At 55.1% G+C, this 57,671-nt stretch carries 50 protein-coding genes and 1 pseudogene (2 of these 51 running past the window's edge); 35 read left to right on the top strand and 16 right to left on the bottom strand.

Features of this window, described 5'->3' with window-relative positions; translation table 11 throughout:
- The 8 genes from ispG to HV318_RS07665 all read left to right on the top strand — a co-directional run.
- Positions 1 to 546, top strand: partial view of a flavodoxin-dependent (E)-4-hydroxy-3-methylbut-2-enyl-diphosphate synthase gene (gene ispG / locus HV318_RS07700; RefSeq protein ID WP_182272280.1) — the 3' portion only. It extends 573 nt beyond the left edge of the window; only the last 546 of its 1,119 coding nucleotides appear in the window; its start codon lies beyond the left edge, outside the window; the stop codon is at positions 544 to 546.
- Between the two features lie 80 nt (positions 547 to 626).
- Complete coding sequence (gene hisS, locus HV318_RS07695; protein WP_182272279.1) at positions 627 to 1,901, top strand: histidine--tRNA ligase; 1,275 nt, start codon at positions 627 to 629, stop codon at positions 1,899 to 1,901.
- 13 nt (positions 1,902 to 1,914) lie between these two features.
- Positions 1,915 to 2,535, top strand: coding sequence for a YfgM family protein (locus HV318_RS07690; protein ID WP_182272278.1), 621 nt, complete (start codon positions 1,915 to 1,917; stop codon positions 2,533 to 2,535).
- Between the two features lie 10 nt (positions 2,536 to 2,545).
- Entirely contained in the window at positions 2,546 to 3,724 is a 1,179-nt protein-coding gene (gene bamB, locus HV318_RS07685; protein WP_182272277.1) for an outer membrane protein assembly factor BamB, read from the top strand.
- A gap of 112 nt (positions 3,725 to 3,836) precedes the next feature.
- Positions 3,837 to 5,312: a ribosome biogenesis GTPase Der gene (gene der, locus HV318_RS07680; RefSeq protein ID WP_182274556.1), complete on the top strand. Its 1,476-nt coding sequence runs from the start codon at positions 3,837 to 3,839 to the stop codon at positions 5,310 to 5,312.
- Between the two features lie 301 nt (positions 5,313 to 5,613).
- Positions 5,614 to 7,155, top strand: coding sequence for a peptide MFS transporter (locus HV318_RS07675; RefSeq protein WP_182272276.1), 1,542 nt, complete (start codon positions 5,614 to 5,616; stop codon positions 7,153 to 7,155).
- A 63-nt stretch (positions 7,156 to 7,218) separates the two neighbouring features.
- On the top strand, positions 7,219 to 8,253 hold the full coding sequence (locus HV318_RS07670; protein WP_182272275.1) for a Gfo/Idh/MocA family oxidoreductase: 1,035 nt from the start codon (positions 7,219 to 7,221) through the stop codon (positions 8,251 to 8,253).
- A gap of 52 nt (positions 8,254 to 8,305) precedes the next feature.
- Positions 8,306 to 8,521, top strand: a complete 216-nt coding sequence (locus HV318_RS07665) for a zinc ribbon domain-containing protein (RefSeq protein WP_182272274.1) — start codon at positions 8,306 to 8,308, stop codon at positions 8,519 to 8,521.
- Here the strand turns inward: HV318_RS07665 and xseA are convergent.
- A complete protein-coding gene (xseA, locus tag HV318_RS07660; protein ID WP_182272273.1) occupies positions 8,518 to 9,891 on the bottom strand; it encodes an exodeoxyribonuclease VII large subunit in 1,374 nt (457 codons plus the stop codon). The two genes, HV318_RS07665 and xseA, sit on opposite strands and share 4 nt — an antisense overlap.
- A gap of 159 nt (positions 9,892 to 10,050) precedes the next feature.
- Here xseA and guaB point away from each other — a divergent pair, with 159 nt between their 5' ends.
- The 4 genes from guaB (at position 10,051) to HV318_RS07640 (ending at position 13,915) form a co-directional block, all read left to right on the top strand.
- The gene (gene guaB / locus HV318_RS07655) at positions 10,051 to 11,517 is read left to right on the top strand and encodes an IMP dehydrogenase (protein WP_182272272.1); all 1,467 of its coding nucleotides are present in this window, start codon (positions 10,051 to 10,053) and stop codon (positions 11,515 to 11,517) included.
- A 68-nt stretch (positions 11,518 to 11,585) separates the two neighbouring features.
- Positions 11,586 to 13,163 (top strand): glutamine-hydrolyzing GMP synthase, encoded by a 1,578-nt coding sequence (gene guaA, locus HV318_RS07650; RefSeq protein WP_182272271.1) that lies wholly within the window; start codon positions 11,586 to 11,588, stop codon positions 13,161 to 13,163.
- 156 nt (positions 13,164 to 13,319) lie between these two features.
- Positions 13,320 to 13,553, top strand: coding sequence for a type II toxin-antitoxin system Phd/YefM family antitoxin (locus tag HV318_RS07645; RefSeq protein WP_004853132.1), 234 nt, complete (start codon positions 13,320 to 13,322; stop codon positions 13,551 to 13,553).
- Between the two features lie 29 nt (positions 13,554 to 13,582).
- A complete protein-coding gene (locus tag HV318_RS07640; protein WP_182272270.1) occupies positions 13,583 to 13,915 on the top strand; it encodes a type II toxin-antitoxin system RelE/ParE family toxin in 333 nt (110 codons plus the stop codon).
- Positions 13,916 to 13,920: 5 nt separating this feature from the next.
- Here HV318_RS07640 and HV318_RS07635 read toward each other — a convergent pair whose 3' ends face one another.
- Complete coding sequence (locus HV318_RS07635) at positions 13,921 to 14,751, bottom strand: MurR/RpiR family transcriptional regulator (protein WP_182272269.1); 831 nt, start codon at positions 14,749 to 14,751, stop codon at positions 13,921 to 13,923.
- 294 nt (positions 14,752 to 15,045) lie between these two features.
- Here HV318_RS07635 and HV318_RS07630 point away from each other — a divergent pair, with 294 nt between their 5' ends.
- The 10 genes and pseudogenes from HV318_RS07630 (at position 15,046) to iolB (ending at position 28,176) form a co-directional block, all read left to right on the top strand.
- Entirely contained in the window at positions 15,046 to 16,551 is a 1,506-nt protein-coding gene (locus HV318_RS07630; protein ID WP_182272268.1) for a CoA-acylating methylmalonate-semialdehyde dehydrogenase, read from the top strand.
- A gap of 11 nt (positions 16,552 to 16,562) precedes the next feature.
- Positions 16,563 to 18,488 carry a 3D-(3,5/4)-trihydroxycyclohexane-1,2-dione acylhydrolase (decyclizing) gene (gene iolD / locus HV318_RS07625; protein ID WP_182272267.1) on the top strand — a complete coding sequence of 642 codons (1,926 nt, stop codon included), beginning with the start codon at positions 16,563 to 16,565 and terminating at the stop codon, positions 18,486 to 18,488.
- A gap of 301 nt (positions 18,489 to 18,789) precedes the next feature.
- Positions 18,790 to 19,776 carry an inositol 2-dehydrogenase gene (gene iolG / locus HV318_RS07620; protein WP_182272266.1) on the top strand — a complete coding sequence of 329 codons (987 nt, stop codon included), beginning with the start codon at positions 18,790 to 18,792 and terminating at the stop codon, positions 19,774 to 19,776.
- A gap of 32 nt (positions 19,777 to 19,808) precedes the next feature.
- Positions 19,809 to 20,738 (top strand): annotated as a pseudogene (locus HV318_RS07615) (substrate-binding domain-containing protein).
- A gap of 50 nt (positions 20,739 to 20,788) precedes the next feature.
- Entirely contained in the window at positions 20,789 to 22,336 is a 1,548-nt protein-coding gene (locus tag HV318_RS07610; protein WP_182272265.1) for a sugar ABC transporter ATP-binding protein, read from the top strand.
- 11 nt (positions 22,337 to 22,347) lie between these two features.
- Positions 22,348 to 23,376, top strand: coding sequence for an ABC transporter permease (locus HV318_RS07605; protein ID WP_182272264.1), 1,029 nt, complete (start codon positions 22,348 to 22,350; stop codon positions 23,374 to 23,376).
- A 10-nt stretch (positions 23,377 to 23,386) separates the two neighbouring features.
- The gene (locus tag HV318_RS07600; protein WP_182272263.1) at positions 23,387 to 24,520 is read left to right on the top strand and encodes a Gfo/Idh/MocA family protein; all 1,134 of its coding nucleotides are present in this window, start codon (positions 23,387 to 23,389) and stop codon (positions 24,518 to 24,520) included.
- Between the two features lie 12 nt (positions 24,521 to 24,532).
- Positions 24,533 to 26,437, top strand: a complete 1,905-nt coding sequence (locus HV318_RS07595; RefSeq protein ID WP_182272262.1) for a bifunctional 5-dehydro-2-deoxygluconokinase/5-dehydro-2-deoxyphosphogluconate aldolase — start codon at positions 24,533 to 24,535, stop codon at positions 26,435 to 26,437.
- A 14-nt stretch (positions 26,438 to 26,451) separates the two neighbouring features.
- Positions 26,452 to 27,342, top strand: coding sequence for a myo-inosose-2 dehydratase (gene iolE, locus HV318_RS07590; protein WP_182272261.1), 891 nt, complete (start codon positions 26,452 to 26,454; stop codon positions 27,340 to 27,342).
- Positions 27,343 to 27,351: 9 nt separating this feature from the next.
- On the top strand, positions 27,352 to 28,176 hold the full coding sequence (gene iolB, locus HV318_RS07585; protein WP_182272260.1) for a 5-deoxy-glucuronate isomerase: 825 nt from the start codon (positions 27,352 to 27,354) through the stop codon (positions 28,174 to 28,176).
- 65 nt (positions 28,177 to 28,241) lie between these two features.
- Here the strand turns inward: iolB and HV318_RS07580 are convergent, their stop codons facing one another.
- Positions 28,242 to 29,462 (bottom strand): MFS transporter, encoded by a 1,221-nt coding sequence (locus HV318_RS07580; RefSeq protein ID WP_524537201.1) that lies wholly within the window; start codon positions 29,460 to 29,462, stop codon positions 28,242 to 28,244.
- A 108-nt stretch (positions 29,463 to 29,570) separates the two neighbouring features.
- Here HV318_RS07580 and HV318_RS07575 point away from each other — a divergent pair, with 108 nt between their 5' ends.
- Positions 29,571 to 30,017, top strand: a complete 447-nt coding sequence (locus HV318_RS07575) for a winged helix-turn-helix transcriptional regulator (RefSeq protein ID WP_182272259.1) — start codon at positions 29,571 to 29,573, stop codon at positions 30,015 to 30,017.
- Positions 30,018 to 30,107: 90 nt separating this feature from the next.
- On the opposite strand, the gene HV318_RS07570 is transcribed toward HV318_RS07575, so the two are convergent.
- Positions 30,108 to 31,313 (bottom strand): MFS transporter, encoded by a 1,206-nt coding sequence (locus tag HV318_RS07570; protein ID WP_182272258.1) that lies wholly within the window; start codon positions 31,311 to 31,313, stop codon positions 30,108 to 30,110.
- Positions 31,314 to 31,411: 98 nt separating this feature from the next.
- Between HV318_RS07570 and HV318_RS07565 the strand changes: the two genes are divergently transcribed.
- Entirely contained in the window at positions 31,412 to 32,302 is an 891-nt protein-coding gene (locus HV318_RS07565; protein ID WP_182272257.1) for a LysR family transcriptional regulator, read from the top strand.
- On the opposite strand, the gene HV318_RS07560 is transcribed toward HV318_RS07565, so the two are convergent.
- Positions 32,299 to 32,487: a YfgG family protein gene (locus HV318_RS07560; protein ID WP_182272256.1), complete on the bottom strand. Its 189-nt coding sequence runs from the start codon at positions 32,485 to 32,487 to the stop codon at positions 32,299 to 32,301. The two genes, HV318_RS07565 and HV318_RS07560, sit on opposite strands and share 4 nt — an antisense overlap.
- A gap of 351 nt (positions 32,488 to 32,838) precedes the next feature.
- Between HV318_RS07560 and HV318_RS07555 the strand changes: the two genes are divergently transcribed.
- Entirely contained in the window at positions 32,839 to 35,079 is a 2,241-nt protein-coding gene (locus tag HV318_RS07555; protein ID WP_182272255.1) for an EAL domain-containing protein, read from the top strand.
- 4 nt (positions 35,080 to 35,083) lie between these two features.
- On the opposite strand, the gene ppx is transcribed toward HV318_RS07555, so the two are convergent.
- From ppx to purM, 4 genes are all read right to left on the bottom strand, one after another.
- Positions 35,084 to 36,622 carry an exopolyphosphatase gene (gene ppx, locus HV318_RS07550; RefSeq protein WP_182272254.1) on the bottom strand — a complete coding sequence of 513 codons (1,539 nt, stop codon included), beginning with the start codon at positions 36,620 to 36,622 and terminating at the stop codon, positions 35,084 to 35,086.
- A 3-nt stretch (positions 36,623 to 36,625) separates the two neighbouring features.
- The gene (gene ppk1 / locus HV318_RS07545) at positions 36,626 to 38,686 is read right to left on the bottom strand and encodes a polyphosphate kinase 1 (RefSeq protein WP_182272253.1); all 2,061 of its coding nucleotides are present in this window, start codon (positions 38,684 to 38,686) and stop codon (positions 36,626 to 36,628) included.
- 205 nt (positions 38,687 to 38,891) lie between these two features.
- Entirely contained in the window at positions 38,892 to 39,533 is a 642-nt protein-coding gene (gene purN, locus HV318_RS07540) for a phosphoribosylglycinamide formyltransferase (RefSeq protein WP_182272252.1), read from the bottom strand.
- Positions 39,530 to 40,567 (bottom strand): phosphoribosylformylglycinamidine cyclo-ligase, encoded by a 1,038-nt coding sequence (purM, locus tag HV318_RS07535; RefSeq protein ID WP_182272251.1) that lies wholly within the window; start codon positions 40,565 to 40,567, stop codon positions 39,530 to 39,532. The genes purN and purM overlap by 4 nt, the downstream gene beginning before the upstream one ends.
- A gap of 266 nt (positions 40,568 to 40,833) precedes the next feature.
- On the opposite strand from purM, the gene HV318_RS07530 reads away from it, so the two are divergent.
- The 4 genes from HV318_RS07530 to HV318_RS07515 all read left to right on the top strand — a co-directional run bounded on the left by HV318_RS07530 (position 40,834) and on the right by HV318_RS07515 (position 45,371).
- A complete protein-coding gene (locus tag HV318_RS07530; protein WP_182272250.1) occupies positions 40,834 to 42,264 on the top strand; it encodes a 6-phospho-beta-glucosidase in 1,431 nt (476 codons plus the stop codon).
- A gap of 173 nt (positions 42,265 to 42,437) precedes the next feature.
- A complete protein-coding gene (upp, locus tag HV318_RS07525; RefSeq protein ID WP_182272249.1) occupies positions 42,438 to 43,064 on the top strand; it encodes a uracil phosphoribosyltransferase in 627 nt (208 codons plus the stop codon).
- A gap of 95 nt (positions 43,065 to 43,159) precedes the next feature.
- Positions 43,160 to 44,449, top strand: a complete 1,290-nt coding sequence (uraA, locus tag HV318_RS07520) for a uracil permease (protein ID WP_182272248.1) — start codon at positions 43,160 to 43,162, stop codon at positions 44,447 to 44,449.
- A gap of 220 nt (positions 44,450 to 44,669) precedes the next feature.
- Complete coding sequence (locus HV318_RS07515) at positions 44,670 to 45,371, top strand: DnaA inactivator Hda (protein WP_220471161.1); 702 nt, start codon at positions 44,670 to 44,672, stop codon at positions 45,369 to 45,371.
- 101 nt (positions 45,372 to 45,472) lie between these two features.
- On the opposite strand, the gene HV318_RS07510 is transcribed toward HV318_RS07515, so the two are convergent.
- Genes HV318_RS07510 through celB form a run of 3 tightly spaced genes read right to left on the bottom strand, consistent with a single transcriptional unit; the run spans position 45,473 to position 49,176 of the window.
- Positions 45,473 to 46,897, bottom strand: coding sequence for a leucyl aminopeptidase family protein (locus HV318_RS07510; RefSeq protein ID WP_182272247.1), 1,425 nt, complete (start codon positions 46,895 to 46,897; stop codon positions 45,473 to 45,475).
- Positions 46,894 to 47,853, bottom strand: a complete 960-nt coding sequence (locus HV318_RS07505) for a glycosylasparaginase (RefSeq protein ID WP_182272246.1) — start codon at positions 47,851 to 47,853, stop codon at positions 46,894 to 46,896. The genes HV318_RS07510 and HV318_RS07505 overlap by 4 nt, the downstream gene beginning before the upstream one ends.
- 3 nt (positions 47,854 to 47,856) lie before the next feature.
- Complete coding sequence (gene celB / locus HV318_RS07500) at positions 47,857 to 49,176, bottom strand: PTS cellobiose transporter subunit IIC (RefSeq protein ID WP_182272245.1); 1,320 nt, start codon at positions 49,174 to 49,176, stop codon at positions 47,857 to 47,859.
- A gap of 147 nt (positions 49,177 to 49,323) precedes the next feature.
- On the opposite strand from celB, the gene HV318_RS07495 reads away from it, so the two are divergent.
- Positions 49,324 to 50,148, top strand: coding sequence for an XRE family transcriptional regulator (locus HV318_RS07495; protein ID WP_182272244.1), 825 nt, complete (start codon positions 49,324 to 49,326; stop codon positions 50,146 to 50,148).
- Here HV318_RS07495 and arsC read toward each other — a convergent pair.
- Both arsC and bepA read right to left on the bottom strand, forming a co-directional pair.
- The gene (arsC, locus tag HV318_RS07490) at positions 50,145 to 50,501 is read right to left on the bottom strand and encodes an arsenate reductase (glutaredoxin) (RefSeq protein ID WP_182272243.1); all 357 of its coding nucleotides are present in this window, start codon (positions 50,499 to 50,501) and stop codon (positions 50,145 to 50,147) included. The genes HV318_RS07495 and arsC overlap by 4 nt on opposite strands.
- An 18-nt stretch (positions 50,502 to 50,519) precedes the next feature.
- Positions 50,520 to 51,983 (bottom strand): beta-barrel assembly-enhancing protease, encoded by a 1,464-nt coding sequence (bepA, locus tag HV318_RS07485; RefSeq protein WP_182272242.1) that lies wholly within the window; start codon positions 51,981 to 51,983, stop codon positions 50,520 to 50,522.
- A 220-nt stretch (positions 51,984 to 52,203) separates the two neighbouring features.
- Here bepA and HV318_RS07480 point away from each other — a divergent pair, with 220 nt between their 5' ends.
- Entirely contained in the window at positions 52,204 to 53,268 is a 1,065-nt protein-coding gene (locus HV318_RS07480; RefSeq protein WP_182272241.1) for an AI-2E family transporter, read from the top strand.
- 95 nt (positions 53,269 to 53,363) lie between these two features.
- Here the strand turns inward: HV318_RS07480 and bcp are convergent, their stop codons facing one another.
- Positions 53,364 to 53,834, bottom strand: a complete 471-nt coding sequence (gene bcp, locus HV318_RS07475) for a thioredoxin-dependent thiol peroxidase (RefSeq protein ID WP_182272240.1) — start codon at positions 53,832 to 53,834, stop codon at positions 53,364 to 53,366.
- On the bottom strand, positions 53,834 to 54,403 hold the full coding sequence (locus HV318_RS07470; protein ID WP_182272239.1) for a glycine cleavage system transcriptional repressor: 570 nt from the start codon (positions 54,401 to 54,403) through the stop codon (positions 53,834 to 53,836). The genes bcp and HV318_RS07470 overlap by 1 nt, the downstream gene beginning before the upstream one ends.
- Before the next feature lie 145 nt (positions 54,404 to 54,548).
- On the opposite strand from HV318_RS07470, the gene dapA reads away from it, so the two are divergent.
- The 4 genes from dapA to ypfJ all read left to right on the top strand — a co-directional run.
- Positions 54,549 to 55,427, top strand: a complete 879-nt coding sequence (gene dapA, locus HV318_RS07465; RefSeq protein ID WP_182272238.1) for a 4-hydroxy-tetrahydrodipicolinate synthase — start codon at positions 54,549 to 54,551, stop codon at positions 55,425 to 55,427.
- A gap of 16 nt (positions 55,428 to 55,443) precedes the next feature.
- The gene (bamC, locus tag HV318_RS07460) at positions 55,444 to 56,478 is read left to right on the top strand and encodes an outer membrane protein assembly factor BamC (RefSeq protein ID WP_182272237.1); all 1,035 of its coding nucleotides are present in this window, start codon (positions 55,444 to 55,446) and stop codon (positions 56,476 to 56,478) included.
- A 109-nt stretch (positions 56,479 to 56,587) separates the two neighbouring features.
- The gene (gene purC, locus HV318_RS07455) at positions 56,588 to 57,301 is read left to right on the top strand and encodes a phosphoribosylaminoimidazolesuccinocarboxamide synthase (protein WP_014071282.1); all 714 of its coding nucleotides are present in this window, start codon (positions 56,588 to 56,590) and stop codon (positions 57,299 to 57,301) included.
- Positions 57,302 to 57,420: 119 nt separating this feature from the next.
- On the top strand, positions 57,421 to 57,671 hold the start of the coding sequence (gene ypfJ / locus HV318_RS07450) for a KPN_02809 family neutral zinc metallopeptidase (RefSeq protein WP_182272236.1). The gene runs 619 nt beyond the window's last position; the window shows 251 of its 870 coding nt (coding positions 1-251); its start codon is at positions 57,421 to 57,423; its stop codon lies off the right edge, out of view.

The raw sequence follows: 57,671 nt of genomic DNA, 5'->3' as shown, positions 1-57,671 counted from the left end.
TATCGTCTGCTGGCAAAGCAGATCGATCAGCCTCTGCATCTTGGGATCACCGAAGCTGGCGGCCTGCGTAGCGGTTCCGTTAAATCGGCAATCGGTCTTGGTTTGCTGCTTTCCGAAGGGATCGGCGACACCCTGCGTGTTTCGCTGGCAGCCGATCCAGTTGAAGAGATCAAAGTTGGTTTCGATATTCTGAAATCACTGCGTATCCGTGCGCGTGGGATCAACTTCATTGCCTGTCCAACCTGTTCGCGTCAGGAGTTTGACGTGATCGGTACCGTGAATGCTCTGGAGCAACGCCTGGAAGACATCATCACCCCAATGGACGTCTCCATTATTGGTTGTGTGGTGAACGGCCCGGGTGAAGCACTGGTGTCAACGCTGGGCGTCACCGGCGGTAACAAGAAAAGTGGTCTCTATGAAGATGGCGTTCGCAGAGATCGTCTGGATAATAGTGACATGATCGACCAGCTTGAAGCCCGCATTCGCGCCAAAGCGACGATGTTGGATGAAGCGCAGCGTATCAGCGTTCAGCAGGTTGAAAAATAACGTGATGGGAAGCCGCTCGCTTCCCATGTATGATTGAACCCATTCTTTGGGTTTTTTTTGTATATAGAAAGAGAATAAACGTGGCAAAAAACATTCAAGCCATCCGCGGCATGAACGATTATCTGCCTGGCGAAACCGCCATCTGGCAGCGCATTGAAGGCACACTGAAACAGGTGCTCGGCAGCTACGGTTACAGCGAAATCCGTTTGCCGATTGTAGAGCAGACCCCGTTATTCAAACGCGCGATCGGCGAAGTGACCGACGTGGTTGAAAAAGAGATGTATACCTTTGAGGACCGCAACGGCGACAGCCTGACTCTGCGTCCGGAAGGTACGGCGGGCTGCGTACGCGCCGGCATCGAACATGGTCTCCTGTACAATCAGGAGCAGCGCCTGTGGTATATCGGTCCGATGTTCCGCCACGAACGTCCGCAGAAAGGGCGTTATCGCCAGTTCAACCAGCTGGGCGTGGAAGTCTTTGGTCTGCAAGGCCCGGACATTGACGCCGAGCTGATTATGCTGACGGCTCGCTGGTGGCGTGCGCTGGGGATCTCTGAGCACGTTTCGCTGGAACTGAACTCTATTGGTTCGCTGGAAGCGCGTGCTAACTACCGTGATGCGCTGGTCGCGTTCCTGGAACAGCACAAAGAGAAGCTGGACGAAGACTGCAAACGCCGTATGTACAGCAACCCGCTGCGCGTTCTTGATTCCAAAAACCCTGACGTACAGGCGCTGCTGAATGATGCTCCTGCGCTGGGTGACTACCTGGATGACGAGTCTCGTGAACACTTTACGGGTCTGTGCAAACTGCTTGAAGCTGCGGGCATTGCCTATACCGTGAACCAGCGCCTGGTGCGCGGTCTGGACTACTACAACCGTACTGTGTTCGAGTGGGTAACCTCAAGCCTGGGTTCTCAGGGGACGGTTTGTGCGGGCGGTCGTTATGATGGCCTGGTTGAACAGCTTGGTGGTCGTGCAGCTCCGGCTGTCGGCTTTGCGATGGGTCTTGAGCGACTTGTTTTGCTGGTTCAGGCAGTTAATCCGGAATTTAAAGCAGATTCCGTTGTCGATATATACCTGGTGGCTTCAGGTGCGGATACGCAGTCTGCGGCGATGCAGCTTGCAGAACGCGTGCGTGACGCACTACCAGACGCTAAGCTGATGACCAACCACGGCGGCGGCAACTTCAAAAAACAGTTTGCTCGTGCCGATAAGTGGGGCGCAAGTATTGCACTGGTGCTGGGTGAGTCCGAAGTGGCTAACGGCGAAGTGGTAGTGAAAGACCTGCGCTCTGGTGAGCAAACAACGGTAACGCAGGACGGCGTTGCGGCGCACTTGCGCTCTTTGACTTTCTAAGGAGAAGGACTGCGTGGAAATTTACGAGAACGAACACGACCAGGTTGATGCGATAAAACGCTTCTTTGCTGAAAATGGCAAGGCTCTGGTTGTTGGGGTTATTTTAGGTGTAGGTGCGCTGGTAGGCTGGCGTTACTGGAATAATCATCAGGCCGATTCTGCGCGCGGCGCGTCTCTGGCATATGAAAATACCGTCAGCGCTATTCGTGCCGACGCGCCACAGACGTTGACGGCAGCAGAGAAATTTGCGGCTGACAATAAAAACACTTATGGTGCGCTGGCCGCACTGGAAGTTGCGCAGCAATTCGTTGATAAGAACGAGCTGGAAAAAGCGGCGGCACAGCTGTCGCAGGGGCTTACGGCTGCCAGCGATGAAAACCTGAAAGCGGTTATTAATCTGCGCCTGGCACGTATCCAGGTTCAGCAGAAAAAGGCCGATGATGCGCTGAAAACGCTCGATACCATCAAAGGCGAAGGCTTTGCCGCCATTGTTGCCGATCTCCGTGGTGAAGCGCTGCTGAGCAAAGGTGACAAAGAAGGTGCGCGTAAAGCGTGGCAAGCTGGCGTAGAGAGCAAGGCTTCACCTGCGCTGAGCGAAATGATGCAGATGAAAATAAATAATTTGTCCGTCTGAGAGGGACCCGATGCAATTGCGTAAATTACTTCTGCCAGGACTGCTTTCTGTTACGTTATTGAGTGGCTGTTCACTGTTCAGTGGCGAAGAAGATGTTGTCAAAATGTCCCCGCTGCCGACTGTTGAAAACCAGTTTACCCCGTCAACCGCGTGGAGTATCTCCGTGGGGGATGGAATTGGTGAGTTCTATTCCAACCTGCATCCGGCATTTGCTGACAGCGTTGTCTATGCGGCTGACCGCAAAGGCACCGTGAAAGCGGTTAACGCTGATGACGGGAAGGAAGTATGGTCCGTTAACCTGGCGGAAAAAGATGGCTGGTTCTCCCGTAAACCTGCGCTGCTCTCTGGCGGCCTGACCGTTGCCGGTGGTCATGTGTATGTGGGAAGCGAAAAGGCACAGGTCTATGCACTGAACACCAGTGATGGTTCTGTGGCCTGGCAAACGACGGTTGCTGGTGAATCTCTGTCTCGTCCGGTAGTGAGCGATGGCCTGGTTCTGATTCACACCAGCAACGGCCAGCTGCAGGCGCTGAACGAAGCAGATGGTCTGGTGAAATGGACCGTTAACCTGGATATACCTGCGCTCTCCTTGCGCGGTGAATCCGCGCCGGCTACCGCGTTTGGTGCTGCCATTGTTGGCGGCGACAACGGTCGTGTGAGCGCAGTGTTGATGCAACAAGGTCAGATGATTTGGCAGCAACGTATCTCCCAGGCGACCGGTACAACCGAAATTGACCGCCTGAGTGACGTCGACACAACGCCAGTTATCGTTAACGGTGTGGTTTACGCTCTGGCGTATAACGGTAACCTGACCGCGCTGGATCTGCGCAGTGGCCAGATCATGTGGAAACGTGAGCTGGGCTCAGTGAATGATTTTGTCGTTGATGGCAACCGTATCTATATGGTTGATCAGAACGACCGCCTGCTGGCGCTGAACACCGAAGGCGGCGTAACGCTGTGGACGCAGAGCGATCTGCTGCACCGTCTGCTGACCGCGCCGGTCATGTACAACGGTAGCCTGGTGGTAGGTGATAGCGAAGGTTACATGCACTGGGTTGATCCGGAAACGGGTCGCTTCACTGCTCAGCAAAAAGTCGACAGCTCAGGCTTCCTGACGGAGCCGGTTGTAGCGGATGGTAAGCTGCTGATCCAGGCAAAAGACGGCACGCTGTACGCGATCACGCGCTAATTACCCGGCTGTTGTAGTATACTAAACGGCTCCTGTTCACTCAGGAGCCGTTTTGACATTTTTAAAAACGCCGCGAAAGCGACGTGATTTTGAATTTTATGAGGCTTCAAACATGGTACCTGTGGTCGCGCTTGTCGGGCGCCCTAACGTTGGAAAATCCACTCTTTTTAACCGTTTAACACGCACCCGTGATGCGCTGGTTGCGGATTTCCCGGGGCTGACGCGTGACCGTAAGTACGGTCGTGCAGAGGTGGAAGGACGCGAGTTCATCTGTATCGATACCGGCGGTATTGACGGGACAGAAGATGGCGTTGAGACCCGCATGGCGGAGCAGTCTCTGCTGGCGATTGAAGAAGCAGACGTGGTTCTGTTTATGGTGGATGCCCGTGCGGGCCTGATGCCAGCGGACTCCGCGATTGCTAAACATCTGCGCTCACGTGAAAAGCCAACCTTCCTGGTGGCGAACAAAACTGACGGCATCGATGCCGATCAGGCGGTTGCTGATTTCTGGTCTTTAGGCCTGGGCGATATCTATCCTATCGCGGCATCTCATGGTCGTGGTGTGACCAGCCTGCTCGAAACCGTTCTGCTGCCGTGGGTTGACGAAGTGAACCCGCCGGAAGAAGTGGACGAAGACGCTGAATACTGGGCGCAGTTCGAAGACGGTGAAGAAGGCGAAGAAGAAGAGCCTGAAGAGGCATTCAACCCGCAGGATCTGCCAATTAAACTGGCGATTGTGGGCCGTCCAAACGTAGGTAAGTCTACGCTTACTAACCGCATTCTCGGTGAAGAACGTGTCGTTGTATACGATATGCCTGGCACCACCCGTGACAGTATCTACATCCCGATGGAGCGCGATGAGCGTGAGTATGTACTCATCGACACCGCGGGTGTGCGTAAGCGCGGAAAAATCACCGATGTGGTAGAAAAATTCTCCGTAATCAAAACGCTGCAGGCGATTGAAGATGCCAACGTAGTGTTGCTGGTTATCGACGCACGTGAAGGTATTTCCGATCAGGATCTGTCGCTGCTCGGCTTTATCCTCAATAGTGGGCGCTCACTGGTTATCGTGGTCAACAAATGGGATGGCCTGAGCAATGAAGTGAGAGAGCAGGTGAAAGAGACCCTGGACTTCCGTCTGGGCTTTATCGACTTTGCTCGTGTGCACTTTATCTCTGCACTGCACGGTAGTGGTGTGGGTAACCTGTTCGATTCCGTACGTGAAGCGTATGACAGCTCCACCCGTCGTCAGAGCACCGCGATGCTGACCCGTATCATGAATATGGCAGCAGAAGACCATCAGCCACCGCTGGTGCGTGGCCGTCGCGTGAAGCTGAAATATGCCCACGCCGGTGGTTATAACCCACCGATTGTGGTGATCCACGGTAATCAGGTGAAAGACCTGCCGGACTCTTATAAACGCTATCTGATGAACTACTTCCGTAAATCGCTGGACGTGATGGGCACACCTATCCGTATCCAGTTCAAGGAAGGGGATAACCCGTTTGCTAACAAGCGTAACACTCTGACGCCAAACCAGATGCGTAAGCGTAAGCGTTTGATTAAACACATTAAGAAAAGCAAGTAAGCACTGCCGATCTCACTAAAACCCGCGCCTGTCGCGGGTTTTTTTTCGCTCATTCTTACCGCCCGTTTTCCCGGTGTGATGTCAATCGCTATTCATTTTTAACCATGTTTAAATCTAAGAAAGTAGACAATTGTCGAATTTTCATCTTAAAGTCCAGGGTTGGGTACTAGACAAAACTGGTGCCAGGTTATCAAATAGTTAAATAATTTTTCGCCGCCTGTAAAAAATCGGCCAGATATGTAACTGGCCGGCGTACATTGCGGTGCTTACCAGCACGACGACATACCTTTTCGGGAGAATTATGCAATCCTCTGTTAATCAAAAAGAAAGCCGAACGTTCTTCGGTCATCCGTATCCGCTTGGCTCGTTGTTCTTCACCGAGATGTGGGAGCGTTTCTCGTTTTACGGCATTCGCCCGCTGCTGATCCTGTTTATGGCTGCCACCGTTTATGACGGCGGGATGGGGCTGGCGCGTGAAAATGCCTCGGCGATTGTCGGGATCTTTGCCGGTACCATGTACCTGGCTGCACTGCCGGGTGGCTGGCTGGCGGATAACTGGCTGGGTCAGCAGAGAGCCGTCTGGTACGGTTCGATTCTGATCGCACTCGGTCATTTGTCGATTGCGCTCTCGGCCATTATGGGTGACAACCTGTTCTTTATCGGCCTGATGTTTATTGTGATTGGCTCCGGCCTGTTCAAGACCTGTATCTCGGTCATGGTCGGGACGTTGTATAAAAAAGGTGATGCGCGTCGTGACGGCGGTTTCTCGCTGTTCTACATGGGCATCAACATGGGATCGTTCATCGCGCCGCTTATCTCCGGCTGGTTGATTAAATCCCACGGCTGGCACTGGGGCTTTGGTATCGGCGGCATCGGGATGCTGGTGGCGTTGATCATCTTCCGCGTGTTTGCCGTTCCGGCGATGAAACGCTATGACAGCGAAGTCGGTCTGGATTCCACCTGGAACAGCCCGGTGGTGAAGCGCAATGGCGTGGGAACCTGGCTGCTGGCGCTGGCAGCGGGTGTTGCGGTTATCGTTACGCTGATTGCACAGGGCGTGATTGTGATTAGGCCGGTCGCGATTGCCAGCATGCTGGTGTACGTGATCGCGGTGTCCGTTGCCCTCTACTTTGTTTATTTGTTCGTCTTTGCCGGCCTGACCCGTAAAGAGCGTGCCAGACTGCTGGTCTGCTTTATCCTGCTGGTTTCCGCTGCGTTCTTCTGGTCTGCGTTTGAGCAAAAGCCAACGTCATTTAACCTGTTCGCTAACGACTACACTAATCGCATGATCGGTGGTTTTGAAATTCCGGCCGTGTGGTTCCAGTCGGTCAACGCGTTGTTCATTATCCTGCTGGCACCGGTGTTTAGCTGGGCATGGCCGAAGCTTGCCAGCATGGACATTCGTCCGGGCAGCATCACCAAGTTTGTTATCGGTATTCTCTGCGCTGCGGCGGGCTTTGGCCTGATGATGCTGGCGGCGCAGAACGTGCTGAACAACGGTGGCGCAGGCGTTTCTCCGTTCTGGCTGGTGGGCAGCATCCTGATGCTGACGCTTGGCGAGCTGTGCCTGAGCCCGATTGGTCTGGCGACCATGACGCTGCTGGCTCCGGAAAGAATGCGTGGGCAGATGATGGGGCTGTGGTTCTGTGCGAGTGCGCTGGGTAACCTGGCGGCGGGTCTGATTGGTGGTCACGTGAAGGCAGACCAGCTTGATATGCTGCCGGATCTCTTCGCTCGCTGCTCCATTGCACTGGTTATCTGTGCCGCGGTACTGATCGTCCTCATTGTTCCGGTTCGTCGTATGCTGGAAAATGTGCAGACTAAACCGGCTACTAGCGCCTGATAACACCTCGAGGTTGCCGGGGAAGGCGTTACGCCCCGGCAATTTACTCAACGAGGTAAGAACATGCTGTTAGGGTTTGTTGGTCTTGGTGCAGTGGTTGAAACGGCTTACCTGCCCGCAATACGAAATCTCTTTGATGAATCTCCGCGCTGTTCAGGTTTTGATGTTCAGCCCGTCAAACAGCCTGAAGGTGTAACCCGTTGTGCATCACTCGCTGAACTGCTCTCCCAACCTCTTGATACTCTGTTTATTACCACCGCCTCCCTGAACCATCTTGAGGTGCTTGAGCAGGCAATTGCCTCACCCGTGTCGCGTATTGTGGTCGAAAAACCGATTGTCGCCACGCTTCCCCAGATTGAAAAACTCAAATCACTGCTGGAACTGCCCGGCGTCGCGTCCCGCGTGCTGGCGCTCGATCACTGGATGGCGCGTCTCGAAACGGTGAAGCAGACGCTGGTCAGTACGTTTTCTGATGTCGTCAGAATTGAAGGTTTTCTGCAGGAGCCGAGCGGCTATAACCCCGCAGGGGAACCCATTGCGCTCAACTTTGCTACCGGTGAACCGGACACGCGTACACTGCATCACCCCGATGGCGTGATTCTGGATATCGGGACTCATGTGCTGGCGATGCTGCGTGAAACGGTACGTTATCTGGGCGGGCGTGATGAAATGGCGTTACGGGTGGTAACGGCCAAAGATCGGCTGGGACGCGATATTATAAAAGGCGATCTGACCACGGCTGAAGGTGAGGCGCATCTTCAGGGGCACATTAGCGGCGTGCCGGTGGATATCTGGCTCAACAAATATGCAGGCCCCGCCGGTGGGCAAAAAGGGCTGCGGCTGTATTTGCGTGACGGGCGGATTATCAGCCACGATCGGCGCGGCGCAGAAGATGTGCTGGAGCGTATTGATGGCGATGATATTCAGCACTGGCACATTCCCGGCACGATTTACGAACACTGTCTGGCTGAGCATATTCTGGGTGAGTACAGTTTGTTTGAACGCGATCCGCAAGAGGTGAGCCGTACGACACAGCGCAGGCTTGAGGAAGTCGAACTGTTGTTGACTCTACAGCAACAGTTGCGTGGTCCACACTGAGCGCATCGTGGTAAAATCCACTCAAAATTGAATGTCTTTTAAAGGAGTCACCATGTCCATTACCTGCCCGGAGTGTCATGCCGAACTGGAGCCACAAAACGGTGTGGCGCACTGCGATAACTGCAATAAAGATATTCAGCTGGAAGCACGCTGCCCGGAGTGCCATAAGCCTCTCCAGGTATTAAAAGCCTGTGGTGCGGTGGATTACTTCTGTCAGAATGGCCACGGGTTGATCTCTAAAAAGCGCGTGGAGTTTGTGCCGGTTTAATCCGGTTTTTTCTTCCGCGTTTTCTTCGCTGCGGTCACACCTTTCACTTCGCTTTCCACCCAGCCGTCTGACAGGCGGGTGGTGAGCATATCACCGGCTTTCACCTGCTTAGTTTGCTTCAGCACTTTGCCATCCGTCGCGGTTGTCACGCTGTATCCGCGTGCCAGCGTGGAGAGAGGACTGACGGCTTCCAGATGGGTCACCGCATTACCGAAACGCTCGCGGGAGCGACTCAGACGGGTTCGCAGGTTCTCTGCCAGACGATACTCCAGCTGTTGAATACGCGTTTGCGCCCGGTAAATCTTCGGCTGTGGGTTTTGCTGGTTCAAACGCTGGATGATGCGCTGCTGGCGCGACACTGCACGCCTGAGCTGATTATCCAGTGCGGTGTTCATTCGCTGACGCAGGCGATCCAGCACGGTTTGCTGTCGCGCCAGGCGTAACTGAGGATGTTGTTGTTGCAGGCGATGATGAAGCTGGGTAAAGCGACGGGTACGGTTGGCAAGGAAATAGTCCATCGCCATCTCCAGACGCTGCTGGCCGTTCTGAAGCTGACGCAGCAGCTCCAGCTGATTACGGCTCACCACTTCCGCCGCTGCAGATGGCGTAGGGGCGCGTAAATCTGCGACAAAGTCGGCGATGGTGACATCCGTTTCGTGCCCCACGGCGCTTACAACGGGGATAAGGCTGGCGAAAATAGCCCGCGCCACGCGCTCGTCGTTAAAGCTCCACAAATCTTCCAGCGAACCACCGCCACGCCCAACGATTAACACGTCGCACTCCTGACGCGCATTCGCCAGTTCAATCGCGCGGACAATCTGCCCTGGCGCGTCGTCACCCTGCACGGCGGTCGGGTAGATGATAACGGGCAGGGAAGGGTCACGACGCTTGAGCACATGCAAAATATCGTGCAGGGCTGCACCGGTTTTTGAGGTGATCACCCCAACGCAGTGGGCAGGTGAGGGCAGCGGTTTTTTGAACTGTTGATCGAATAAACCCTCTTCCGAGAGCTTTGCTTTCAGCTGTTCGTATTTTTGCTGCAACAGACCTTCACCCGCAGGCTGCATGCTTTCGACGATGATTTGGTACTCACCGCGCGGTTCATACAGGGTGATATTGGCGCGAACCAGAACTTGCTGGCCATGCTGAGGACGAAACGTCACGCGGCGGTTACTGTTGCGGAACATTGCACAGCGTACCTGAGCGGTATCGTCTTTGAGCGTAAAGTACCAGTGGCCGGATGACGGTTGCGTGAAGTTAGAGATTTCACCGCTGATCCAGACTTGCCCCATTTCCTGCTCAAGCAGTAAACGAACCGTTTGATTAAGGCGGCTAACAGTAAAAATTGAGGGGGTTTGAGAGGATAACATGTGAGCGGGATCAAATTCTAAATCAGCAAGTTATTCAGTCGATAGTAACCTGCTGAGAGGGGAGTGCAAGTTTTTTTTATAAAAAAGTGTGGATGCAATCGGTTACGCTCTGTATAATGCCACGGCAATATTTAACCACCCAGGTCAGAGATATTGCCCATGCTACGTATCGCTAAAGAAGCCCTGACGTTTGACGACGTCCTCCTTGTTCCCGCTCACTCCACCGTTCTGCCGAATACTGCCGATCTCAGCACGCAGTTGACCAAAACCATTCGCCTGAACATTCCTATGCTCTCTGCGGCAATGGACACCGTGACTGAAGCGCGCCTGGCAATCGCCCTGGCACAGGAAGGTGGCATTGGCTTTATTCACAAAAACATGTCTATTGAGCGTCAGGCGGAAGAAGTTCGCCGCGTGAAGAAACATGAATCCGGGATCGTGTCTGACCCACAGACCGTTCTGCCAACCACGACCCTGCACGAAGTGAAAGCCCTGACCGAACGTAACGGCTTTGCCGGTTACCCGGTCGTGACTGAAGCTAACGAACTGGTCGGTATCATCACCGGTCGTGACGTGCGTTTCGTCACCGACCTGAACCAGCCTGTCAGCGTTTACATGACGCCGAAAGAGCGTCTGGTGACCGTTCGTGAAGGCGAATCCCGTGACGTTGTGTTCGCGAAGATGCACGAGAAACGCGTTGAGAAAGCGCTGGTTGTGGATGCAAACTTCCACCTGCGCGGCATGATCACCGTTAAAGATTTCCAGAAAGCAGAACGTAAACCTAACGCCTGTAAAGACGAGCATGGCCGTCTGCGCGTGGGCGCTGCGGTGGGTGCTGGTGCGGGCAATGAAGAGCGTGTTGACGCGCTGGTTGCTGCTGGCGTTGACGTACTGCTGATTGACTCCTCCCACGGCCACTCCGAAGGCGTTCTGCAACGTATTCGTGACACCCGTGCGAAATACCCTAATCTGCAGATCATCGGCGGTAACGTCGCGACTGGTGCAGGCGCTCGCGCCCTGGCTGACGCGGGTTGCAGCGCGGTGAAGGTGGGTATCGGCCCTGGCTCCATCTGTACTACCCGTATCGTCACCGGTGTGGGCGTTCCACAGATTACCGCCGTGTCTGACGCGGTTGAAGCACTGGAAGGTACCGGGATCCCGGTTATCGCTGACGGCGGTATTCGTTTCTCTGGTGACATCGCTAAAGCCATTGCGGCCGGTGCGGCTGCAGTGATGGTTGGCTCCATGCTGGCCGGTACTGAAGAATCTCCGGGTGAAATCGAGCTGTATCAGGGGCGTTCTTACAAATCTTACCGTGGCATGGGCTCCCTGGGCGCGATGTCCAAAGGTTCCTCTGACCGTTACTTCCAGACCGACAACGCAGCGGACAAACTGGTACCGGAAGGTATCGAAGGTCGCGTTGCCTATAAAGGCCGTCTGAAAGAGATCATTCACCAGCAGATGGGCGGCCTGCGTTCCTGTATGGGTCTGACCGGCTGTGGTACCATCGACCTGCTGCGTACTAAAGCGGAATTCGTACGTATCAGCGGTGCGGGTATCCAGGAAAGCCACGTTCACGACGTGACGATCACCAAAGAGTCCCCGAACTACCGTCTGGGCTCCTGATTTTCTTCGCCCGACTTCGCGTCGGGCGATTTATTTAATCTGTTTCACTTGCCTCGGAATTAGCGTCAATGACGGAAAACATTCATAAACATCGCATTCTCATCCTGGACTTCGGTTCTCAGTACACTCAGCTGGTAGCGCGTCGCGTGCGTGAACTGGGCGTTTACTGTGAGCTGTGGGCGTGGGATGTTACGGAAGCACAGATCCGCGAATTCAATCCAAGCGGCATCATCCTTTCCGGCGGCCCGGAAAGCACCACTGAAGACAACAGCCCGCGCGCACCGCAGTACGTGTTCGAAGCAGGCGTGCCGGTATTCGGCGTTTGCTACGGCATGCAGACGATGGCAATGCAGCTGGGCGGCCACGTAGAAGGTTCTAACGAGCGTGAGTTCGGCTATGCGCAGGTTGAAGTGGTTACCGATAGCGCGCTGGTGCGCGGTATTGAAGACTCCCTGACCGCAGAAGGCAAACCGCTGCTGGACGTGTGGATGAGCCACGGCGATAAAGTGACCGCTATCCCGTCTGATTTCGTGACCGTTGCCAGCACCGAAAGCTGCCCGTTCGCAATTATGGCGAACGAAGAAAAACGCTTCTACGGCGTGCAGTTCCATCCGGAAGTGACCCACACCCGTCAGGGCATGCGCATGCTGGAGCGCTTCGTGCGTGACATCTGCCAGTGCGAAGCGCTGTGGACGCCAGCAAAAATCATCGACGACGCCATTGAGCGTATCCGTCAGCAGGTTGGCGATGACAAAGTGATCCTCGGCCTGTCCGGCGGCGTTGACTCCTCCGTCACCGCAATGCTGCTGCATCGTGCTATCGGCAAAAACCTGACCTGCGTCTTCGTGGATAACGGTCTGCTGCGCCTGAATGAAGCGCAGCAGGTGATGGACATGTTCGGTGACCACTTCGGTCTGAACATCGTTCACGTGGAAGGCGAGAAGCGTTTCCTGGATGCGCTGGCGGGTGAAAATGACCCGGAAGCCAAACGTAAAATCATTGGTCGCGTGTTCGTGGAAGTGTTCGACGAAGAAGCGCTGAAGCTGGAAGACGTGAAGTGGCTGGCGCAGGGGACTATCTACCCGGACGTTATCGAATCTGCGGCATCCGCAACCGGTAAAGCACACGTCATCAAATCTCACCACAACGTGGGCGGCCTGCCGAAAGAGATGAAGATGGGCCTGGTTGAACCACTGCGTGAGCTGTTCAAAGACGAAGTGCGTAAGATTGGTCTGGAGCTGGGTCTGCCGTACGACATGCTCTACCGTCACCCGTTCCCGGGCCCGGGTCTTGGCGTGCGCGTGCTGGGCGAAGTGAAGAAAGAGTACTGCGACCTGCTGCGTCGGGCGGACGCTATCTTCATCGAAGAGCTGCACAAAGTCGACCTGTACAACAAAGTGAGCCAGGCGTTTACCGTGTTCCTGCCGGTTCGCTCCGTTGGCGTAATGGGCGATGGCCGCAAATACGACTGGGTTGTCTCCCTGCGTGCGGTAGAAACCATCGACTTTATGACCGCGCACTGGGCGCACCTGCCGTACGACTTCCTGGGACGTGTGTCCAACCGCATCATCAACGAAGTTAACGGCATTTCCCGTGTCGTTTATGACATCAGCGGTAAGCCACCAGCTACGATCGAGTGGGAATAAGTTTCCCCCGTTAGTCAGTGAACAAAACCCTCTGTTATTACAGAGGGTTTTTTTATTTACGGCGGTGCTGACCTTAGGAAACGTCAATCGGCTATTGTTGGTGGTCTAAATATGGTCTATATTAAAACTAAGGCATGACCATCAGGTGGACGCATCATGAAAGTAGAGACAATCAGCTACGTTAAAAAGAACGCGGCAACGCTCGATCTGTCAGAACCCATCCTGGTTACACAAAATGGTGTACCTGCTTATGTTATAGAATCCTATGACCAGCAGCAGGAACGGGAAAATGCCATTGCTTTGCTGAAGCTTCTTACCCTGTCAGAAAAAGATAAAGCGGAAGGGCGCGTGTTCTCCAAAGACCAGTTGCTGGATGGGCTTGCGGATTAATGCAGAGTGCTTAACGTTAAGGGACTTTCATGGAACAGCGGGTGACCTTTGAGTACACGCTTACGGTAAAGCACTGCCTCGACACAATAACGGGTTTCCTGCGCCGTATTGATGTTGAGCCACGCCCGGTTATCGCAGATATTCTCACACAGTTTGAGAGTACCGTTGGTCAGTTCCCGCAGGGGTGCCAGATTTGCCCTGAGCTACTGAAAATTGGCTGTGCCAAATACCGGGAGTTTAACCACGCTGAAGGCTACCGGGTTTTGTACTCAGTAGACGGAACGTTAGTGACAGCACATGTGATCCTGGCACATCGACAGGATATCCAGCAGTTACTTTTTAAGCGTCTGATAACCATGTAATGACCTCACTTCCCGCCACCCAACTGATACGCCAGCGCCACCACCAGCGACTGCACCAGGCATAGCGTTGCTGACTGAGAGCGGAACGCATCCACCTGCGCCTCTTTCACCACAAAGCAGAGATCGCTAAATGTCGCCAGCGGGCTTATCTGGCTGTCGGTGATCACAATCTGCCGTGCGCCAACGCTGGCGGCGGTTTCGCTGACCATCACCGTCTCTTCCGCGTACGGCGAGAAGCTAATCGACACCACAATGTCGCGTGCCTTAATGCGGTTGATCTGTTCGCGCAGCATTCCGCCCATCCCGTCGAGCAGAACAGGGCGGCACTCCAGATGGCTCAGGGCGTAGGTCAGATAGGCTGCCACGCTAAAAGAACGGCGCAGGCCAGCAATGTAGATGGTATCGGCTTCAGCCAGTAGCTGTACCGCGCGTTCGAGCATTTCCGGTTCGGCACGGGCGGCCAGCTGCTGAAGTGCCTGCGCATTGGAACGCGCAAACTCCTGCAGGATATCCAGCGGCGTTTCCGGGACGGCTTCGCTCTCCATTTCGCGGAACATTCGCGCGCGGTCGCTGTAGCTGGCGGTCTCTTCAACCAGGTTCATTCGAAACAGCTGTTTCATTTCGTTGAAGCCGGTGAAGTCAAACGCGTTAGCAAAGCGGATCAACGTCGACGGTGGAACATCGGCGCGTTCAGCAATGACGGCGACCGTATCAAAGGCCACGCTGTTCGTGTTATCCAGCACATAGCGGGAGACCTGCTGCAGCCTCTTACTCAGGTTATCGTAGCGATCGCGGATTTGCTGCTGCAGTTCGTTCAGGCTGGTTGCTGTCGTCATTTTGTCCCCCAAATACAGTTTTATGATTCTAAACGCAAAACCGCGTCTTTTAAATGTCGGCCATCCATCTGGCATCAAAAATGAAACAGAAGCTTCAGCCATTGACTCGTGTGAAATTCCTTAATAGCGCAGGCTGTGCCAGTGATGTTGGTCGTTAACATAAAAATCCATCCTTGATCACAATAATCATCATTTATTTTATTTCAACTTAAAATGGAATATTTGTTTCATATATAGTGTTCAGTAAACACAGTGTTCAGGTAACAATCACGTATCAACAGCGAGAGGTTAAGGATGGAGACGGTAGCGAATTTTATTCACGGCGAATGTGTCACCGGTTCAGGCCAGCGCGTTCAGGCAATCTTCAACCCGGCCACTGGCGAGCAGATCCGCCAGGTGGTGATGAGTACGGCACAGGAAACCGGGCAGGCCATTGCGGCCGCGCAGCAGGCGTTTCCGGCGTGGTCACGTCATTCTCCGCTTAAACGCGCACGAGTGATGTTCCGCTTCAAAGCGTTGCTGGAGGAGAACACCGAGAGGCTTGCCCGCTTAATTAGCGAAGAGCATGGCAAAGTGTTTTCCGACGCGGTCGGTGAACTGACCCGTGGACTGGAAGTGGTGGAGTTCGCCTGCGGTATTCCGCATCTGCAAAAAGGTGAGCACTCTGCCAACGTCGGTACCGGCGTCGATAGCCACTCGCTGATGCAGCCGCTCGGAGTTTGTGTCGGGATCACACCGTTTAACTTCCCGGCGATGGTGCCGATGTGGATGTTCCCGATTGCGCTGGCGACGGGTAATACCTTCGTGCTGAAACCGTCGGAAAAAGATCCTTCCTTGGCACTCGCACTGGCAAAACTGCTGAAAGAGGCCGGGCTGCCGGACGGTGTATTCAACGTCGTGCAGGGCGATAAAGAGTCCGTTGACGTGCTGCTGACTGACCCGCGCGTGCAGGCGGTGAGTTTTGTCGGCTCAACGCCAATTGCGGAATACATTTACCAGACTGCATCCGCCCACGGTAAATGCTGTCAGGCGCTGGGTGGGGCGAAAAACCACTGCATTCTTATGCCAGACGCCGACATGGATATGGCGACGAATGCCATTATGGGCGCAGCCTATGGTGCGGCGGGTGAACGCTGTATGGCGCTCTCTGTGGTGCTGGCGGTCGGTGATAAAGCAGCAGATGACCTCTGTGCGCGGCTGGAAAAACAGATCGCCGTACTGCGCGTTGGGCCAGGTCTGGATCAGACGCCGGAAAACGAGATGGGGCCACTGATCTCCTCAGTACACCGTAGCAAAGTGCTGGGCTATATCGACAGCGGAGAATCACAGGGGGCGAACCTGCGCGTCGACGGGCGTGGTTTCAGTGTTAAAGGCCACGAGAAGGGTTACTTTGTCGGGCCGACCCTGTTCGATAACGTCACGCCAGAGATGACCATCTATAAAGAAGAGATTTTCGGGCCGGTGCTTTCTGTGGTGCGCGTAGCAGATTACAACAGCGCAGTGGAACTGATTAACCGTCATGAATATGGTAATGGCACGGCGATTTTCACCCGTGACGGCGGCTGCGCGCGGCGCTTCTGCGAAGAGGTACAGGCCGGTATGGTTGGTGTAAACGTGCCGATCCCGGTACCGATGGCGTTCCATAGCTTTGGCGGCTGGAAGCGTTCCATTTTTGGCGCACTTAACGTCCACGGCAATGACGGCGTGCGTTTCTACACCCGAATGAAAACCGTCACTGCGCGCTGGCCTGAAATGCAGCAAGACACCGGCGCTGCATTCTCCATGCCGACGCTGGGCTGACAGGAGGTGTTATGCAAACCGAACGTATGACTATGGCCCAGGCGCTGGTCAGGTTCCTGAATCAACAATATGTCTGTGTCGATGGACAAGAAACGCCCTTCGTGGAGGGCGTGGCGACCATCTTTGGTCATGGTAATGTGCTTGGCATCGGTCAGGCGCTGGAGCAGGATGCCGGCCATCTGAAAGTGATGCAGGGATGTAACGAGCAGGGCATTGCCCATATGGCGACAGGATTCGCCAAACAGCACCGTCGCCAGCGTATTTTTGCCGTGACGTCATCCGTCGGGCCGGGGGCGGCTAACATGGTGACGGCGGCAGCGACCGCCACGGCGAACCGCATCCCGCTGCTTCTGCTACCGGGTGATGTTTATGCCAGTCGCCAGCCAGACCCGGTGTTGCAGCAAATTGAGCAGTATCACGATCTCAGTATCAGCACCAATGATTGCTTCCGTCCGGTTTCCCGCTACTGGGATCGTATCAACCGGCCGGAACAGTTAATGAGTGCGATGTTAAGTGCGATGCGAACGCTGACTGACCCCGCAAACACGGGGGCGGTGACTATTTGCCTGCCGCAGGATGTGCAGGGCGAGGCGTGGGATTATCCGCTGAGCTTCTTTGCGCGTCGCGTGCATCACATAGAGCGTCGACCGCCTGACCCACAGCGTCTGGCACGGGCTCAGGATCTGATTGCCCGCAAACACCGTCCGCTGGTGGTATGCGGTGGTGGGGTGCGCTATTCCGGTGCGCATGATGCGTTTCGCGAGTTTGTCGAGACGCTGCAACTGCCGTTTGCCGAAACCCAGGCCGGAAAGGGGGCGCTGGTCAGCGATCACCCGCTGAACATGGGGGGGATTGGAGTGACGGGCGGGATGGCGGCGAATCAGCTCGCCCCGCAGGCCGATCTGGTGATTGGCATCGGGACACGCCTGACGGACTTTACGACGGGCTCAAAAGCGCTGTTTTCCCATCCGGATGTTGAGTTCCTGCTGCTGAACGTAGCGGAGTTTGATGCCCTGAAGCTGGACGCCACCGCGCTGATTGCCGATGCCCACACCGGACTGACGGCATTAACTCAGGCGCTTAAGCATTACCGCAGCCGCTGGGGTGATGAGATCTCACTGGCGCGGGAAGCCTGGCACGACGAGTGCCGCCGTCTATGGATGCGGGACTGGCACCCTGATGATGCGCCCGAAGTGGCGGGGCATCTTGATGCACAGCTGACAGAGTACGGCGACACGCTCAACACCCGGTTGACCCAGACGCGGGTGCTGGGGCTTATTAACCAGCATATTGAAGATAACGCCATCGTGGTGGGGGCCGCCGGTTCGCTGCCGGGGGATCTACAGCGGCTCTGGCAGGTCAAAACGCCGGACAGCTACCATCTGGAGTACGGCTATTCCTGTATGGGATACGAGATTGCCGCCGCCATCGGGGCGAAGCTGGCGAAACCACAGCAGCCGGTTTACGCCGCAGTGGGAGACGGCTCATACATGATGCTGCACTCCGAGCTGCAAACGGCGGTGCAGGAGGGGATAAAAGTCACCATTCTGCTGTTTGATAACGCCAGCTTCGGCTGTATTAACAACCTGCAGATGGGGCACGGAATGGGCAGCTTTGGCACGGAAAACCGCCACCGCAACCCGCTTACCGGGCGGCTGGACGGGCCACTGGTGAAGGTCGATTTTGCCAAAAATGCCGAAAGCTATGGCTGTCGCGCATGGCGGGTGCATGATGAGCAAAGTCTTCTGACGGCGCTGGAAGCGTCCCGTGCGCATCCCGGGCCAACGCTACTGGATATCAAAGTGCTGCCGAAAACCATGACCCATGATTATGCGTCCTGGTGGCGAACCGGTGATGCGCAGGTGGCTGAATCACTTGCGGTTCGTCACGCGGCTGAGCAAACCCAGGAGATGCTGAAAAAAGCCCGTCAGTATTAAGTTTTCCCACCGTAACGAAATTTTCATTTCATTTTCTTTTTTCCCTCACCCGGACCCTCTCCCCACAGGGGAGAGGGAGAAAAGACGGCTCTGTACCGTTCCCTCTTCCCTTTGGGAAGAGGGTTATGGTCAGGGGCATATCGTCCACGATGTTGTGAGATTGATAACAAAATTTATCTCATTCATCTCAAAAGTGTTAACCCGTACTCAAAAACATAATTTTCACTATCTATAAAAATGAAATAAATGTTTTATTTATAGGGTCGTTAGTTCACAGCATTCACCAACACCGGGAGCCGTTATGTTTAACATTGCTTTACTGGGCGCTGGCCGAATTGGCCAGGTACATGCAGCTAACATCGCCAGCCACAACGCGACCACGCTCTGGTCCGTGGTCGACCCGAATCAGGAATTTGCCACTCGTCTCGCGACACACTATCAGGCGCGCCAACAGAGCCTGGATGAAGCGATGAACGACCCTAATGTTCATGCCGTGCTGATTGCCTCCGCCACGGATACCCACGCGGATCTGATTGAAATGGCTGCCCGTCATGGCAAAGCCATCTTCTGTGAAAAGCCCGTACACCTGGATCTTGCCCGCGTGCGCGACTGTCTGAAAGTGGTCAAAGAGTATGACGTACCGCTGTTCATCGGCTTTAACCGTCGTTTTGACCCGCAGTTTCGTCGTGTGAAAACCGACGTGCTGGCCGGGCGTATCGGTAAGCCGGAATCGCTGCTGATCATCTCGCGCGATCCGTCTCCTCCGCCTGCAGAATATGTGCGCGTTTCCGGCGGCATGTTCCGTGATATGACCATCCATGATTTTGATATGGCGCGCTTCATCATGGGTGAAGAGCCAGTGTCGGTGTTTGCCCAGGGCAGCAATCTGGTTGACCCGGCGATTGGTGAGGCGGGCGATATCGACACCGCGTTTATTGTCCTGAAATATGCCTCCGGCGCGATGGCAACCATCGTTAACAGCCGTCGCTCTGCCTACGGCTACGACCAGCGTCTTGAGTTGCACGGCTCTGAAGGGCTGCTGTGCGCGGGCAATATCCTTGAAAACCAGGTGCAGCATTACGGCAAACAGGGCTGCACCAGTGCGCTGCCGGAACACTTCTTCCTGCAACGCTACAAATCCGCCTATGCCGCGGAATGGGAACACTTCGTTGCGGTACTGCGCGGCGAAACGGTTCCTGATTGCAGCGGCGATGATGGTGAACGTGCGCTGTACCTTGCGGATAAAGCGCTGGAATCACTGCGTAGCCAGCGTGAGATCGTCCTCTAAACCACAACAACCCTACACAGAGAGACATAATAATGAAAAAACTGATCTTAGCCGCCCTCATCGCCATGACATCCGGGGCAGCAATGGCCGAAAGCGAGCAAATCGTATTCAGTACGCCAAACCTGGCTATGCCGTTTGAAGTCCACATGCAGCGCACGGCAGTGAAAGCGGCGAAAGAAATGGGGGTGAACCTGCAGGTGCTGGATGGTCAGGGAAGTTCGCCGAAGCAGGTGGCTGACCTGGAAAATGCCATCACCCGTGGGGCGCAGGGATTCATCGTCTCCCCGAATGACGTGAACGCCGTTTCCAGCGCGGTAGATGAAATTCAGGATGCGAAACTGCCTATCGTCACGCTCGACCGCTCCGTCGACAGCCAGAAGAAAGTGCCGCACTTTGGCGCTAACAACTATAAAGGGGGGCAGGCGATTGGCGACTTCGTCAAAACCAAATTCCCCAACGGGGCAGACATCATTCTGCTGACCGGTCAGCCAGGTTCCTCCTCTAACATCGAGCGCACCAAAGGCATTCGCGACAGCCTGAAAGCGGGGGGCGATAAGTACAAGATCGTCGCCGATCAGACCGGTAACTGAATGCGCTCTGAAGGCATGCGCATTGTGGAAAGCGTACTGCCGTCGCTGCCAAAACGCCCTCAGGTGATCCTCTCTGCGAACGACGATATGGCGCTGGGCGCGATTGAAGCCCTGCAAGGGCAGGGCGTGAAGCCGGGTGAAATTCTTGTCACCGGCTTTGATGCGGTGCCTGAAGCGCTGGCCCGCGTGCGCGACGGTTGGCTGGCGGTGACAGCCGATCAGCGTCCGGGTTTCGCGGTACAAACGGCGATGAGCCAGCTGGTAGCGAACGTGCGTGAGAAGAAAGCGATCACCGGTGCTGACTACCCACCAACGCTTATCACCAAAGAGAACCTGCAGCAGGCTGAGCGTATCGGTGAGGCCGGTAACTAACATATTCGGAGCCGCCCCAGCGGCGGCTCCTTATGAGGAGGAGCAGACTGATGTCGCAACCCTTACTGAAAGTGACCGACCTGGCAAAAAGCTTTTCCGGCGTCTGGGCGCTGAGCAGCGCTCAGTTGACCGTCGGCAGCGGAGAAATTCACGCTCTGCTGGGTGAAAACGGAGCGGGAAAGTCCACGCTGTTGAAAGCACTTGCGGGCGCGCAGCCGCAAACGCGCGGGGATATCTGGTTCAACGGCGAAACGCTGCCAGTGGATGATTCTCCGGTGGCGCGGCAGAACAAGGGCATTATCACTATCTATCAGGAATTTAACCTGCTGCCCAATATGACCGTCGCGGAAAATATGTTCCTGGGCCGCGAGCCGCGCAAGCGTAACCTGATTGTCGACGAGAAGGCGGTAAATCAGGAAGCGCAGGTCATTCTCGATTACCTGCAGCTGAACGTCGCGCCGACTACGCCTGTTGCTCGTCTGAGCGTGGCCCAGCAGCAGATGGTGGAAATCGCCCGGGCGCTGACGCTGAACGCCAGACTGATCATTATGGACGAGCCTTCCGCAGCCCTGAGTGACAGCGAGGTGGAGAGCCTGCACCGCGTGGTGCGGGAGCTTAAAAGCCGTGGCGTGAGCATTATTTATGTCACTCACCGTCTGCACGAAGTCTTTCAGCTTTGCGATCGGTTTACCGTTTTCCAGGATGGCCGCTTCACTGGCTCCGGGGCGGTCGCGGATACCACCGTAGAGCAGTTGATCCGCCTGATGGTGGGACGCGACGTGGCCTTTAACCGTCGCCCTTCCAGCGAAACGCATCATGAAGACAAACCCATTCGTCTGGCGGTGAAGGGGCTGAGCCGTGAAAAGCCGCCGCTGGATCCGCATGGCATTGCGCTGCATGACATCAGCTTCCACGTTCATGCTGGCGAAGTACTGGGGATTGCCGGGCTGGTGGGGGCCGGGCGAACCGAAGTGGCGCGCTGCCTGTTTGGTGCCGACGCCTTTACCTCCGGTGTGTTTGAACTGGACGGCGTACCGTATCAGCCGCGCGACCCGCTTTACGCACTGGATCAGGGCGTGGCGCTGGTGCCGGAAGATCGTAAAAAAGAGGGCGCGGTGCTGGGCCTGTCAATTCGCGACAACCTGTCACTCTCCTGCCTCTCTTCATTGCTGCACTGGCGCTGGTTCGTCAACACCCGCAAAGAGGACGACCTGATTGAGTCTTACCGTCAGGCGTTGCAAATCAAGATGGTCAACAGCGAGCAGGAGGTACGTAAGCTCTCCGGCGGGAATCAACAAAAAGTGATCCTCGCACGCTGCATGGCGCTGAACCCGCGCGTGCTGATCGTTGATGAGCCGACGCGAGGCATTGACGTTGGCACCAAATCGGAAGTGCATCAGGTGCTGTTTGATATGGCAAAAAAAGGCGTGGCGGTGATCGTGATCTCCTCCGATCTGCCTGAGGTGATGGCGGTTTCTGACCGGATCATCACCCTGAGTGAAGGCCGGGTTACCGGCGAGATCCACGGCGACGACGCCAGTGAAGAGCGGCTTATGACGATGATGGCCATCAACCACAACGCCCTGAACGCGGCATAACGGAGTTTCTCATGACGCAAATGATTTCTAAAACGCAGGTTCCGGTTAAACGCGCCGGGCGCATCGATCCCATCGCCTTTTTTGAGCGCTTCGGGGTGTTGATTTTCATGATCCTGCTGCTGATTTTCTTTCAGTTGCAGAACAGCAATTTTCTCTCTGAACGCAATATTTTCAATATCCTGACCGAGGTGTCTATCTACGGGATCATGGCCGTGGGGATGACCTTCGTCATTCTGACCGCCGGGATTGACCTGTCCGTGGGGTCCATTCTGGCGGTCTGCGCCATGACTGCCGCGTATGTGATTAAGGGTGACAACTTCACCACCGTCGATCCCAACGCCTGGGGCGGCATGAGCTGGCTGATTGGGCTGGGCATTTGTCTGGCAATGGGGACTGCCATTGGCTTCCTGCACGGTCTTGGCGTGACGCGCCTGCGTCTGCCGCCGTTTATCGTCACCCTCGGCGGGATGACCATCTGGCGTGGTCTGACGCTGGTGATTAACGACGGTGCACCGATTGCCGGTTTCGACCCGGGCTACCGCTGGTGGGGGCGTGGCGAGCTGCTCGGCATTTCGATTCCAATCTGGATCTTTGCTCTGGTCGCCATTGGCGGTTATCTGGCGCTGCATAAAACCCGCTGGGGGCGCTTTGTGTACGCCATCGGTGGCAACCCGGAGGCGGCACGCCTGGCCGGGGTCAACGTGAAGCGGGTGTTGGTGAGCGTCTACGTGCTGATTGGCTGTCTGGCGGGGCTGGCGGGCTTTATCCTCAGCGCGCGTCTGGGGAGTGCGGAAGCGGTGGCCGGGATCTCATTTGAGCTGCGCGTCATTGCCTCGGTGGTGATCGGCGGGACTTCGCTGATGGGCGGCTACGGACGTATCGGCGGCACCATCATCGGCTCGATCATTATGGGCATTCTGATTAACGGCCTGGTACTGATGAACGTCTCGGCCTACTACCAGCAAATTATAACCGGGTTAATTATCGTTCTGGCTGTGGCATTTGATACCTATGCCAAGAGCCGTCGCGGCGCATTGTGAGGGATAAATAATGAAAGAAGTACGCATTGGACTCATCGGTACCGGGTATATCGGCAAGGCACATGCCATTGCCTATGCCCAGGCACCGACGGTGTTTAACCTGCGCGGCAAACTGGTACGCGAAATGGTGGCGGAAGTGACCCCGGAACTGGCGGCCGAACGGGCGCAGGCGTTTGGCTTTAACCGCTCTACCGGTGACTGGCGCGCGCTGGTGGCGGATCCGGCCATCGACGTGGTGGACATTTGCTCGCCCAACCATCTGCATAAGGAGATGGCGCTGGAAGCGATTCGCCACGGCAAACACGTTTATTCGGAAAAGCCGCTGGCGCTGAATGCTCACGATGCGCGTGAAATGGTCGAGGCCGCCGAACGGGCAGGGGTGAAAACGCTGGTGGGTTTCAACTACATGAAAAACCCGACGACACAGCTGGCGAAAGAGATTATTGCGCGCGGAGAAATTGGCGAGGTGATCCACTTCTACGGCACGCACAACGAAGACTACATGGCCGACCCGCTTTCCCCCATTCACTGGCACTGCTTTAAAGAGACGGCAGGGCTGGGGGCGCTGGGCGATCTGGCGGCGCATATTGTCAACATGGCGCACTATCTGGTCGGTGATATTGAGCAGGTCTGTGGTGACCTGAAGATTGTGGTGCCGGAGCGCCCGGCGAAGGTCGGTTCGGCGGAAATGATCGCGGTGGAAAACGAGGATCAGGCTCATGCGATGGTGCGTTTCGCGGGCGGGGCGCAGGGGGTCATTGAAACCTCCCGTGTCGCCTGTGGCCGCAAGATGGGGCTGTCGTATGTGATCACCGGTACCAAAGGAGCCATCAGTTTTACCCAGGAGCGGATGGCGGAACTGAAACTTTACCTGCATGACGATCCGGTCAACCGCCAGGGGTTCCGCACGCTGCTCGTTGGCCCGTCGCACCCGGACTATGGCGCATTTTGTATGGGGGCAGGGCATGGTATCGGTTTTAACGATCAGAAAACCGTGGAAGTGCGTGACCTGGTGGACGGCATTGCCACCGGTACGCCGATGTGGCCGGACTTCGAAGAGGGCTGGAAGGTGTCACGCGTACTTGACGCCATTGCACTCTCACACCAGCAAGGCCGCTGGCTGAACGTGAACGACATTGTCTGAAGAGGTATCAACGTGGAAAAGCAGTTTGATGTGATATGCATGGGCCGCGTGGCGGTTGACCTCTACAGCCAGCAGATTGGCGCGCGGCTGGAGGATGTGTCGAGCTTTGCGAAATATCTCGGTGGTTCGTCCGGCAACGTGGCGTACGGCACGGCGCGCCAGGGCTTACGCTCGTCGATGCTGGCGCGCGTCGGCGATGAACATATGGGGCGCTTCCTGCGCGAAGAGTTAAACCAGGTGGGCTGCGATACCAGCCATCTGATTACCGATAAAGAACGCCTGACGGCGCTGGTGCTACTCGGCATTAAAGACCGGGACACCTTTCCACTGATTTTTTACCGCGATAACTGCGCGGATATGGCGATTACCGCCAGCGATGTAGATGAACAGTACATCGCTTCCGCACGTTGTCTTGCCATCACCGGGACGCATCTTTCTCATCCGCAAACGCGCGAGGCGGTACTGACGGCGCTGAACTACGCCCGTCGGCACGGCCTGCGCACGGTACTGGATATCGACTATCGCCCGGTACTGTGGGGGCTGACCTCATTAGGTGATGGTGAAACGCGCTTTATTGCTGCCGATAAGGTGACCCGCGAGCTGCAGGAGGTGCTGCATCTGTTTGACGTGATTGTCGGCACCGAAGAGGAGTTCCATATCGCGGGCGGCAGCACCGATACGTTGCAGGCGCTGGCACAGGTTCGCGCGGTAAGTAAGGCTACGCTGGTCTGCAAACGCGGCGCGCTGGGCTGCTCGGTTTATACCGATGCCATTCCGCCACGTCTGGATGATGGCCTGACGGTGACCGGCGTGCGCGTTGAAGTGCTGAATGTGCTCGGCGCGGGGGATGCATTTATGTCTGGCCTGCTGCGTGGTTATCTTAATGATGAGGGCTGGGAGCAGGCGTGCCGCTATGCTAACGCCTGTGGGGCGCTGGTGGTGTCGCGCCACGGTTGTGCCCCCGCAATGCCGGGAAAAATTGAGCTGGATGATTACCTTTCCCGTGCAGCGCAGGTACCGCGTCCCGACCTCGACCCGCATCTCAACCATCTGCACCGCGTCACGACCCGTCGGCGTCAATGGCCGGAGCTGTGCGTCATGGCCTTCGATCACCGTAGCCAGCTTGAAGAAATGGCGATGCAGTGCGGTGCGTCTCTGAAGCGTATTCCGGCGCTGAAGCAGCTGATCCTGCAGGCCAGCCGCGAGGCGGCAAACTGCGCCGGGCTGGAAGGTAAAGCCGGGTTGTTGTGTGACGGTACCTTTGGTCAGGACGCGCTGAATTCGATTACCGGTGAAGGCTGGTGGATTGGCCGTCCGATTGAGCTGCCAGGTTCCCGTCCGCTGGAGATGGAGCACGGCAATATCGGTACCCAGCTCATCAGCTGGCCGCAGGAACATGTGGTGAAATGCCTGGTCTTTTTCCATCCGGAAGATGCGCATGGCCTGCGTCTGGAGCAGGAGCAGAAAATCGCCGAGGTGTACCACGCCTGCTGCCAGTCCGGGCATGAGCTGCTGCTGGAGGTGATCCTGCCTGCCAGCATGCCGCGCAGTGACGAGCTGTATCTGCGTGCCATTTCCCGCTTCTACAACCTGGGGATTTACCCCGACTGGTGGAAACTGCCGCCGCTCTCTTCCGCTGGCTGGACGGCGCTGGGCGAGATCATTGAACGCCGTGACCCGCACTGTCGTGGTGTGGTGATCCTCGGGCTTGATGCGCCGGCAGAGCAACTGCGTGCCGATTTCAAAGCCGCCGCCGGTCAGGCGCTGGTGAAAGGGTTTGCCGTGGGGCGCACGCTGTTTGGCGATGCCTCCCGCGCGTGGCTGAAACACGATATTGATGATGCGCAGCTGGTCGCGCGCATCCGGGACAACTACCTGCAGCTTATCGCCTGGTGGCGTGAGCGCGGACAAGCATAATTCAGGAGACAAAGATGACTGTGCAATTAGGCATTAACCCGCTGACATGGACCAACGACGATTTGCCTTCTCTTGGCGCGGAGACGCCACTGGATACCTGTCTGAGCGAAGGAAAAGAGGCCGGGTTTGCCGGTTTCGAACTGGGCAACAAATTCCCGCGTGAAGCGCGACTGCTTGGCCCCATTCTGCAGCGTCATGATTTACAACTGGTCTCCGGCTGGTATTCCGGTCGTTTACTGGAGCGCAGCGTGGAGGAGGAGATTGCCGCCGTGCAATCGCACCTCACGTTACTGCGTGAACTGGGCGCGAAGGTGCTGGTTTTCGCTGAAGTGAGCGGCTGCATTCATGGCGAGCAGCAGACCCCGGTTCACCTGCGTCCTCGCTTCCCGCAGGAACGCTGGAAAGAGTACGGAGAAAAGCTCACCGCGTTTGCCCGCTATACGCAACAGCAGGGCGTTCAGATTGCCTATCATCACCATATGGGGACGGTGATTGAGTCCGCTGAAGACGTGGATAACCTGATGATTCACACTGGTGAAGAGGTTGGGCTACTGCTGGATACCGGTCATCTGACCTTTGCCGGCGTCGATCCGCTGGTGGTCGCGCAGCGCTGGGCATCCCGCATTAATCATGTTCACTGCAAAGATGTCCGTGCCGACGTGCTGGCCGACGTCAAAAATCGCAAAACCAGCTTCCTGGATGCGGTGCTGAGCGGCGTTTTCACCGTGCCGGGCGACGGCAGCGTGAACTACCCGCCGATTATGGCATTGCTGAAAGCGAACCAGTATCAGGGCTGGCTGGTGGTGGAAGCAGAGCAGGATCCGGCTATCGCACACCCGCTCACGTATGCCCGTCTGGGATATAACAATCTGAGCCGCCTGGCGCGTGACGCCGGGCTTATCTGAGGAGGTGACATGTCACGTCTGTTATCACGCTGGCAGCAGCCCAACGCGGAAGGTTGTACGCAGTCAGTCACGCCGGAACGTGCAGGCTGGGGGCACGTTGGCTTTGACGTTTATGAGCTGGAGGAGGGGCAGGCGCTGACGCTGCCCGCTGTCGGTGAAGAGCGCTGTCTGGTGCTGGTGGCCGGACGCGCTGCCATCAGCACTCCCACGGCGCAGTTTAGCGATATCGGTGAGCGGATGAGCCCGTTCGAGCGGATCAAACCCTGGGCGGTTTACGTTACGCCGAACGAAGCGGTGCAGGTGAAGGCGTTGACAAAGCTGGAGCTGGCGGTCTGTTCTGCACCGGGTAAAGGGACGTACCCGACGCGACTGATCGCGCCACAGGATATTGGCGGTGAAGCGCGCGGAAAAGGCCATAACCAGCGCTATGTGCATAATATTCTGCCGGAAGATAAGCCTGCCGACAGTTTGCTGGTGGTGGAGGTCTGGACCAACGAAGGCTGTACCAGTTCGTATCCGAGCCACAAGCACGACACGGATAATCCGCCAAACGAAACTTATCTGGAGGAGACGTACTATCATCGTCTCAACCCGGAGCAGGGTTTCTGCATGCAGCGCGTCTACACCGACGACAGAACGCTGGATGAGTGCATGGCGGTCTATAACCGTGACGTGGTCATGGTGCCGAAGGGCTATCACCCGGTGGCGACGATGGCCGGGTATGACAGCTATTATCTCAATGTGATGGCAGGCCCGGTGCGCAAATGGATGTTCACGTGGGAGGATGACCACGCGTGGATTAACAAGGATTATCCCGCGCACAACCGGTCCTGATACGTGTTAAACCCGCAAGATGGAGTGACCTGCTGTATGGGGTCTTTTCATCAATGCGGGTTTTTTTATGCCTGATCTACGGATTTTTGCGTTATCCACCAGAACAGTAGCGCGAGCAGGCTGACCGTTCCGCCGAGCAGGCACACACCCTGCCAGCCAACGGCGGCATAGGTTATTGTCGTGCCTATCGCCCCAAACCCGCTGCCGGTGGCATAGAAAAGCATATAAAGGCCAACCAGCCGGCTATGTGCCTCGGGGCGGGTGCGGAAGATCAGGCTTTGGTTGGTTACGTGCAGCGCTTGTCCTCCCAAATCGAGCAACACGATGCCGATGAGCAGGATGCCGAGCGAGCGGTCCATCAGCGACAATGGCCACCATGCTAACAGTAAGATGACCAGCGCTGCCGCGCTGGTGTTCCGGGCATATCCCCGATCGGCCCATTGCCCTGCACGGGTAGCGGCAAGTGCTCCCACCACGCCAGCCAGACCAAACGCCCCAATCGCGGTATGTGAGAAGTTATAGGGTGGCGAACTCAGTGGAAGCACCAGTGCGCTCCAGAAAATATTGAACGCAGCAAACATCAGCAAGGCCAGTATGCCGCGTACTTGCAGCACTTTTTCTTTCCGTAGCAGGGTCAGCATTGAGCCAATAAGTTGCGGATAGCTCATTACAGTGGGAACGTCTGGCAGACGGGGGAGTTTCCACCACAGTGGAAATGCGATGATGACCATAAGCACGGCGGCACAGAGATATACTCCGCGCCAGCCTGCTATGTCACTTATGCCGCCGGAGAACACTCTGGCGAGTAACAGGCCAATAAACACGCCACCTTGTGCCGCACCAATGACGCGCCCTTGTTCATGGGGCGACGCGGCGCTGGCGGCATAAGCAATTAACCCCTGCGTCATTGCGGTACCCAACATGCCGGTGGCGAGCATGCCTGCCAAAAGGGTTGAGGAAGTCTGCGCTATGCCGACGGATATCAGCGCGGCCACAAGAGCCAACAGTTGTATTGCCATCAGGCGTTTGCGATCCACGTTGTCCCCCAATGGAACAACGAACAGCAAAGCCAGCGCGCAGCCGAGTTGCGTGGCGGTAACAACGCCGCCAATAGCCGCGTGACTGATACCGAAGTCCCCGGCCAGCGCATCAAGCAAAGGCTGTGCGTAATAGACGTTAGCGACGCTTAATCCGCTGGCGATGGAAAACAGCCATATCAGGCTGCGGGGCATGTCAGTGGTGTTCTGTCTGTCTGACGGTAGTGGCGATGTTAGCGATGTTTTCACGATCCCGACCTCATGCAACCTGGTTTCAAAATGAAACTGGTTGAATGCTAGGGTATGTGGTTTTAAAATGCAACTGGTTATCGCGATCTGACGCTAGCGAGGAAATCTATGTCGACCCGTAAACCGACAACAAATGAATTTTGTCCCGTGCTTCGCTGTGTCGATCTTATCGGAGATCGCTGGTCGCTGCTTATCGTGCGTGATGCCTTTGATGGAATGCGTCGGTTCGGCGATTTTCAGCGCAGCCTGGGCGTCGCGCGAAACATTCTGTCCGATCGACTGAAAAAGCTGGTTGATGCGGACATTCTGGCCATGCAGGGCGCTTCAGATGGTACGGCGTATCAGGAGTATGTCCTGACGACGAAGGGGGAAAGCCTGTTCCCCATCGTCGTGGCGCTGCGGCAATGGGGGGAACAACATTTGTTCGAACCAGGAGAACGCCATTCATTGTTGGTTGATAACCGTACCGGAAAGCCGGTTCCATTTATGGCCCTGACAGCGCAGGACGGCACGGTACTGACAGCGGTCGGTACCCGGGTGAAAAAGGTAGAGTGAAGCCCGGTTTCTCCTTTGTCATTCAGGTCCGCTGAATGCGGGCGTATGTTATCGTCTTTATGTTTGCTCCTGATGGTTTTTTGTATCGGGTTATCCGCGAGGCTGCCGGGATACGGTGGGATACATTTTGCTGACAGATTCTGGGCGGATGTGCCTGTTACGATGCACAATAACGACCGCCAGCGCAGCGATGACCAGCGTCAGGCTCAGGGAAAACCATTGCGCTCCGGCAATCCCGAGCATGTTATTCAGCCACGCATAGGCAAACGGAGATGCCGCCGCCATCAGCTGTCCCGGGATAAGCAATACCCCGGTGCGTCTGGCATAGCTTTCAGCGCTGAACAACTCCAGCGGCAGCGTGGCTTTGACTATTGTCACCAACCCGTTTATCGCACCATACCCCAGCACAAATCCGGCGGCGAGCCACACAAATTTCGACCCGCCCAGCCCGACCAGAAAACAGAGCGGCATGGCAAGCGAGGTCAGTAGCGTCAGCCTGAGCGGTGTCAGGCGCGTACCTGCCATCACTTCCATCAGCCTTGCGCCAGTTTGACCAAATCCCCATAGCATCCCGATGTCAACCGGAAGGCCAAAGCTGGCGATAAATTCCGGCAGATGTGTAGACGTACCGTTAGAGACAAAGGTGATGAGAGCGATAAATGCCGCATAGAGCCATCCGTTATGCGGGTCATCTTTCGATACAGACGCTTCTGTTTTTACAATGACGGGAGGCTTGTGGTGAGGCAGTTGGCAGATAAGCACAGCACTCAGCAGGCCAAAAAGGGCGTAAATCAGAAGCGCATCCTGCCAGTGCATCACCTTGAGTAACGCATCGCCCAATGGCCAAAATACGGCAGATGCCAGGCCACCTGCCAGCGTTACACGGGAAATCGTACGTCGGGCCTGTTGGCCGTAGAGATTTACCAGAGAGGCGAAAAGCGCGTCATACAGCGAAAGACGCATGCCAATGCCGGTGATGAGCCAGATGCCGTACCAGCCCGTTAACGTAGAGGTATACGTCATTACTACACAGCTTGCGGCAATCAGTAAGGTTCCGCCCATCACGACACGTTGCCCGCCAAAGCGAGCCAGCAAGCGGGCGACAAAAGGGGAGACGGCGGCCATCATCAGCATGGCGAGAGTCAGGCCGAGATAGATGTCGGGTGATGACCATCCCCGGTCGTGGGCAATTGCCTGTGCAAAGGTACCCGGCATGTAAAAAGAGATACCCCAGTTGATGAGCTGATTGCAACCGGCAGTCAGAGAGAGGCTCCGGGGAAGTGCAGGTGTTTCCATTATTTTTCATTCCGTTAATGCAGTTGTCCTCAGCATAACGGGCGCGGTATTGTGCTGGCAGGCTCGTGACCTTATGACCTGTATAAGAGAAACTTTGAATGACGACGCTAAATCTGGGCAATCTGGCGACTTTTCGCCTGGTGGTACAGCGGGGCAGCTTTTCAGCCGCAGCGGATGTGCTTGGCCTTTCTCAGCCTGCGGTTAGCCTGCAAATCCGCCAGCTTGAGCAATTTCTTCAGACGCGATTGATTGAACGTACAGGGCGCGGCATTAAAGCCACCGCTGCCGGGCTGGCACTGTTAAGCCACGGGGAGCGTATCGAACAGGTAGTGGATGAGGCTATTCGTTCCGTCAGCGAGTTTAACCGCGAGGTCAGCGGCACAATCACGCTCGGGACGGGGGCAACAGCCTGTATCCATCTTTTGCCCCCGCTGTTGCAACAGCTACGAAACGATTACCCGTTATTAAAGGTGGGCGTCACGACCGGGAACACGCTCGATATTGTTCGGGCGATTGAAGAGAATCGTCTGGACATGGGGCTGGTCACGCTGCCTGTCAGCGGGCGCACGCTGGATGTCATGCCGGTGATGAATGAAGAGTTCGTCTTTATTGTTTCGCAGGAGCAGCCCGCCCCGTGGGATCTGCTGACGCCAGAGGTCTTGCACGCTCAGCCCTTGATTGCGTTCGAATCGGGAAGTGGCACGCGCGCGCTAATTGACGGCTGGTTTGAGGCCTGCGGGATCGCGATAGCGCCCGTGATGCAGCTTGGAAGCATTGAGGCTATCAAACGTATGGTGCGTGCAGGGCTTGGCTACAGCATCGTGCCGCGAATGGCGGTGGAAAACCTGGCCGATCGTGAAGGGTTAAGTGTGCATTCACTGACACCGGTTTTGCAGCGCCAACTGGCTGTTGTAATGCGTCAGGACAAAATCCTGAGCAAAGGGATCTCTGCCATTATACGGATGCTGCAAAATACGCCGCTGGCTTAGCGATCGGCAGTGTCGACGGACAGACTGGTTTGCTGAGATTGCATTTTATCCTGGTGGTGATACCAGGCACCAATGGAGGAGTAAACAAAGCGGCCAAAGAAAAACAGGAAGCTGATGAGCAGTATGATGCGGGTCATCCGAGTGTTAAACCGATGTCGTTTGTGCATACGCGTGGCCTGACTCACTGTGTTTTCCCGGGCATACCCTTTTGGGCGATACGGTTATTAAGGCACAGTGGGAAGACGGGGTCAATTCTGTGATGTGTAAAAAACCGTCAGCATTTACATTTGTTAATGTTATTGAACGTAACTTATGCATTTATTACGTTGATAACAACAAAGAAAGTAACCAAAAAAATCGTAAATAAGGGGCGTTCAGATTAAATAGTTTGATTTAAGTCAACGGGTTCCCGGCCCCGATAACTAAAATCCATCCTCCACGATGCTCGCTCTGTACTCTTTCGGGCGGCATGTATGTCAGGTCGGATGCCTGTCTTCATTTTCCCTCTGGAGCGAAAGGGGTTTAACCGGGCATCTATGAAAATTATCCCCTTCCTGAGTCACAATAAAGATCGCTGGTGGGCGCTCCCTCTTATTTTACCTGTCGTTCTGTTGCCCGCGATTAGCGTGGCGAATACCTTTACGCAAATGGGCGACGGTATTGTGGCACTGTATTATTTGCCGCTCTCGTTCCTGCTTTCACTGATGATGTTCTTTGGTCTGGAAGCGCTCCCCGGGATCGTGTTGTCGCTGTTGTTCCGCTACTACACGTCGGTTGGGCTGTTTGAAACCGTCGCCAGCATATTTCATTTTATTGTCCCCTTAGTGCTCTGCTGGGGCGGCTACCGCGTGTTTGCTCCCGGACGCAATATGACCGCTTATGGCGATGTGCGCCTGATGGCTCAGCGTCTCTTCTGGCAGGTCTTTTGCCCGGCGACGCTGTTCCTGCTGTTGTTTCAGTTTGCGGCCTATCTTGGTATCTATGAGAGCCGTCAGAGCCTTGCGGGGCTGAACCCTCTCAATATTTGTACGCTCATTAACTATCAGGCGCTGTTAGTCAGTGGGCTTACCGGCGTGCCACTGAGCTACTTGCTTATCCGGCTGATCCGTCATCCACGGTATATCAGGGGACTTATTTCCCAGATCCGTTTGCAGATAGACAAAAAAGTCACGGTTATCGAATCTCTGCTTTGGGTTACGGTGATGGGCGGGCTGCTTTCGCTGCTCCTGATCCCGATGAATGAAAACAGCTCTATTTTCAGTACCAACTACACCCTGTCGTTGCTGATGCCAGTGATGCTCTGGGGCGCGATGCGCTGTGGTTATAAGCTGATGTCAATAATCTGGACGCCGGTTCTGCTGGTGTCGATTCACTATTTCTACCGTTACATTCCGCTGCAGCAGGGGTATGACATTCAGCTGGCGATCACCTCATCCAGCTATCTGGTGTTTTCGTTTGTGGTGATTTACATGTCGATGCTGGCAACACGGCAGCGCGCCATTAATATGCGTTCCCGCAGGCTGGCGCTTCTCGACCCGGTGGTACACATGCCGAACCTGCGGGCGCTTTCGCGCGATCTGGCTAAATCACCGTGGTCAGCGCTCTGCTTATTACGTATTCCTGAGCTGGAAGTTCTGGGGCGGAACTACGGCGTGATGTTGCGTATTCAGTATAAACAGCAGCTGGCGCAATGGATTAACGGTACGCTCCAGCCCAATGAACGGGTCTATCACCTGACCGGTTATGATCTTGCTGTGCGGCTCAATGTGGAATCGCATCAGCAGCGCATTGATGCCCTGGATGCGCATATCAAGGAATTCCGCTTTATCTGGGATGGGATACCACTGCAGCCTCAGGTGGGGGTGAGCTATTGCTATGTACGCTCGCCGGTAAACCATCTCCACCTGATGCTGGGTGAGCTGAGCGTGATTGCCGATCTGTCGCTCTCGACCAACCACCCGGAGAACCTGCAGCAGCGTGGTGTCACCCATTTACAGCGCACCCTGAAGGATAAAGTGGCGATGATGGGGCGTCTGCAAAGCGCGCTCGACCGAAATGCCTTTACCCTGATGGTTCAGCCTGTCCGGGGGCTGCGTGGCGATTGTTATCACGAAGTATTGCTGCGGATGCCGGATACGGACGGCACTTTGCTCTCTCCCGATCGGTTCCTGCCCGTAGCCCAGGAGTTTGGTTTGTCGTCGCGCGTTGACCTGTGGGTACTGGAGCGCACCTTACGCTTCCTGGCTGAACACCGTGACAGGCTGCCTGGTCAGCGTTTTGCCATTAATCTGGCACCGCCAACCGTGTGTCGGGCGCAGTTCCCGCTCGAGGTGAGCCGTCTGTTGGCAAAATATGGCGTGGAGGCCTGGCAACTGATATTCGAAGTGACCGAGTGCAGCTCGTTCGGGAGTGCGGAGCAGGCAATACAGACATTCAGGCAACTGCAAAAAATGGGCGTACGCATTGCGATCGATGATTTTGGTACCGGCTATGCGAGCTATGCCCGGCTGAAAAGCGTGGATGCCGATATTCTCAAGATAGACGGCAGCTTTATTCGCAATATCGTCAGCAACAGCCTGGATTATCAGATAGTCGCGTCCATTTGCCATCTGGCGCGCATGAAGAAAATGCTGGTGGTGGCAGAGTATGTGGAAACTGAAGAGATACATAGCGCGGTTCACGCGCTAGGTATCGATTATGTACAAGGATATTTGATAGGCAAACCGGTTGCCCTTGAGTCGCTGTCGCAAGCCGGGGCGTCGCAGGTGGACGCCTGAGCCATTACGCTGCGACGTCGGCGCTTTCTTCTTCGATTTTAAGCAGCCAGCCGGTGACCGCTTCCCAGTACTGTTGCTCTTTTTCCAGATCCAGCAATACCAGCGCATTCTGACTAAACCAGTCGTGCGGGAAGCTCAGCGTCCAGTGGTGATCATCCGTTTTGAGTTTCAGCGTCGGCGGCGTGGTGGTGGCCTGGCGCTGGTTATTGAGCAACACCCCCAGACGCAGCAGCTGAATCAGCGGCAGGAACTGCTTTTTCTTAAACAGCGTGAAGCGCGGCAAATCATCGAGCTTGATGACTTTACGATGGTAACGAACCAGCGTGGCCATCATGGTTTGCTGCTCCTGGTTGAAGCCAGGCAGGTCGCTGTTTTGCAGAATATAGGCCGAATGGCGATGCATTCCGCTGTGGTTAATATTCAGCCCCACTTCGTGTAGCATCGCCGCCCATTTCAGCAGGGCAGCAAGCTGCGGGTGCGCCAGCTTAGGATTCTGTTCCTGCCATTGATCGTATATCTGAATGGTCGTTTCCAGGACGCGCTTCGCCTGCTCGCGGTCGATGTTGTACTGATTTGCCAGGCTTTGCGCGGTGCGGCTGCGAATGTCCTGGTGGCGGAAGCGGCCTTCCATTTCATACAGCACACCTTCACGCAGCGCACCGTCGGAGAGACGCAGTTCCTTAATGGCCAGCGAATCAAACACACCGCACAGGATCGCAAGACCCGGTACAAATACCGCTTTACGTTCTTCGGACAGACCCGGCAGGCTTAAGGCGTCAAAACTTTTATGCTTAATCACCTCGTCGGCCAGCAGCGTCAGGCGTTCAGGAGTGATAAAACCGTCTTTTTCACCCATTGCCAGCAGCACTTCATGCGCCGCCTTGATGGTACCCGATGCGCCCAGCGCCACGTTCCAGCCCTGAATGCGGTACTGCCAGGCCAGGTTTTCCAGTTTCTGGATCGCCGCCATGCGCGCCCGCTGGAAATTCTCGCGAGTGATGGTTCCACCCGGGAAATACATCTGCGCGAAGCTGACGCAGCCCATACGGCGGCTCTCCACCAGACGAGGCTCAAAGTCTTCGCCAATCACCAGCTCCGTTGAGCCACCGCCGATATCAATAACCAGCTTGCGGCCTTTTTCTGGCTGCGTATGCTCCACGCCCATGAAAATCAGACGCGCTTCTTCATTGCCGGAGATTATCTCAATCGGGTAGGGGATAACTTTTTCCGCACGCTTGAGAAATTCAGGTGCGTTCAGCGCCTGGCGTAACGTATGCGTACCTACGATACAAACGCTGGACGGTGAGAATCCCTGCAGGCGTTCAGCAAACAGCGACAGGCAGTTCAGGCCGCGCTCCATTGCCTCTTCGCTGAGCATACTGCGCTCGTCAAGACCATCCGCCAGGTGTACCCTCTGCTTCAGACGGCCGATGATCTGCATCGCGCCATCCACCTCACGGGCGATGACCATGTGGAAACTGTTAGAACCAAGATCGACTGCGGCGAATTCCTGCGGTCGTGGGGTCTTATCATTTATCGGCATAGGTTAATCGGGTTGCTCGAGTGATTTGATATAGTCGTAAATCGCCAGTTGCGACCGCACTTTGCGGCGGTTGCCGCGCGGTACATAGCGGTTACTGAGTTCTTTGTCGATATGGCGTGCTTTCACCGTATCGCTAAACAAAATCTCGATAATGTCGAGGATCTGCTGCTTCAGACGTGGATCAAGCAGCGGAGCCGCAACTTCAATGCGGTAATCAATATTGCGCGTCATCCAGTCCGCAGAGGAAAGATAAACCTGTTTATCACCCGCATTATCGAAAATATAGATCCTGTCGTGTTCCAGATAGCGGTCAACGATGCTAATAACGCGAATATTTTCGCTGATACCTTCCAGCTCCGGGATCAACGAACACATACCACGGATCAACAAATTGACCGGTACACCTGAACTGGATGCCGCATACAGCCTGTCTACCAGCCCTTTATCCACCAGATTATTGAGCTTCAGCGTGATGCCGGACGACAATCCTTTCTGCGCGTTGGCGATCTCTTTGTCGATCATCTCGTACAGCAGGCGGCGTGAGTTCTGCGGTGACACCAGCAGATAGTCGAAGCTCACCGGACGGTACGGGTTCTCGATGAAGTTAAACACCCGACGCACTTCGTTGGTGATGCGCGCATCGGCGGTCAGCAGCGAGTAGTCAGTATAAATACGCGCGGTTTTTTCGTTAAAGTTACCGGTACCGATATGGGCATAACGCACCACATCGTCTCCCTCTTTACGGGATACGAGGAACAGCTTGGCGTGAATTTTCAGCCCTGGTGCGGAGAAGATAACGTGTACGCCCGCTTCCGTCAGACGGCGCGCCCAGTGAATGTTTGCCTCTTCGTCGAAACGCGCCTGCAGCTCAACCACCACGGTGACTTTCTTACCGTTGTGCGCCGCGTGGATCATCGCGTCGATGATGCGCGAATCTTTTGCCACACGGTAGATGTTGATTTTAATCGCCAGCACGCTGGGGTCGAAGGAGGCCTGACGCAGCAGTTCCAGCACGTGCTCAAAGGTGTGATACGGATAGTAAAGCAGGACATCGCGTTCGCGAATGGCGTCGAATCCGTTGCGGAATTTATCAAACCAGAGATGGCGCAGGCGCGGCAGCGGTTTGTTCACCAGATTGGTTTTGCCGACGTTCGGGAAGCCAATAAAGTCTTTAAAGTTGTGGTAACGGCCACCCGGCACAATGGAGTCATAGCGCGAAATGGTCAACTTCTCGCGCAGCATTTCCACCATCGCGTCTGGCATATCGCGCTGATAGACAAAGCGCACTGGCTCTGCCGTCAGGCGTTGCTTGAGGCTGGAGGACATCAGCTCCATCAGACTGGCTTCCATCTCGTGTACCAGGTCATATTCGGCGTCACGGGTCATCTTCATTGAGTAGGCATTTAACGCGTCATAATCGAAGAAGCCTTTAAAGATGTCGTCCAGACAGTAGCGCAGAATGTTGTCCAGCAGGATCATTGGCTTACGTCTGCGCGGGGTTTCCGGCGGCAGGTTCACAAAGCGTGGAACCTTATCGGACGGGATCTCCAGCAGTGCGTAGCGGATGGTGTCGCCGCGAATGATTTCCACCGCCAGATAGGTGTAATCATCTTTCAGGAACTGCACCAGGTCGGTTTCGCGGTTAATCAGAATCGGGGTAATGTGCTGGCGCAGATACTGTTTGAAGTAATGTCGCAGCCAGTTTTGTTGGTTAACAGAGAGCTGGCGTTCGTTAATCAGGAAGATTTGGTTGCGTGCCATTTCCAGCAGCAGTTCGTTATACAGGCCGTCAAATTCCTGATCGGCTTTCAACACGCGGGCCTGGATTTTTCCCAGCAGATGCCGCGAGTGAGAGTTTAAGCCCTGCTCTTCGCTGATGATGATTCGCCGTTTCAGCTCGGCAAAGCGAACCTTGTAGAACTCATCCAGGTTATTGGAATAAATGCCCAAAAAACGCATACGCTCAATCAGCGGGTTACTTTTGTCTGCCGCTTCCTGGAGTACACGCTCGTTGAATGCTAACCAGCTTAGCTCTTTCTCGATATATAACTTTTCCTGACCCATTACAGCTCACACTCCAGTTCAATCACAGGACGTGGTAAATCCGTCTCGTCCTTATTATGGCGAGCATTTCCACGATATGTCCAACAGTGCCAGAAAAGTATGACAGTTATTTTTTTTCTGGGGGATTTTAGAGGGTTGGGGGAAGGGCGTGTCGGGGGGGGCGATGTGTTGGTCGGGTAAGCGCATCGCTACCCGACATAACAAACTACTCTTCGGCCGCATATCCCTGCGCAGGAAGCTGAACGCCATCCAGCCAGGCTGCGCCGTCGCGCATTTCCAGACGCCCGTCGACAAACCAGCTTACCACCAGTGGGTAAATGGCGTGTTCCTGGGTTTGCACGCGTTCGGTCACATCGTCTTCGTTGTCACCGTCAAAGACCGGCACTTTTGCCTGCAGGATCACCGGCCCACCGTCCAGCTCGTCGGTCACGAAATGCACAGAGGTACCGTGCTCTTCATCGCCGTTTTCCAGAACCTGGCGATGGGTGTGCAGGCCCGGGTATTTCGGCAGCAGAGAAGGGTGGATATTGAGCAGGCGACCGGCATAGTGGGACACGAATGCCGGGCTCAGGATACGCATATACCCCGCCAGCACCACGACATCGGGTGCGTAGGCGTCAATCTCTTGTACCAGTTCGCGGTCAAAGGCTTCGCGACCGGCAAACTGACTGGCTTCCAGCGCGTGCGCGGGGATGTTTTCCTCCCGGGCACGCTCAAGGCCGAACGCATCAGCCTTGTTACTGAAAACTGCCCGAATGGTGCCATTGATCTTCTTCTGTTTGCAGGCGTCTATGACGGCCTGCAAATTGCTTCCGTTGCCGGAAATGAGCACCACAATGTTTTTCATTCAATGACCACACGCTGTTCGGAATCGGATGCTTTGATAATACCGATTTTCCACGCGTTTTCACCTTTCTCATTCAGCAGCTTAACTGCTTTGTCCGCTTCGCTTGCAGGCAGGGCGATAACCATGCCCACGCCGCAGTTAAAGGTACGGTACATTTCGTGGGCGCTCACGTTGCCTGCGGTTTGCAGCCATTTAAAGACGGACGGCCACTGCCAGGAAGATTCGTCGATCACGGCCTGGGTGTTATCCGGCAGCACGCGCGGAATGTTTTCCCAGAAACCGCCGCCGGTCAGGTGGGCAATAGCGTGAACGTCGACGTTCTCGATCAGTTCCAGTACGTTTTTCACGTAGATGCGGGTTGGGGCCAGCAGGTGGTCTGCCAGTGGTTTGCCATCAAGTTCGGTGGTCTGTGGGTCACAGCCGCTGACTTCGAGGATTTTACGTACCAGAGAGTAGCCGTTAGAGTGCGGGCCGCTGGAGGCCAGCGCAACCAGCACATCGCCGTCAGCCACTTTGCTGCCGTCGATAATTTCTGATTTTTCTACCACACCGACGCAGAAACCTGCGACGTCATAATCTTCACCGTGGTACATGCCTGGCATTTCAGCGGTTTCACCGCCGACCAGCGCACAGCCGGACTGCAGACAGCCTTCGGCGATACCGTTAATCACGCTGGCTGCGGTATCCACGTCCAGTTTGCCAGTGGCGTAGTAATCGAGGAAGAACAGCGGCTCTGCGCCCTGAACCACCAGGTCATTCACACACATCGCCACCAGATCGATACCGATCGTGTCGTGACGCTTAAGATCCATCGCCAGGCGCAGTTTTGTACCTACACCGTCAGTACCCGAGACCAGAACAGGTTCACGATATTTTTGCGGCAGTGCGCACAGTGCGCCGAATCCACCCAGACCACCCATCACTTCCGGGCGGCGGGTTTTTTTCACCACACCTTTGATTCGGTCAACCAGCGCATTACCTGCGTCAATATCAACACCGGCATCTTTGTAGCTGAGAGAAGTTTTGTTGGTCACGGCTTAAATCCCCACGCGATTGCATAGCTAGTAAGAAAAATCGGCGCAATTCTAACAGTCCAGGCAAACGTTTGCGAGCCTATTCTCGGTGAGAGGATTTTTTTTTCTGTGCGGCCTGTGAATGCAGCCAAACTTGACTCTGTTCACGAAAATGAAACCGGTTTCGGTAATCTGCTTGCAACCCGGATCCGCTTTGCACATCATCGAACTGAAACCGGTTTCTGTAACTGTTTTTGCAGAAAATAACGCAGAATGAGGGAAAGAGAATGCCAGGATTTAAAGAAGGTTTTCTGTGGGGTGGTGCTGTTGCGGCGCACCAGCTTGAAGGTGGCTGGAAAGAGGGGGGCAAGGGGGTTAGCGTCGCCGACGTCATGACTGCCGGAGCCCACGGCGTGCCGCGTGAAATTACCAACGGCGTACTGCAGGGGAAAAATTATCCTAACCATGAGGCCATCGACTTCTACCATCGCTATAAAGAAGACATCAGACTCTTTGCCGAAATGGGGTTCAAATGCTTCCGTACCTCTATCGCCTGGACGCGCATTTTCCCGAAAGGGGACGAGCTGGAGCCAAACGAAGCTGGCCTGAAGTTCTACGACGACCTGTTTGATGAATGCCTGAAGTACGGCATTGAGCCGGTTATCACCCTGTCGCACTTCGAGATGCCTTTCCACCTGGTGACCGAATACGGTGGCTGGCGTAACCGTAAGCTGATCGACTTCTTTGTCCGCTTCTCGAAAGTCGTTTTCCAGCGCTATCAGCACAAAGTGAAGTACTGGATGACCTTTAACGAGATCAATAACCAGGCGAACTTCCACGAAGACTTTGCGCCATTTACTAACTCCGGGCTGAAATACGAGCCGGGTGAAGACCGCGAACCGGTGATGTTCCAGGCGGCACATTATGAGCTGGTGGCGAGTGCCCTGGCGGTGAAGGCGGGGCGTGAGATTAACCCGTCGCTGCAGATTGGCTGCATGATTGCCATGTGCCCAATCTATCCGCTGACCTGCGCGCCGGACGATATGATGATGGCGATGAACGCGATGCATCGTCGCTACTGGTTTACCGACGTTCACGTGCGCGGCAAGTACCCGCAGCATCTGCTTAACTACTTTGCCCGTCGTGGGTTTGCTCTGGATATTACCGAAGAGGACAACGCCGCGCTGAAGCAGGGCTGTGTGGATTACATCGGTTTCAGTTATTACATGTCTTTCGCTACCAAAGCGACGGCGGATAACCCAACGCTGGACTACGACGAGAGCAAGAGCCTGGTTTCCAACCCGTATGTGCAGAAATCTGACTGGGGCTGGCAGATTGATCCGGTGGGTCTGCGCTACTCCCTGAACTGGTTCTGGGATCACTACCAGCTGCCGCTGTTTATTGTGGAGAACGGTTTTGGCGCTATCGACGTGCAGGAGCGCGACGGTACGGTGAACGATCAGTACCGTATTGACTACCTCGCTGCGCACATCAGCGAGATGAAAAAAGCCGTCGTAGAAGATGGCGTTGACCTGATGGGGTATACCCCGTGGGGTTGTATTGACCTCGTTTCTGCCGGAACCGGCGAAATGAAAAAACGCTACGGCTTTATCTTTGTTGATAAAGATAACGAAGGAAATGGCACGCTGAACCGCAGTAAGAAGAAGTCGTTTGACTGGTATCAGAAGGTGATTTCGACGAACGGTGATAATCTTTAATCAGCGCCACTGGGCAAAATCTTGTATCGCAGCCGGAGCTTCCCTCCGGCTTTTTTTGTCTCTTAACCACTTTGCTTGATGTACGTCAAGCAAGTTGGGTATGGCGTAATCCGAAAAAAGCGGTATAATCCGGCGATTTTTTTTGTGGCTGCCACCCCCGAAGGAGAAAAAGTATGAAGATTGTTGAAGTGAAACACCCGCTGGTAAAACACAAGCTGGGCCTGATGCGTGAGCATGACATCAGCACGAAACGTTTTCGCGAACTGGCCTCTGAAGTTGGCAGCTTACTGACTTATGAAGCGACCTCTGATCTGGAAACGGAAAAAGTGACCATCGAAGGCTGGAACGGCCCGGTACAGGTTGAGCAGATCAAGGGTAAGAAAATTACCGTTGTGCCAATCCTGCGTGCTGGCCTCGGCATGATGGAAGGGGTGCTGGAGCACGTGCCTAGCGCGCGTATCAGCGTGGTCGGTATCTACCGTAACGAAGAAACTCTGGAGCCGGTTCCTTACTTCCAGAAGCTGGTGTCTAACATTGACGAGCGCATGGCGCTGGTGGTTGACCCGATGCTGGCAACCGGTGGTTCCATGATTGCCACCATCGACCTGCTGAAAAAAGCGGGCTGCAGCAGCATTAAGGTGCTGGTTCTGGTCGCTGCACCGGAAGGGCTCGCGGCGCTGGAAAAAGCACACCCGGACGTTGAGCTGTATACCGCGTCTATCGACCAGGGGCTGAACGAGCACGGGTACATTATCCCGGGGCTTGGTGATGCCGGCGATAAGATTTTTGGTACTAAATAATTGAATAACAAATGAAAAGCCGACTTTGATAGTCGGCTTTTTTTTGAATAAAACGACCCAACCGCTAACAACAAACAACACGTGAGGAAAACACTATGACGCGCCGTGCTATCGGGGTGAGTGAAAGACCGCCGCTTTTACAGACAATCCCGCTTAGTTTGCAGCACCTGTTCGCCATGTTTGGCGCAACCGTGCTGGTGCCAATCCTGTTTCACATTAACCCGGCTACTGTTCTGCTGTTTAATGGCGTCGGTACGCTGCTTTACCTCTTCATCTGTAAAGGTAAAATCCCGGCATATCTGGGGTCGAGCTTTGCTTTTATCTCTCCGGTTTTACTGTTGCTGCCGTTGGGTTATGAAGTCGCACTGGGCGGCTTTATCATGTGTGGTGTGCTGTTCTGTCTGGTTTCTTTCATTGTGAAGAAAGCCGGTACGGGCTGGCTGGACGTGATGTTCCCGCCTGCGGCAATGGGCGCAATCGTTGCCGTCATTGGTCTCGAACTGGCGGGTGTGGCGGCGAACATGGCCGGTCTGTTGCCTGCTGACGGTCAGTCACCGGACTCCAAAACCATTATCATCTCGCTGGTCACGCTGGGTGTGACGGTATTGGGTTCCGTGCTGTTCCGTGGTTTTATGGCGATTATCCCGATCCTGATCGGCGTGCTGGCGGGCTATGCGCTCTCCTTTGTAATGGGTGTCGTCGATACCACCCCAATTGCTCAGGCACACTGGTTCGCGCTGCCAACCTTCTACACTCCTCGCTTCGAATGGTTTGCTATCTTCACCATTCTGCCCGCTGCGCTGGTGGTCATTGCTGAACACGTGGGCCACCTGGTGGTCACGGCGAACATTGTGAAACGCGACCTGATCCGCGACCCGGGTCTGCACCGTTCCATGTTTGCTAATGGCCTGTCTACTATTATCTCCGGCTTCTTTGGCTCTACGCCAAACACCACCTACGGTGAGAATATCGGCGTAATGGCGATTACCCGCGTCTACAGTACCTGGGTTATTGGTGGCGCAGCTATTATTGCTATCCTGCTCTCTTGCGTTGGCAAGCTGGCAGCGGCTATCCAGATTATCCCGGTGCCGGTGATGGGCGGTGTCTCTCTGCTGCTGTACGGGGTAATCGGTGCTTCCGGTATCCGCGTGCTGATCGAGTCCAAAGTGGATTACAGCAAAGCGCAAAACCTGATCCTGACCTCCGTTATCCTGATCATCGGCGTGAGCGGTGCGAAGGTACACATCGGTGCGGCAGAGCTGAAAGGGATGGCGCTGGCAACCATCGTGGGTGTGGCCCTGAGCCTGATCTTCAAGCTGATCTCCGTTCTGCGTCCGGAAGAAGTGGTGCTGGATGCTGACGACAGCGAAAAAGCATCACATTGATCGTATATGCACAAAATCTTTCAAGTTGCATCAAGGCGGCAAGCCTGAGGATCCCCAGGCGCTTACTCAAGTAAGTGACTGGGGTGAGCAGACGCTACCTTTGCCTCGGTAGCCTGAAGGATGACGTGTAAAACCGGGCGGACGATCCGCCCGGTTCTCACCTTGCAGGTTCCGTGCTAAACTCGTTGCCGATTTTATGTAAGATCTGGTTGAGGTACTTCTGAACGGACCGGCACAGCTTTCTCTGCCACTCTATTTACCTGACGATGAAACTTTCGCGAGTTTCTGGCCGGGTGATAACCCCTCTTTACTGGCTGCACTGCAAAACGTGCTGCGCCAGGAACACAGCGGATACATCTATATCTGGTCACGCGAAGGCGCGGGGCGCAGCCACCTGTTGCATGCCGCCTGTGCAGAACTTTCTGCGCGGGGTGATGCAGTAGGCTATGTGCCGCTGGATAAACGTACCTGGTTTGTGCCTGAAGTGCTGGAGGGAATGGAACATCTCTCACTGGTCTGCATCGATAATATCGAATGTATGGCGGGGGATGAACCGTGGGAAATGGCGATCTTCAACCTCTATAACCGTATTCTGGAATCGGGGAAAACCCGGTTGCTGATCACCGGCGATCGTCCGCCGCGCCAGCTCAATCTGGGGTTGCCGGATCTGGCTTCTCGTCTGGACTGGGGGCAAATTTATAAGCTGCAACCGCTGTCTGATGAAGACAAACTTCAGGCGCTACAGCTGCGGGCAAGACTGCGCGGGTTTGAACTGCCGGAAGACGTGGGGCGTTTCCTGCTGAAGCGTCTTGACCGGGAAATGCGCACGCTGTTTGATACGCTTGACCAACTCGATCGCGCCTCTATTACCGCCCAGCGTAAGCTGACCATTCCGTTTGTGAAAGACATTCTGAAGCTTTGATGTGCCTTTCTCCCTCAGCTTTTTGGGGGAGGGCCGGGGTGAGGGTACCCGCGTGCGCATAACCGTAGGCCGGGTAAGCGCAGCGCCACCCGGCAAAAAACTCAGGCAATATCCCCCAGTAAGTGCTCAATCAGCAGTGGAATCGGCCTGCCTGATGCCACGCTTCTGCCACTCTCGCGCCACAATGCCGTCCCGCTAATATCCAGATGCGCCCACGGAATGTCTGGTGGGCAGAAATAGTGGAGCAGCCAGGCCGCCGACGCGCTGATTGCCGCATTATTGGTCGGCGTGTTGCACAAATCGGCGATGGCGCTGTCGGTCTGCTTTTTCAGCCGTGCATCCAGTGGCAGGGACCACACTTCATCACCACTCTGTTGACCTGCCGATGTTAGCGCCTGACGTAACGGTTCATCCTGCGTCATCAATCCGCTCAGCTCATACCCCAGCACTTTCACTACTGCACCTGTCAGGGTCGCCATATCAATAATAAAATGTGCATCCGGGTGACGCTGACTGGCCCAGGCAATGGCGTCCGCCAGCACCAGTCGCCCTTCGGCATCAGTATTGTTGATTTCTACTGTCAGGCCGTTACAGGCGCGAGCAACCGTTCCAGGCTGCATGGCATCGGGCCCGATGGCATTTTCCGCCAGCGCCAGCACGCCCATTATGCGAACGGGCAGGCCCAGCTCTGCGACGGTAAGCATCAGCCCCAGCACGTTTGCCGCACCACACATGTCATATTTCATGGTGTACATGCCCGCACCCTCTTTCAGCCACAGACCGCCGGTATCAAAGGTAATGCCTTTGCCTACATAGCATCGCACCGGGCCGTCATCCACGCCGTTGTAGTGAATGGCCAGCAGCCGCGGCGGGCTGGAGGCCCCTTTGCCAACGGCATGCAGTAACCCTAACCCCTGCGCGACGATCTGCTTCTCATCGAGGATTTCACATTGCAGAGCAGGGAAGGCTCCGCACAATTTTTTCGCCTCTTCCACCACAAACTGTGGAGTACACCGATCGGAAGGTGTATCTGCCAGACGCCGTGCGGCGACCATGCCACGGGCAATAACCTGCTGCTGGTGGAAGATTGTTTCCAGCCTTTGTTGCTGTTCCGGGCGGCAAAGGGCGGTAATGTGGCGCAGGCGCACTGCCGTTTCATCGCTTTTCTTTAGCTGCAGATCGCTGAGCCTGTGCGCCTGATTAAAGAGAAAACGCAGCACCTGTGTCAGAACAACGTCGTCGATTTCTGTGGCATCCAGCACGACGTTCGCACTCACGGGTGAGGCAAGCAGCGGACGCAGTGCAGTCAGTAAACCTTCGGTCAGGCTGTCCTGCCAGAGCGTATCCGGCAGCAGCGTGACTCGGGCAAAGGGGGCGCAGCCGAACCGGGTATCGGCGACGGTTTTCTGCTCCCGCATTTCAGCAATGAGTGCCGTCTCCGGCAGCAACGTGCTGGTGGTGCGGGCAATTAAATGACTTTGCGGTTGAGCATCTGAAAGTGTCGTGATGAGTTGCCAGGTAATCATGATTGTTCCTCAATCGGCGCGCGGATACGCTCGGCATAGGCCTGCATCCATTCATCATCGACGGCCTGATAATGGGTCTTCTCGCGCTGGCGCTCGGTGCGAAATACGGTGAGTGGCTGACGGGCCGTGGCTACCACAAACGAAAAGGTTTTGATGTTAGTCGCCGCCCCGAATTCGCCTTTGTTGTTCATGCATACCACCGAGAGATCGCCCGCGCGGCCAAAACGTGACATCAGCTTGTCTTCCAGTTCAAACACTACCGAGTCTGCTGCCTGCTGCGGTGACATGCCCTGAGCCATGCGGCGGACGATTTCGTAGCTGGTGCAGCCTTTCATCAGGTCTTCGCCAACGCCAGTGGCGGTGGCGGCACCGGTTTCGCTGTCGCAGTAAAACCCGGAGCCAATAATCGGTGAGTCGCCAATACGACCACGTTTTTTCATAAACAGGCCGCTGGTGGAGGTCGCCACGCTCATCGACCCCTGCTTGTCGAGGCCAATAATCCCGACCGTGTCGTGGCCATCGTACGGGCTTAAACCTTTATCCAGCGTTTCACGGCAGCGCTTGCGGTAATGTTGCATTGCGCGGTCGGTCAGCATGGTTTTGTCGGTAAAGCCCTGGCTCAGCGCCCATTCGCGTGCGCCAGGGCCAACCAGCAGGCTGTTATAGCGCTGGCGGCTCAGCGCGTGGGCCACACGTACCGGGTTGGCAATATCCACCAGGTTGCCCACGGCACCAAAAGCCAGCGTGTCGCCATCCATGTAGGCTGCGTCCAGTTCGACTTCGCCATTCTCGGTAGGCAGCCCGCCGTAGCCGACGGATTTATAAAACGGGAAGTCCTCTACGGTAGCAACGGCATCGACCACTGCGGCGGCGACCGGTTTTCCCGCAGCCAGCGCAGACGCAGACTCTGTGACTCCCTCCAGCGCCATTCGCCAGGTTGCGATAATTCCCCACATGCTTTACTCCTGTTTTGCAAGTGTCGTGTCGGTTTGCGTAACGGTGGCAATTTCCGCTGCGCGGTATTGTTTATCCACAATACGCATGAAAGGCAGGTACAGCATGGCACCAATCAGCAGATTGATAAGCTGCATGACGCTGCCGCTAAGATGTCCCGTGACGATAAAGCCGCTGATGACAGGCGGCAGCGTCCAGGGGATAAAGACCCCGGTTGTGACGGCGACCGCACCAATTTTCATGGCGGCATACTGCACGGTGACCAGCACCAGCGGTACCAGGTTGAACGGGATGAGCATGAGCGGGTTCATGATCACCGGCAGGCCAAACAGAATCGGTTCGTTGATGTTGAACACCGAAGCACCCGCACCCAGCCGCGCCACTTCACGCATGTTTTTACTGCGGGCAAAAATCAGCATCGCAATCACCAGCGACAGCGTTGCACCCGCGCCGCCCATCCAGATCATGTCAAAAAACTGTTCGGTAATAATATGTGGCGGCGTGATACCGGCCTGAATGGCGGCGATATTGTCGGTCTGGTTCTCCATCCACAGCGGACGGATAATGCCGTTGATCATCGAACCGGAGTTAATACCCACTGACCACAGAATGGTGATGCTGAACACGGTCATCAGCGCGCCAAAGTAAGAGGTGCCGTAGTGGCGTACCGGCGTGGCGACCACTTCGTAAATAAATTGATGAATGGTGTTGTAGTGGGTGTTTTCAAAGACGATACGAATACCCAGCACCAGAATCATCACCAGCAGGGCAGGGATCAGTGCGGCGAAAGACTCCTGCACTGCAGGCGGTACACCGTCAGGCATTTTGATGACCAGATTCTTGCGCTTCAGCCAGCAGAACAGCTCCGTCCACAGTAGCGAACCGATCATGGCGACGAACAGTCCTTTACTGCCAATCCACTCTACGGGTATCACGGTAATGCCGCCGTTTTCGGCCACTTTGATAAACGGGGTCAGGATCAGAAACGCGACCAGCGCCAGAATGCCGCAGGAGATGCGGTCTTCCCCATAGTGTTCCGCCAGGCGGAACGCCACCAGGAAACTAATGAACAGAGACATGGTCGAGAACACCGCATTGAACGGAATTTCTATAATGGCGCTCCAGCTTTCACCAAAGGCCTGAGACATAAAGTGCTGATAGGTTTGGTTCGGGAAGGAGGAGATCACCAGCAGAATGGAGCCGACGATGATAAACGGCATGAATGAGACGTAGGCTCCGCGAATGGCACACAGATGGCGCTGCTGCGCCGTTTTGGCCGCCAGCGGCATCAGTTTTGCTTCAAGAAATCCCAGAACATTGTTCATTGTGAACTCCGTACAAGATTGAGTGGTGTTGTTTATGTTATGTCTGTGGATTATCAGTGAAGCGTGGCGAGCGAAAGGTGAAATCGGTCACAAAGCATTCGCCCGTTTAATATAAATCTCACAAGATTGGTTAATGGGATCATTGCGATGGAAATCAAACTGCATGCCAATGCCACCACCACGCCACGGATCCGGCGCTACCTCCAGCAGTCTGATAAAAGCGACAGAGAGCTGGCTATCGAACTTGGGATCTCCGTTACTACCGTCCGGCGCTGGCGCAACCGTGACCAGGTTTCGGATAACCAGACCACGCCAAAAGTGATACACAAAGCAATGAGACAAGAGCAGGTGGTTCTGGTGAATGTCCTGCGTGAGGCCATCGGTGCGCCGCTGGATGAGCTGTTGCTTCTGGTTAATGAAGGGCTGGGGATCGCCGTTTCCCGGGCGACCCTGAACCGCTATCTCAGACCCGCGCCTGCGAAACAAAAGGCGGTGCCATTGCAGGGGAAAAAGGCGCTGAAGACAGGCGTCGTGCCGTATCAACTGGTGATGCACCATCTGCCGCTGTCGTTGCATATGGAGGATGGTGGAGAACAACATCTGCTGTGGGCGCGTGAACCGGTGAGCGGCTGGTGCTACGCCCGACTCTATGCGGGGTTATCGCCTCAGTTGCTGGTTAACTGGACACGTGAGCTGCTTGATGTCTGTCCGGCCTGTATACAATCTCTTGAGACTTTTGGTTTTGAGGTGGTATTGCCGGAGCGGAATATCGCTGTAAAAGCGCATCCGCAAAAACACAAAGCCGTTCAGGTGACCCTTCCGTTAGGGGAGATCATTCCGCGCGTGCAGCGTGAACCTGTTGGAAGGGTGCTGATCGAAATGTGTGAATTTTACAACCGGGGAAAAGCGCAGAAAAAACTGGGAGAGAGTACGCCGCAGGCCTTTCTTGAAGCGCTGCGGCGTCAGGATTAGAGGATCTCGAGTACGTCTTCCGGTGGCCGCCCGATGCGGGCCTGGCCATTTGCCACCACGATTGGACGTTCAATCAGCTTCGGATTTTCGACCATCGCCTGGATCAGCTCAGCCTCAGTGAGACGAGTGTCATCCAGGCTGAGCGACTTATAAAGGTCTTCTTTCTGGCGCATCAAGGCTCTTGCAGTGCCCATGCCCAGCATGTGCAGCAGCTGGCGAAGGGTTTGTGCGTCTGGCGGAGTCTCCAGGTACAACACCACTTCCGGGTCAACACCGTTAGCCTTCAACAGGCTGAGGGTGTCACGGCTCTTGGAGCAGCGAGGGTTGTGATAAATTTTTACCGCGTCTGTCATGTCCTGAATTCTCCTGTATTACATCTTCGCGTACGGCTTGAAGCGCTGTTGCAGATCGCGCAGCTGATCGATGCGCGCATCGTAACGGGCCTGTTGCAGGCTGCCGAGCTTGACCTGCGAGCTGGCGTTACTGAGCATGGAAATGGCCTGATCAAGACGACCTACCAGCGCAAAGCCTTCAGCACGCGCAGCCAGCTCCTGATCGCGGTTACCGAGCTGCGCTTCGGCCTGGGCGAGCAAGTCCCAGCCGTTTTGATCGTCTTTATTGTTAAAGGTGTAGCGGTTCAGAATGGTTGCCGCTTCACCCGGCTGACCGCCCTGTAAGTAAGCATTCGCCAGGTTAAGCTGCAGTACCGGGTTGGTATGTACATCTTTCGCTCCCTTCAGGCGGTTAATCGCATCGGTGGTTTTTTTCTGTCCCAGATCGATATCGGTCGCGAGATCGAGATACCATGGGTTGCCCGGTTCGGCGGCCAGCAGTGGTTGCAGCATTTTACGTGCGTCATCGTATTTGCTGGCTCCCATCGCCTGTAGTGCCTGACCATACTGCGCGGCATTTTTCTCGCGCACGTTGCCTTTTGCCAGGGCATCCAGCAGGTCGCTGGTGAGCTGGTTTCGCCCGGAGTTGTACATACCCAGCGTTCTGACTTTCGCCATGTAGAAGTCTTGTGAAGACTGTACGACCACCGGACGCATCTGGTTGGCGCGGTTACGCGCGTCCGACAGGCGGCTTTCTGGCAGCGGGTGAGTCAGCAGAATTTCAGGAGGACGCGTGGAATAGCGCGCCTGATCGAGCAGTTTTTCCAGGAAGGTTGGCATGGCCTGGGGATCAAAACCCGCACGCTGCAATACCTGAATCCCGATACGGTCTGCTTCCTGTTCGTTTTGCTGGGTGAAGCTGATCATCCCCTGACGCGTTCCCGCCAGCGTACCGGTTAACGCTGCCATCCCGGCCTGCGGGCTGGCCATGGCCAGCAGAATAGAACCCAGCGCGCCGACCCAGGTCAGCGGGGCGTTACGTTTCTGGTCTTCCATTGCACGCGCCAGATGGCGCTGGGTGACGTGTGAAATTTCGTGCGCCATGACCGAAGCCAGCTGGCTTTCGTTATCAGAGTAACGGAATAACGCCGAATGCAGCACCACGTTACCGCCAAAGAAGGCGAAGGCGTTGATTTCGTCGTTATTAATTAAATAGAAGTGGAAGGGGGTTTTGACTGAATTGGCATGTGCAACCAGGCGCATCCCCAGACCGTTGATGTACTGTACCAGTAAAGGGTCATTAATCAGTGGGGCGCTGCCGCGAAGCTGGCGGACATAGTAATCACCCATTTGCATCTCCTGCCCAATGGAGAGCGTGCTTGCTGCTGAGGTGCCCATATCCGGCAATGAATCGGCCGAGTCAGCGAAAGCTGGCAACACCTGACCGACCGTCAGTGCGGCAATCAGTGTCGCAACCAGTGTTTTTCTCAACTGCCTGAACATAACCACTGTCCTGTATTTTGGATGTGCTAATTTGACCGATGAACCGGCATATCGTTCATCTCCACTGCCCTGCGAGTGTAGCCGTGTTGAAGCATGAAGAAAATCCCATTCATCAGGGTTTTGCAATTCGTGACAGTGCGTCAAAAAGGAAAGTCTTTTTTGTGGCAGTTAGATACAATTCACATTCTCACTCCCGCCATCCGATTCAGGGAAGGGTTGTATGCTCGAAATGTTAATGCAGTGGTATCGGCGTCGGTTTAGTGACCCGGAAGCCATTGCTTTGCTGGTTATCCTGGTTGCCGGGTTCGGTATTCTGTTCTTCTTTAGTGGTCTTCTGGCTCCGCTGCTGGTGGCGATTGTACTGGCGTACCTGCTGGAGTGGCCAACGGCGCGCCTGGAAAATATCGGCTGTTCGCGCCGCTGGGCGACCAGTATCGTGCTGGTACTGTTTGTCGGCATATTGCTGCTGATGTCATTTGTGGTAATGCCTGTTGCCTGGCAGCAGGGGATCAACCTTATCCGCGATATGCCCGGTATGTTGAATAAGCTTTCTGATTTCGCCGCCACGCTGCCGCGTCGTTATCCTGCGCTGATGGATGCCGGGATTATTGATGCGATGGCGGAAAACATGCGTGCCCGCATCATGACGATGGGGGATTCGGTGGTGAAGTACTCTCTGGCGTCGCTGGTGGGGCTGCTCACTCTGGCTGTATACCTTGTGCTCGTTCCGTTAATGGTTTTCTTCCTGGTCAAAGATAAGGACCAGATGCTGAATGCCGTTCGCCGTATTCTGCCGCGCAACCGTGGTCTGGCCGGGCAGGTCTGGGAGGAGATGAACCAACAAATCACCAACTACATTCGCGGCAAGGTACTGGAGATGATTGTCGTGGGCGTCGCGACCTGGATTGGATTCCTGATCTTTGGTCTGAACTACTCCTTGCTGTTAGCCGTGCTGGTGGGGTTTTCAGTACTGATTCCGTACATCGGTGCGTTTGTGGTGACTATCCCGGTGGTGGGTGTCGCGCTGTTCCAGTTTGGCCTGGGTACCGAGTTCTGGAGTTGCTTCGCGGTGTACCTGATCATTCAGGGGCTGGATGGAAACCTGCTGGTGCCGGTGCTGTTCTCGGAAGCGGTGAACCTGCATCCGCTGGTGATTATTTTATCCGTGGTGATTTTCGGTGGTCTGTGGGGATTCTGGGGCGTGTTCTTTGCTATTCCGCTGGCAACGCTGATTAAAGCCGTAGTCCATGCGTGGCCGGATGCGCCTGCGGTTGACAAAACGTAGAGATAGTGGGGCCTGATGCCCTCGCCCCAACCCTCTCCGACGGGAGAGGGCGTAAACACTAAAAACGGCAACCGGGGTTACCGTTTTACTGTTTATCAGGCGCTCGCTTTCAGCCAGTTCAACACCACGTCGTGGTGATTGCTGGTTTTGAAGTCATCGAACACGTGTTCAACTTTACCGTCGGCATCAATCAGGAAGCTGATGCGGTGAATACCGTCGTAAGTTTTGCCCATAAAGGACTTCTCACCCCAGACGCCAAACTGCTCGCATGTCTGGTGGTCTTCGTCGGAAAGCAGCGTGAAGTTCAGCAGCTCTTTTTCTGCAAAACGTGACAGCTTCTCTGGTTTATCGGTGCTGATGCCCAGCACTTCCACGCCGACTTTTTTCAACTCATCCATGTTGTCGCGTAACCCACAAGCCTGCACGGTACAGCCAGGCGTCATGGCTTTCGGGTAAAAATAGACCAGAACACGCTGTCCCTGGAAGTCGGTCAAATTTACTTGCTCACCGTCTTGATCCGGTAAGCTAAATTTCGGTGCGATGTCACCGGCTTTCAGTGGATTCATTACTCAACTCCATCCTGTTCATGCTGCGAATAATTGACGACGCTTATACTGCCTTGCGCGTTTAACTCTGTACAGAGGGCTTTGAACGCTTGCTCGATATTTGACGCATCCTGCGAGGCAGGGCTATGCGCGGTAATTTGAATAAAGAGCGTGGGAACGGCACTGTCATCCCCTGGCTGTGTGCGGGAGACCAGTTCAGCAATGTTCATCTGATGGCTGTCAAAAAGCGCTGTAAAACGTTCAATCAGATGCGGTGAATCAGGGACTTCAACCTGCACCCAGACGGTTGCAGGCATTGCCGGACGTGGACGTGCGGTGGTGCGTTTCATCACGATCAGCAAATCCAGCTCTGCGCCTTTGAGCGGCAGGGTCGATTCGATAAGCGTAATGGCATTCCATGTCCCGGAAAGCAGCATAATAAATGTGAACTCTTCGCCCAGCATCGCCAGACGACTGTCTTCGATATTACAGCCGCAGCTGCTTACGTGGCGGGTGATGGTATTCACTATCCCCGGCCTGTCAGCACCCAGCGCAGTGATAACCAGGTAATGTTGTGATGAGGTTGTCAAACCCGTTCTTCCTTTGCTTGGTTAAGTCTTCCTAAGGAAAGCATAAAAAAAACATGCATACAACCGCCTGAAGGCCTCAGGTCGCTTGCTTTTATTACAGTTCCAAACGTACCATTGAGACTCTTGTTCGCACAGAGGATGGCCCATGTTCACGGGAAGTATTGTCGCGCTTGTTACACCGATGGATGAAAAAGGTAATGTCTGCCGGTCAAGCATGAAGAAGCTCATTGATTACCATGTCGCCAATGGAACCTCGGCGATCGTTTCGGTAGGGACTACCGGTGAATCTGCAACGCTGAGCCACGAAGAGCACGGCGATGTGGTTATGCTGACCCTTGAACTGGCTGATGGGCGTATTCCGGTCATCGCAGGTACGGGAGCCAATGCAACCGCAGAGGCAATTAGCCTGACCAAACGTTTTAACGACAGTGGCATCGTGGGTTGTCTGACGGTGACACCATACTACAACCGTCCTACTCAGGAAGGTTTGTTCCAGCATTTCAGCGCCATCGCTGAACATACTGACTTGCCACAAATTCTGTATAATGTGCCGTCCCGTACTGGCTGCGATATGCTGCCGGAAACCGTTGGTCGTCTCGCGGAAGTAAAAAATATTATCGGGATTAAAGAGGCAACAGGGAACTTAAGCCGCGTTCATCAGATCAAAGAGCTGGTTTCAGATGACTTTATCCTGTTGAGCGGTGATGATGCGACCGCGCTGGACTTTATGCAGCTCGGTGGTCACGGCGTGATTTCCGTAACGGCGAACGTTGCGGCGCGTGATATGGCTGAAATGTGCAAGCTGGCGGCAGCGGGTCACTTTAATGAAGCTCGCGTGATCAATCATCGTCTGATGCCATTGCACAATAAATTATTTGTCGAACCCAATCCGATCCCAGTGAAATGGGCCTGTAAGGAGTTGGGACTTGTAGCAACCGATACGCTGCGTCTGCCAATGACACCGATTACCGACCACGGTCGTGAAATCGTCACTGCTGCGCTGAAGCATGCCGGTTTGCTGTAAAGTTTAGGGAGATTTGATGGCTTATTCAGTACAGAAGTCGCGCCTGGCGAAGGTTGCGAGTGTTTCGCTTGTTATGCTGCTCGCTGCCTGTAGTTCAGACTCGCGCTACAAGCGCCAGGTGAGCGGTGATGAATCCTATCTGGATGCGACACCGCTTGCTGAACTTCACGCACCGGCTGGCATGATCCTGCCGATTCAGAACGGCGATTATAATATCCCCGTGGCTAACGGCAGCGGTCTGGTTGGTAAAGCACTTGATATTCGTCCACCAGCTCAGCCCCTGGCTCTGGTGAACGGGGCGCGTACCCAGTTTACCGGTGATACGGCGTCTCTGATGGTTGAAAACAGTCGTAACAGTACGCTGTGGCCGCAGGTTGTTAGCGTTATTCAGTCGAAGAATTACACGATTGCAAAACGTGATGACGCCAGCCAGAGCTTAACCACCGACTGGGTTGAGTGGAACCGTCTGGATGAAGATCAGCAGTACCGTGGTCGTTATCAAGTCTCCGTTAAACCACAGGGTTATCAGCAGGCGGTTACCGTTAAGCTGTTAAACCTGGAGCAGGCGGGTAAACCGGTTGCTGACCCAGCCTCCATGCAGCGTTACAGCACCGAAATGCTGAACGTGATTGCCGCAGGTCTTGATAAGAACGCGACCGACGCGGCGAACTCTGCACAGGGCCGCAACGGTGTGACCTTCGATGTCCAGAGCGCTGCAGACGAAACCGGTCTGCCAATGCTGGTGGTACGTGCGCCGTTTAACCAGACCTGGCAGCGCCTGCCAGCGACGCTGGAAAAAGTGGGCATGAAAGTGACCGACAGCACGCGTTCAACGGGTAGCGTCACGGCAACATATAAACCGCTGTCTGACAGCGCATGGCAGGAACTGGGTGCGCATGATCCGCAACTGGCCTCCGGCGACTACAAGATTCAGGTAGGCGACCTCGATAACCGCAGTAGCCTGCAGTTTATCGATCCGAAAGGTCATACGCTGACCCAGTCGCAGAACGATGCGCTGGTCGCGGTCTTCCAGGCTGCATTCAGCAAATAAATATGAGGGCTGGTTAATCCAGCCCTTTTTATTTTAGTGCTACGCAAACGTGTGCGTGGCATAATATCCCCAGTTTTGAACACAAATCATCACACCAGGAGTAATGAAGATGCAGAAGCAAGCTGAGTTGTATCGTGGCAAAGCGAAGACCGTATACAGCACGGAAAACCCGGATCTGTTGGTGCTCGAGTTCCGCAATGATACGTCAGCAGGGGATGGCGCGCGCATTGAGCAGTTCGATCGTAAGGGCATGGTGAACAACAAGTTCAACCACTTCATTATGACCAAACTGGCCGAAGCGGGTATCCCGACCCAGATGGAAGCGTTGCTGTCCGATACGGAATGTCTGGTGAAAAAACTGGATATGGTTCCGGTTGAGTGTGTCGTTCGTAACCGTGCCGCGGGCTCCCTGGTGAAGCGTCTTGGCATTGAAGAAGGTATTGAACTGAACCCACCGCTGTTCGACCTGTTCCTGAAAAACGACGCCATGCACGATCCAATGGTCAACGACTCTTACTGCGAAACCTTTGGCTGGGTGAACAAAGAGAACCTGGCGCGCATGAAAGAGCTGACCTACAAAGCCAACGACGTGCTGAAAAAACTGTTTGATGATGCGGGTCTGATCCTGGTCGACTTCAAGCTGGAGTTTGGTCTGTTCAAAGGCGAAGTGGTGCTGGGTGATGAATTCTCACCGGATGGCAGCCGTCTGTGGGACAAAGAAACTCTGGATAAAATGGACAAAGACCGTTTCCGTCAGAGCCTGGGTGGCCTGATTGAAGCCTATGAAGCGGTTGCCCACCGCTTAGGCGTTAAGCTCGACTAACCCCTCTGTCGCCAAAGGATGTTCGCATCCTTTGGCTTCTTACCGTTGTTTCCTATGGTAATCTTGCCGCTAACCGCCTACGATCATAACTATTATAAATGGAATAGTTCGAGGTAGTTATGCGCTGGCAAGGGCGTCGTGAAAGTGACAATGTAGAAGACAGACGCAGCAATGATGGCGGTGGCCCTTCAATGGGCGGCCCCGGCTTCCGGCTACCCAGCGGAAAGGGCGGTATCATTCTGCTTATTGTGGTTCTGGTTGCGGGTTACTACGGTGTCGATCTTACCGGTTTAATGACCGGACAACCTCTTCAACAGCAGCAACACTCTCAGCGCTCCATCAGCCCGAATGAAGATGAAGCGGCTAAATT

It is taken from the genome of Enterobacter sp. RHBSTW-00901 (assembly GCF_014103115.1).
GTDB lineage: Bacteria > Pseudomonadota > Gammaproteobacteria > Enterobacterales > Enterobacteriaceae > Enterobacter > Enterobacter cloacae_P.
Note: the sequence above shows the minus strand (reverse complement) of the source record. Positions and strands in the feature narration are given on the sequence as shown.

Excerpts from the sequence above, each read along its gene's own strand:
- HV318_RS07665 (WP_182272274.1), top strand. The coding sequence starts at position 8,306 with ATGTCCATTACCTGCCCGGAGTGTCATGCCGAACTGGAGCCACAAAAC.
- guaA (WP_182272271.1), top strand. The coding sequence starts at position 11,586 with ATGACGGAAAACATTCATAAACATCGCATTCTCATCCTGGACTTCGGT.
- ppk1 (WP_182272253.1), bottom strand. The coding sequence starts at position 38,686 with ATGGGTCAGGAAAAGTTATATATCGAGAAAGAGCTAAGCTGGTTAGCA.
- celB (WP_182272245.1), bottom strand. The coding sequence starts at position 49,176 with ATGAACAATGTTCTGGGATTTCTTGAAGCAAAACTGATGCCGCTGGCG.
- HV318_RS07670 (WP_182272275.1), top strand. The coding sequence starts at position 7,219 with ATGCTGTTAGGGTTTGTTGGTCTTGGTGCAGTGGTTGAAACGGCTTAC.
- bamC (WP_182272237.1), top strand. The coding sequence starts at position 55,444 with ATGGCTTATTCAGTACAGAAGTCGCGCCTGGCGAAGGTTGCGAGTGTT.
- iolG (WP_182272266.1), top strand. The coding sequence starts at position 18,790 with ATGTTTAACATTGCTTTACTGGGCGCTGGCCGAATTGGCCAGGTACAT.
- HV318_RS07575 (WP_182272259.1), top strand. The coding sequence starts at position 29,571 with ATGTCGACCCGTAAACCGACAACAAATGAATTTTGTCCCGTGCTTCGC.
- HV318_RS07675 (WP_182272276.1), top strand. The coding sequence starts at position 5,614 with ATGCAATCCTCTGTTAATCAAAAAGAAAGCCGAACGTTCTTCGGTCAT.
- uraA (WP_182272248.1), top strand. The coding sequence starts at position 43,160 with ATGACGCGCCGTGCTATCGGGGTGAGTGAAAGACCGCCGCTTTTACAG.
- HV318_RS07505 (WP_182272246.1), bottom strand. The coding sequence starts at position 47,853 with ATGTGGGGAATTATCGCAACCTGGCGAATGGCGCTGGAGGGAGTCACA.
- bamB (WP_182272277.1), top strand. The coding sequence starts at position 2,546 with ATGCAATTGCGTAAATTACTTCTGCCAGGACTGCTTTCTGTTACGTTA.
- der (WP_182274556.1), top strand. The coding sequence starts at position 3,837 with ATGGTACCTGTGGTCGCGCTTGTCGGGCGCCCTAACGTTGGAAAATCC.
- HV318_RS07635 (WP_182272269.1), bottom strand. The coding sequence starts at position 14,751 with ATGACGACAGCAACCAGCCTGAACGAACTGCAGCAGCAAATCCGCGAT.
- HV318_RS07570 (WP_182272258.1), bottom strand. The coding sequence starts at position 31,313 with ATGGAAACACCTGCACTTCCCCGGAGCCTCTCTCTGACTGCCGGTTGC.
- arsC (WP_182272243.1), bottom strand. The coding sequence starts at position 50,501 with ATGACAGACGCGGTAAAAATTTATCACAACCCTCGCTGCTCCAAGAGC.
- HV318_RS07610 (WP_182272265.1), top strand. The coding sequence starts at position 20,789 with ATGTCGCAACCCTTACTGAAAGTGACCGACCTGGCAAAAAGCTTTTCC.
- guaB (WP_182272272.1), top strand. The coding sequence starts at position 10,051 with ATGCTACGTATCGCTAAAGAAGCCCTGACGTTTGACGACGTCCTCCTT.
- HV318_RS07565 (WP_182272257.1), top strand. The coding sequence starts at position 31,412 with ATGACGACGCTAAATCTGGGCAATCTGGCGACTTTTCGCCTGGTGGTA.
- HV318_RS07480 (WP_182272241.1), top strand. The coding sequence starts at position 52,204 with ATGCTCGAAATGTTAATGCAGTGGTATCGGCGTCGGTTTAGTGACCCG.
- iolD (WP_182272267.1), top strand. The coding sequence starts at position 16,563 with ATGCAAACCGAACGTATGACTATGGCCCAGGCGCTGGTCAGGTTCCTG.
- dapA (WP_182272238.1), top strand. The coding sequence starts at position 54,549 with ATGTTCACGGGAAGTATTGTCGCGCTTGTTACACCGATGGATGAAAAA.
- HV318_RS07495 (WP_182272244.1), top strand. The coding sequence starts at position 49,324 with ATGGAAATCAAACTGCATGCCAATGCCACCACCACGCCACGGATCCGG.
- HV318_RS07630 (WP_182272268.1), top strand. The coding sequence starts at position 15,046 with ATGGAGACGGTAGCGAATTTTATTCACGGCGAATGTGTCACCGGTTCA.
- xseA (WP_182272273.1), bottom strand. The coding sequence starts at position 9,891 with ATGTTATCCTCTCAAACCCCCTCAATTTTTACTGTTAGCCGCCTTAAT.
- upp (WP_182272249.1), top strand. The coding sequence starts at position 42,438 with ATGAAGATTGTTGAAGTGAAACACCCGCTGGTAAAACACAAGCTGGGC.
- purC (WP_014071282.1), top strand. The coding sequence starts at position 56,588 with ATGCAGAAGCAAGCTGAGTTGTATCGTGGCAAAGCGAAGACCGTATAC.
- HV318_RS07555 (WP_182272255.1), top strand. The coding sequence starts at position 32,839 with ATGAAAATTATCCCCTTCCTGAGTCACAATAAAGATCGCTGGTGGGCG.
- HV318_RS07530 (WP_182272250.1), top strand. The coding sequence starts at position 40,834 with ATGCCAGGATTTAAAGAAGGTTTTCTGTGGGGTGGTGCTGTTGCGGCG.
- bepA (WP_182272242.1), bottom strand. The coding sequence starts at position 51,983 with ATGTTCAGGCAGTTGAGAAAAACACTGGTTGCGACACTGATTGCCGCA.
- HV318_RS07645 (WP_004853132.1), top strand. The coding sequence starts at position 13,320 with ATGAAAGTAGAGACAATCAGCTACGTTAAAAAGAACGCGGCAACGCTC.
- iolB (WP_182272260.1), top strand. The coding sequence starts at position 27,352 with ATGTCACGTCTGTTATCACGCTGGCAGCAGCCCAACGCGGAAGGTTGT.
- HV318_RS07605 (WP_182272264.1), top strand. The coding sequence starts at position 22,348 with ATGACGCAAATGATTTCTAAAACGCAGGTTCCGGTTAAACGCGCCGGG.
- HV318_RS07510 (WP_182272247.1), bottom strand. The coding sequence starts at position 46,897 with ATGATTACCTGGCAACTCATCACGACACTTTCAGATGCTCAACCGCAA.
- HV318_RS07600 (WP_182272263.1), top strand. The coding sequence starts at position 23,387 with ATGAAAGAAGTACGCATTGGACTCATCGGTACCGGGTATATCGGCAAG.
- iolE (WP_182272261.1), top strand. The coding sequence starts at position 26,452 with ATGACTGTGCAATTAGGCATTAACCCGCTGACATGGACCAACGACGAT.
- bcp (WP_182272240.1), bottom strand. The coding sequence starts at position 53,834 with ATGAATCCACTGAAAGCCGGTGACATCGCACCGAAATTTAGCTTACCG.
- HV318_RS07640 (WP_182272270.1), top strand. The coding sequence starts at position 13,583 with ATGGAACAGCGGGTGACCTTTGAGTACACGCTTACGGTAAAGCACTGC.
- purN (WP_182272252.1), bottom strand. The coding sequence starts at position 39,533 with ATGAAAAACATTGTGGTGCTCATTTCCGGCAACGGAAGCAATTTGCAG.
- ppx (WP_182272254.1), bottom strand. The coding sequence starts at position 36,622 with ATGCCGATAAATGATAAGACCCCACGACCGCAGGAATTCGCCGCAGTC.